Below are 56,537 nucleotides of genomic sequence, written 5' to 3' on the forward strand. Positions count from 1 at the left end.
GCAATGCGCGCCGACAAGACCGACCAGAGCTTCACTTCAATGATCTATCTGGCCGCGGCCGCGATAAACTCCAGATGAATCCCAACAGACCCTAGGTGGGCAGCGCCCCCGGACGCTGCGAATCGATGCCGCCATTGTATGGGAGAGCATCTCCGTCAACCAAGTGCTACAGACGCACTGAACTCGGGGGCGCTCCCATCCGCGCTGATCAGCCGAATCTAGGCCAGGCTCGCTAACCGGAGGGAAACGCTCCTCTCATATTCCAGCGGGCGCGTGAAATCTGCGCAAATCAAATGAACGCGCGCCACGTTAAGCTCGGTTGCCCACGAACTTGGTGAAATGCAGCGCCGCAAAGAGGTAGGCTCGCCGTTTGAGAACAGGCCGAGAGCGCACGGCGGCACCAAAGCTGCCGGCGCGATTAACTGTCGCTGATGAAGCCTGGGACCAACCCGAACACGCCACAACACTTATCGTTTGGAGGCCCGGTCTTTTGTTTTTGTTGCTAGCTTTGATTGTCTTGAATGGGGGGCTAATTTTGAAGATCAAGTCTATTGCCATTAAGAATTTTCGGTCCTTCAAAAACATGGTCGTTGATCTGGATGACTACACAGCTTTGGTGGGGCCGAATGGCGCCGGAAAGTCCACTGTTCTTTTGCGCACTGAACATCTTTTTTCGTCAGACGGAGGAAGCTCCGACAAATCTCATGGAGCTCGAGGCTGAAGATTTCCGCAACGGAACACTTCAGCCGGTTGAGATTACATTGACCTTCCACGATCTTAAACCCGAGGCGCAGGCGGATTTCTCCGAATACTATCCGTCAGCATCTTGGTTGTATCAGCGCTTGCGGAATTCAGCGAAATCACACGCAAGGCAACGGTTCGCCAGTTCGCCAAACGAAGCGCAATGAAGGAGTTCAGTGAGTTCTTCCGAAGATTCAACGACGGCGCCTCTGCGAGCGAGTTAGCAGGAATCTATGAGGGCGTGCGAGAGACTCACCCCGAATTCGGTCTTCCCAAGAAGGGGGGGCAAGGAACCAATCGACAAGCGCTTCGATCATACGAAGAAGGCCACAGGCATGGCACATCAAAATAACCGAGCATCGGCTCGGCGCTCCGCCGCCCAGGCGAACCGATTCGAGGATGAAAAGCGCCGAGGGCTCGACAGGGTCCGGCTACGCCGCGATCTAGCGTGATTTCGGGTATATGCGCCGCATTCCTTTACCGAACGCGAGATAAGAGCAGCGAATATGACCTCAAGCTGTATCACGATAGATGATCCACGTTGTGACCTTTAAGTGACCTTCTGGGGCTTCAATATGAAGAGACTTCTGGGACTCTTGCTGCTCGCCCATTCCTTCTTTCTTTCGGCCGAGGCCATTGCACAGGGGCTTCCTGCCCCCTCATACTGGAAGAATGAACGAGGTTCAGAACTTTTTGTTTGGGCCGCCAATAGCGGGGCAATACAAGGGACTTTCACAAACCATGCTCAAGGGTTTGCGTGCCAGGGCATTCCTTATCCTGCATCGGGAGCCGTCAGCCCAACTGGCTTGTATTTTGTTGTTACCTTTGCCCAGTGCAATTCCTTCACCCGGTGGGTTGGAAAACTCAACGGGTCTCAAATGCCGACCTCATGGACGCTGTTCTACGTTGACAAGAACGGCAACCCCGGCAAGTTGAAGGGTGCCGATACATTCACGCGCGTATGGTAGTTTTCAATCTTCTTGCTCTGTCGCGACCTTAGATTGGAAACTCACGCTCACGAGTTTTTGGCTGCGTCTCTTCGGGAAATGTGGGCTCGCCTTCGTGGAGCACTGGCCTGTCCAGGATCAGCTTCGATGCTGGACAGCCGGCAAGTCGTACCGAACGCCCCGGGAAAAACATCAAAGGGCCTCACCCGAAATTCGAAATGACATTCTGAATTTGCGTCAGAATCGCGGGACGATCCGTGCCTCCCGTTACTTTTCAGGTCCTCGTTTTGAAGCCGAGCGCGGGCTCCGGCAGATGCCGCTAACGTGTGCGGCGGTCGCGTCGCGTGAGTTTGGGTTGACGAGGTGAGTTTTCAGCTCTCGATACCCAGAATTCTCACGCAGCGCGATTCGCAGGCTTCGCCGCCGGAAGTAGCCAAGGGCGCGCTCAGTCTAACCGTTCCGCGAAGATGCTTGCTATTGCCGGTTCATGTTGCGCGGCGACAAGATCGCACGTTGGCAACGAGTACGGACTTGATCCCTCTCTAGCCATTAGGTAGATCGCCATCATTTGGAATTGGAGATACTTAGTGACGACTGGCATCGTAAAGTGGTTTAACGCGACCCAGGCTATGGTTTTATCAAGCTGGATGATGGCGGAGCCGACGTTTTCGTGCACACAGGGCGGTCGAGAAGGCCGGCTATACCGATCTTACAGAGGTGGCCTTGATCAGATTCGAGATCAAGACTGGCAGCTCAGGCAAGGTATCCGCAGAAAATCTGCGTACAGGATGATTCGCGCTATCAGCTACATGACGCGTCAACAGTGATTCGCCTAGGGTGTCAGCATTCTTCGCGCTTACATGCCTCGATCTGACTCCGGCGAAACACTTCAGAGTCGGCAACCTCGCCTGAAGGCGCACATCAGTGTTAATACGCGATCTCGTGTTTTTTCAAAACCATTGTATTTCTCAGGTAAGAAGATTCGCAGCCGCAAGATCTTCGATTGCGGCTTCAATAGACTTGAAGAGAGTGATCTGTTGCTGCGAAAGGCGGCCGGACTTCAAACCATTGGTTAACTCATGAAGATCCCCAAATCATTAAGGCGTCCCACCGGCCACCCGCAATCGGCTGGAGCAGATCACCGGCTTCTTTGAGGGCACCCGCATAGTATCTACGAACACGCGGCTGCGGCAAACAGCATCGTCGTCGGTCTCACGCATTTCTGGTGTGAATGCGCCGACGAGATCGAGATGTGTTCCTGGCCTGAGGTGCTGGCCTACGAGAGCGGCTCACGTGACGTGGTGGCGCAGCTAACAATGTCCGCCACCGAGAGAGCGTCCGTCAGATCAGCAGCCGGTTTGGCCTTGAGACCCTGATGCTCAAGTCTGTCCGCGAGCGCTTGGACACGTTGCGCATTGCGCCCCAGACCAGCACGGCTTCAATCGGCCTAACTGCGCGATGGGCAACGGCCAAATAGGAGGCGAGCCGACCGGTTACAATCAGCAGCAGCGTGCGGCTGTCGGGGCGTGAGAGATGTCGTGATGCGAGCGCGGAGGCGGCGGCCGTACGCCGATTAGTGAGTGTTTCGCCATCGATCATTGCGCGCGGCCGGCCGGTTGCCGTCGAACAGCATGTAAAGCGAGCAAAAGGCAGGGAGAACGCATGCCCCGCTCTTCGGAAACACGGTCACCAGCTTCAGGCCGAGTGCCTTGCCCCGCTCCCAAGCCAGCATTGTCAGGAGACGACCTGGGCTTGCAGCGGTACCAACATTATAGCTCTGCCGCACTGGCATTGCTTCTCCGCCGCGCCGGACGGCTTCGCTTAAGGCATCGATCAACCTGCGATAGTCGAGGCCGGCATCTACCTCTGGGGCGAAGAAATAACGCGACATGATTTCCTCGTTTTCATTCGAAGTTCGGACGAGTTTAGCACCCGTCGCCTCCGATGACAGCACGGTCTATACCGCCGCCAAAGAGAGGCCGTCGCCAGCGTTTAGAATTCCGTGTGAAGCTCGACCGAACGTACAGAACACAAAAATCTCTCGCCTCGTAGCAACAGATCGAGGTCAATGGCCGTCAGAGCGCGAAGTTGCGTCATGAGCATGCCGATGACAGTCCCATACTTGGCGAACTCGCTTGGGTAATCAGAACCGGGTCTCCATTAGGTGAACAAGTTGGGACCCCGCGATGTAGAAGGCTTCCCGCGCGGCACGAAAGCGTTGCCGTTCAACGGCAGTGACCGGCAGCGGAAGATCGTTCTCCGCGATCTGCCCCAGAACGTACGAAGCCAACACACTGCCAAAGACTGTGCCAGGTGCGATGCCGCGACCGTTTTAACCGCCGAAAGCAACGACGTTGCGGTCGAGCTCGTGAAAGCGCGGCAGGTTGTTCGAGGTCATTCCAATGATGCCGAACCAGCCGGTTTCAAACTCGACATCCTGAAGTCCCGGAAACAGCTTGCGCAACGATCTCTGAGCCCATGCCCGGTGAACGGATGCGCCAATACCCTCAAGGGCACCAACACTGCCAAACACGAGCCGCCCGGAGCGATCCAAGCGAAATGAAGAGAGGACCTCTCAAGTGTCCCACGCCCCCTGCCGTTCAGGCAGGATCGACTTCCTCAGACCATCCGGCAGAGAACCTGTAGCAAAGTTGAAGTAGGGCAGATGGATCTGCTCCTGCCGACCTGCGACCAAAGTCCTTTACCATAGGCATCCGTCGCAACGATCACCCATTCCGCATCTACCGATCCGCTTTCTGTGCTGATCCTCCAGCGCAAGCCGTTGTGTTGCGCAGTAACAGCCTCGCTCTGTGTGAATATCCTAGCCCCCGCTGCAAGCGCGGCTCTCGCTAGACCGTGCACATAGGCCAGCGCCTATCGTCCCGGCGCGCTTATCGAGCAGCGCCCCGTTGTATTCGCCACCGCCCACTTTCCTGCGTGTCTCCTCTGCATTTAGCACTACGACGGGGGCGCCACGCTTCTGCCACTGTTCGGCGCGGGCCTCGATCTCTTGCAAGCCCTTACGTCCGACGGCACAATGCAGGGTACCGGCACGTTCCACTTCACATTCGATGCCATGCTTTTCGATGAGGTCGAACACCTTTTGCGGTCCACGGCCGAGTTGTTCAATCAACCGTTCGCCGAACGGGGCGCCGAGCGTATCCGGAAGGGCGTCAGGCGTCACCCACATGCCCGCGTTAACCAGACCGACGTTCCGGCCCGAACCGCCGAACCCAATTTCGGACGCCTCCAACAGCGCGACGCGCGCCCCTCCTTCGGCGAGATGAAGTGCAGACGACAGCCCGGTATATCCAGCGCCAATCACGATCACATGCGCTGCGGTGTCACTGACGAGGGGAACAGTGTCTGGCGCCGGTGGCGCGGTGAGAGCCCACAATCCATGTGATGCTGAATTGTTTCGCATCCAGCAATCCTCATACTATTCTTGGTTCTTGATCAGCCCAGGTCGTGCTGCAATCAGTGCCGCGCCTAAGGGTCAAGGATGGGTACCATTTCGTCGATATGTGCATCGATCCGTTCGAGAACCTGCCCAGGCACGACGTCGCGTTCTGGAAGAACTGACCACTTGTCGCGCACGGCCGCCGCGGTCTCAGCTACAGCCGTCACCACTGCCCCCTCTGGAAGACGGCTGCGGTTCGCGAAATTGCGCCAGCGCTCTGGAGTCAGGGCCTTGAATGACTTTTCGCCCGCAAGGTTCAATGCTACACCATCTTTCGGGATATAGGAAACTGTTGAGAGCACGTCGTAGATTGGCGCCAACGTAGGCGTCCGTCCGTCTCCAGGATACAGTAACGACCAATTCTTGAGATGCATATCGCCATTGCCCGTGATCGCGGCGAGCGCAAGACGACGGACAAATTCGATCGCGGAATCGAACGAGACACCGCTGTTCAGCGCGGCCGCGATATTGTGATACGCCGCACCGGTATATTTCTCGGACGGATAGCGGCCGAAGACCTGTGCAAAGTCCTCCACATGCACGCGCGCTGCATTGGCACCGCGATCGAAGCGACGGACAAGAAGCACTTTGCCGGTGGACATGGTGTTAAACTCTTCCGGAATGCCGGCGAAATCCGTCTTTTCGACGAGCTCACGTTCAGGCACTTCCATCCCTAGCGCTTCCGCCAAGGCTAGGATCGCGAATTCGTTTTCCGAAAGTCCAATGTGGGTGAGGGAGGGAAATTTCGCGATGTACTGCCCTTGCTCATCGTCGACGCCGAGCGTGATCCCCCCTTCTTTTCCGGTATTTTTCATGACGGAGAGCTTCATCTGGACACCGGCGAGCGAAAAGCGCGCCTTCTTCTTGCCTTCTGATTCTGGCCCGGCCGGAACGGGGACGCCGTCGCTCGGCAACGCTCGTACCGCTCCCGGTAGATTTGTCCCCAGTGCGGCCAAGAGATCGAAGTCGTTTCCAGGTCTTACTGACGCTGCGTGGTGCTTTTCCATTGCTTCGCGCAGCTTCTCTTCGGGCAGCAAGTTCGCGAAGAACGGCGGCAGCGCGCCGCGTATGGGTTTGGGATCCCGGCGGAGGCTGCCATCCGCCGAGCGAAGCGACAGGCTGAAGATCGGAGGATCGTTCAAGCTCCGATACGCGGGCAAGACATTGAATGCGTTGTAGTCGCCCGGCGTTCGGACGAGCGTGCCGACGGCAAGATCGTTTAATGAGATGTCGAGCGATTGGATACGTTCAGTCGCGAGGACAGGCTTATTCATGCTCCTCCTCCTCAACGTCTGACGTGAACGCAGGATGGTCATCATCGCCCGTAGCTGGCTGGAGCATTGATTGAATAGCCGGTACCATCGCTTGGGGAATCAGCATCATTTCCATGCCAAGGGCGCGGGCAACGTTGACGAGTGTCGTTGCGCGGGCTGCAGCGGCACCCGTTTCAATGTCCCGATAGCGGGGCCTGCTAATGTTCGCCCGGAGGGCGACTTGCTCCTGGGATAGGCCAGCAGCCATTCGTGCTCTGCGAAAGTGCAAGCCAAGTTCCTTGAGCAGTGGGCTTGGAACCGGAGCCATGGATATGTTCTCGGATCATTATCATCGAAATGATATGTAAACAGATCACAGGTCGGGGTCAAGCGAAACGTCGACAGATCTTTCTCGTCGATAATGATCCGTAAACATATCGTTATGGCAATGTTCCAGCGGCACTTCTCGTCTAAACTGTTGACTCTGCTGCCAGAGTGCCCTTGTGGCTAATGCAACCTGACGCGATGAAGGAGGCAGATCTTATCGCCAAGGTTCACCGAGATTCCCATGGCGCTCGCGTGCATTGGGCGCACAGGAATGGCCCGCCAGCGATCGAACCCGATCCTGGAACGCGGTGCGTCGATTTTATGGAACGCCAGTTTCTTCCATGACGCGCCGTTCTAGTGGCGTCGTGCCGAGTCGTTTCCGTGAGGCGCCTTTGGCGCCGAGCAAGTCCGTATCGCCAACTCAATTCCGATGTCCGCCAGCCCGCCTCGATGTAGTTGCGAAGCGTCGAACTACCTATCAGTTCGTTTTTCATTCTTCGACATGCTTCCCATGACGGCCAATAGCCTGCGGGCGTGACCGGGCCGCTGACGTGGCCACTCGCAGGGCCGCAATGCGAGCGGAGTGGTCTCGGCTACCTACCAGCAACTTTTATTCTATTCGCGTTGATATCCAATCCTACGACGCGCAATTGACGTGTTCCTATGCAACATCAACCGGAGCATGATGGTCAAATCGGCCGCACTCGACAGGCAAAGTTCGCCGACTGCGTTGATTCTCTTGACGTCCCGCCCAAGAAGCGACCAGGCGAATACACAAGAGCCTCGCTCGGTTCAATCGTGAGAGTTGACGATGGGCCACTTGAAGGAGACGCTCCGCACCATGAAGCGACCTCGGAAGAATCGCGGCATGCCGCCGCCCGCGACGTTCGATATCGATTCGCTGCCGGGCAGCTCAAATTTAACGGCATTAGAAACGGCCGCCGTGATCCGGCGCACGCCTGGAGCCCTGGAGCTATGGCGGCGCAATCCGAACCACCCGCTGAAATGGCGCTACGTCGATGGCCGCCCGCTTTACCGAGTTGATGCGGTGCGCGACTATCTGGCCGGACGCGATGAGACAACTAAGTCGTCGCAGCCGCATAATGCTCGCGAAGACGGCCAAGCAATTCGGCCTTGATGGGATCGAGCGGATTCGTCCGCTGCAGGCGCACGACCTTGCCTCCCCGTTTCGCGCCGACCAACTCCGCGATGTAGTCATGAGCAGCTTCGAACGCCATCTTGCGGATGATCCACTGTTCGTCGTGATTGTAGACCTGATCGATCCCGCGCGGCTTTTGCCCGACACACAACCGCTGGATTTCGTTGTCATAGCCGCAGCGTGACATGATGGTTCGCAAGCTGCGCCTTAAGTCATGCATTGTGAACTTGGCGACACCCGCTTCCTTGACCAGGCGGTCGACCAAGTTTGTGAAGCCCGACATCTGGCCGCCGGTCTTCGGTGACGGGAAGACATAGTCCGACGTCGCACGCTGGAAATGTTTTGCGGCCGTAAGCACATCGTCAACGAGGTGGGTACGCGGCACGTCGTGGTAAAGGCCCATCTTGGTCCATGCTGCATCGAAAGTGATGCGGTCATCCATGACGTGATTTTGCCACTCGATCATGGCTGGCTCGCTGCGGCGCGGGCCACCAAGTAGGCACATTCGTGTCAATAGCCCAAACGTCCCAAGCTTGCCGGATGAGTGCCAGACTTTGATGATCTCCTCGTCGGTCAGCGCCCGGCCCTTCGTTCGGCGCCCGACCCGCTGCGCGCGCGTCTCCTTGGGCACGCGATAGCCGGCGAGCACGTTGTGCTCGACGTAACCTTCGCCGATGCACCATTCGAGGAACGTGTGCGTGTGCTTGCGCAAGTCCTTTGCTGCGCCGCGCTTGCCGGTCTTGCCGATCCCGTCCACCGCCGCCATGATTTGCCGTCGCGTGAGCTCGGCGATGGCGAGGTCGAAATGATCTTTCAGACCGCGTCGGAGTGCCGACATAGCCGGTTTCCAGTTGACGACCTGGCGCCCGGTCAGGGACATTTCGTAGGGGCCATCTTCAACGATCAAGGTCGCCAGTGTCGTGCACTGCCGCTCGGCCAGCGCTTGCCGCTTCGCCTCGCGCTTGCCCTCATTGGGATCGATCCCAATGACCACCTCCCCAGCGACGACGGCGGCGGCCCTGCGCGCGGCCTTCTCATTGAATTTGGGCCATGCACCCAGCGTCTTCCGTTGGGTGCCTTTCGTCCCAGGCTTTGTGAACATGAAGACCCAGGTCCTGCCACCAGTCGCGCGCATCCTGATCGCGAGCCCCGGCTGCTCTGTGTCGTGTAGATAGTGCTGCGATTTGCCCGGCGGCAGCGTCGCCGCACGGATCGCCGCATCAGTGAGTCTCAGGTAATTCGTCGTTCCTTCAGCTCTGACAGGTTCTTTACTCTTTTCCATCGTTTGTGCTCTCGCTCCTTGCGTCTTGAGACGGGTCGAGGCGATCCTAGAAGAAATGGACCACTAGTCATCCTCCGCGTTCCCAGTTTGTGTGCCCTAAGGGAATTCTTCCGAAGGGCACAGCAGGGACATACAAAATGTGGTAAGGCCAACCGAGGCCAAGGATGGTCCAATATGGCCACAAGTCTTTACGTTATAAGGACTTTTACAATGAGACTATGGCTGGATTAGGTTGGCTACAGTCCACCAATTGTGGTTCACACGGGAGAGGTCCAAGGTTCGATCCCTTGTGCGCCCACCATCCATCTTCCTGAACCATAGTGATTGCGGACCCATCGTCGGCGCCTAGCGGCGTTTCGGGACCGTCTCAATCAAAAATGTCGAAAACAACCCCATGCACAGTAGCCGACGCGAGCCGGATCAATAGGTTGCGCCTTTTCCGAATCCGCTTGCTCCGTCGGGCAAAACACGGGCAGGATGGCGTCATCCCGATATGTCCCACGCGGCTGGGTGGGGCGTCGCAAAATCGCTCCGCACTCTTCCGGAGCAAGCTTTTACGCGGCCCGCGCCGGTCGCCAGGCCGCGTAGAGACCGACTAGTGTCCCGATGACGACCAGCGCTGCCGCCAGCAGGACCTGCAATTCCCCATCGTCGGTCGTGCCTACGGACGACACAAGTCTGGTCACGACGACAAACAGAACGCCCACGGAGGCCGCTGCACCCACGCCGAGATAGGCGAGCTCCCGCGTCAGGTCGCGGCCGAGAAGTCCGAGTGCGGTGAAATACATCGCGCAAGCGTTGGGATGAACGAACAGGGCAACGCGCGCGTAAGGACCGTAGGCGTCGAGGAGGGACCCGCACCGTCTCAGTGCCGCTTTCGAGGCCACCCGCTGCAGGAGCGGTCTGAAAAAACGAGCCTGTCCGTAACTCAGAACGGCGCCCACGATGATGGCCAGCCACGCCACGATAAAAACCGAGACATCCGCGGGCTTCGGATTGAGCGCCACGGACATCAGGATGAGGGCGGTTCCGGGAAAATAGCCAAAATACGGGAAGACCGACTCCAGGAGCACGCAGACGAACACGAAGACCGGAAACCATGACGAAGCCGCTGCATCGTGGACGATGGCGTTCAAGTCGAAGAGGTCAGTCTTGTACAGGACGAGGTACATGCACATGGCGAATCCGGCCAGCGCGTAGAACGGCAACGCCCCCGAGAGAAACCGTCTCATCCAGCCGCCATGCTTTGCTTCGCGGACACGGCGGAGACCTTCGATATCAGCACAAGACAACGGAAAGGCATGGTTTATGTTTAGGCGAATGAGATTGCCCCTGTCGATAGCAATGCTCGCCTCAGCTGCGCGGGCCATTCGCCGCATTGAAATGCCCGCCGATCGGGAAGGCGCAGTCAATCACAGACCCAGTGTGACTTCGGCCCAGTGCATCGCAGTGCTGCCGCCCAGAAACTCGATCACACGGGGTTCGATGGTCTCCGGCCGATCGTGGCCAATGACCGCGGTCGCTGCGATCATGTCGCAACGCTCGTTGTAGACGACCGACACCAGCGTTTTGCCGGGAGCGCCACGTGAGTTGAGCGTGTAGGCGCGGCTGCGACCTTTCATCCACGCAATCGTGATGGGATGGCCGGAACCGAGTGGAGAGACTTCGCCCAGGAGAACGGTATCGCCCATACGATCGAGGTCATCATCATCGGCGACGCCCGTCGTGCAATTACAAAAACCTATCTTGGCGCGCAGGTACAGCGTCACCTCGACACCGCAGTCGGCCGCCTTGCAGCGGAACGACTTTCCTTTGCCCCATTGGTCAATCGAGAAGAGCCACGTCACCTCCTGCCACACCGGCGTGGCGGAATTTGCGGCGGCATGCCGTGGCACATAGAGCCACAACAGCGATGCCGCCAGCGTGCTTCCCAGCGCGATTGCGGCGACGGCGATGGCGGCTGCCCTTCTCATCACTCCACCGTTCTCGTTCCGGCTCAGTTGCTGGCGAGATATCTCTTCGCCGCCGCAACCTCGGGGCGCTCCGAATCGGCACTGGCCGTCAGCGTTACGAGCTGTTGACAGTTCTGTCGTGCCGCTTCCTTGTCACCAAGGGCTTCGGCCGCTTTGGCCGCCCCCGCGAAAGCGTGCAAGCGGTTCGGCTCTTTCGCCTTGGTTGCCTCGAATGCAGCAAGCGCCTCCCTGGCCATGCCGCGATCGAGCAGCATGAAGCCGTAAAGCTCGCGCGCCGGCGCCAGTGGTCCGGGCGTGATCACGTGCTTTTCCGTCTTGTCCTCGGCATCCGCCGCGGCACTCATCGCATTGAGGGCCTCGTCATATTTGGCCTCGGCGTAAAGCACCCAGGCGACGGCGACCTGACGCTGGACGTCGACGATTCCGGACCAATAATTGTCTTTGGCGTCCTGCAGCTTGTCGCGCAGTTCCGTCAGCTTCTGGATGTCGGCCTTGGCGGCTTCCGGCTTGCCGGACCGTGCCGCGCCGAGGGCGCGCGCGAAATGCGATACTGCCATCGCGAAGTTGAGGCCGCTCGGCCTGACCGGCAGCTGCGATGCATCATCCCAATCGCTACGGTCGATCGCATAACGCGCCGGCGAAGCCGCCAGCGCGTAATCTGCCGCTGCGACTGTCGCCTTGAAGCCGGTCTCCTTGATCATGTCGTCGATGACCGCGCGCGCCTGCTTGTCCTGGCCGAGCTGCAGGTGAGCATAAACCATGTAGTCTTGCGCGTGCAGGTAGTTACCGACCGACTTTTCGGCCATCGCGGCTTTCACGGAAGCGGTGTTGGAGTCGATCGATTCCTTCCAATAGCCGACGCGTGTGTAGATGTGGGAGGGCATGTGCTGGGCGTGCGGCGCGGCCGGTGCGATCTTGGCGTATCGATTGGCTGCATCGAGCCCTTTCTGCGCCAGCGCCGGGTAGTCGTAGAGGTGGATCAGATAATGCGTCACGCCCGGATGCTGGGGCAGCCGCCTGGAAATCGGCTCGAGGATCGCCGCGCCCTTGGTCTGCTGCGCGTAAGTCTTGTCGTTCAGATCCGCCGACGTATTAAGCGTAATGGCGTAGGCGATCTGGGCTTCGTCGTCAGCTGGATATTTTGCCGCGACGCGCGCCTGCGCGTCACGCAGCATGCGCATCCGCTGGGCGTGAGGGATGTTGTCGTAATCGGCATACATCACCATCAACGCATCGATGTAATCGCGTTCGCGTTCGGTCGCGGCTCCGATCCCCTTGGCCTTCATGATCGCGGCGAGGCCCGGCGCCAGGTTCGGCTTTGGAATCGCATTGTGCGGATTGTCCATGTAGGTGAGCGCAATGCCCCAATAGGCCATGCCGCATGTCGGGTCAGCCTTGATGGCATCCTCGAAGATCTCCTTGGCGTTGAGATACCAGTAGGAATGCTGATAGCGCATCCCGCGATCGAAGCGGCGCTGGGCCACATCGTTGCAAGAGGTCTGGAAATGAACGCTGCCGAGCTGCTGATCTACATCGTCTTGCACGGCCAGAGCCTGTGGTCCTGATAGGCCGAGACCGGCTACGATGACGAAGAACAGGGACTTTCGCATGGATCCCTCCCTTTGCCTGACACGCAATGTATTGGTCTTGATGGCCCTCACTATATGACGTTCGCGGCTTTTGAACAGCGAAGTGAATCGCGCCAGCGCGACTGACCCAGCGGCGCCTCGGAGTTGGCGAAACCGGTCCGAAGCCAAAGCTGTCGGGGTTCGATCCTTATACGCCCACCATTAGGCCTCAGATCGCATCCCTACCCGATCGACAGAATCTCGATCTCCTGCGCGCCCGCCCCCACGACGTCCCCCACCGCCTTCCCCATCAGCGACCTCGCGACAGGCGCGACGAACGAGATCGAGCCGGCCTTGGGATCGGCTTCGTCCTCGCCGACGATGCGATAGGTTTGCACGCGGCCATCGGTGCGGCTGAAGGTCACGGTGCTGCCGAAGGCGACGATATCGGTCGACACCGGGGCGGGAATGACCTGCGCCGTGCGCAACCGTTCGGTGAGATAGCGGGCGTCACGCAAGGGCACCGCCGACTGCCGGCGCTTTTCGTTGACGTCCTCGATGCGCTGCGCGGCTTCATAGGCCTGGCGCGCATCCTGAAGCTGCGTCTGCAATGCCTGCAAGCCTGCTTCCGTCACGAGATTTGGATGCGGCGAGATCGGCCGATCCGGCAATAGCGTCTCGGCGGCGGTTTCCGCGCTCTCTTCTTTGGTAAAGGCGACGCTCAAGTCGAAAATCCTGTCGAACTGTTGGGGCTCACCGCTTGCGCTTTCCCGCCGCGAGGAATCGCCCCGGACGGCCGCTGGCGGTTATCCCGGACTATATCTCAAGTTCGACGAACCGGCGCAGCTTGAAGACGAGGTCCGGCATGGCCTGGCGGAACCGCGTAGCATTCCGGAACGTGGTCGAGAACGGCGCGAAGGTGATCATCGCGTTCCAGTGCCTGTAACCGTAGACCGTCACGGAGGCGCCGGTCGCCGGGAAATTCTCCATCTTGCGCAACTCGCCGAGCACGAGATCGGCGATCGCTTCGGCAGGGAGCAACCGCTTGCCAGCCGGCGTGGTGGCGATCTTCGCCGGCGGCTCGGCCGGCTTGGTGACAGCCGGCACCGCATCGGGCTCGTTCGCGGGTTTGGCCGGCGCAAGATTGGGAGTTGACGGCTCGGCCAGTTCAAACCCGTTCGTCGGCGCTGTCGGCGGAACCTCAATGAGCGGCGGCGGTGCAATACTGTCTGCTGCGCGCTTGTTGCCTCCCAGGATGCTGCTGATCATGGCCACAAGACCAGCATCCTTCACGTCGTCACTCATTACTCCCCCCAGGCTTCGGCCTACTCTAGCACCGCTCGCGCGGACCGCCACTGGGGACGTATGACCGGATTCCGCCCGGCCAAGGTCCTGGTTTCAAGACTGTCACGCGGATGGCAGCGGCGGCGCAAAGGCTGATCACCTCGCGCGGCCGTGCGGTCCGTCACCGTTTATCGAACGGAACGTATTGCTGGTACTGCTTGGGCACCGACCTGCGGTAGCGCGCGGGCACCGTGCCGCTGTCGACCGAGTGATCGATCTCCTGCTGCCGCGTCATCTTCTTCTTCGCCGGCTTCTTCGACGCACTCTTCTTGGAGTCGGTCGGCTGGCTGGAAGCGTCATTGGTTGCGCCCGGCGCTGTCGTTGTCGTTGCCGGCGCGGCGGTTGTCGCCGCGGGTGCCGCGGTTCCGCCGGCGGCCGGTGCGCCCTGCGCCAGCGCGAGCGGTATTTGCATGAGAAGCGCCAGCGCTGCTGTCGCAGCCAGCAAGCATGACCTTTGCATCATAATCTCCAAAATTCCTGATCCGAATGTGGCAAGCGTAGTTCGCCGGGATCGACGCGTGCAAGTCTGCTCACAATAGGCCGGAACCCCATCGTGAACTGTGGCCGAGATCACATTGCCGGCGGCCGGCTGCGTCACGATGTACCTTGTCGCGAACGCAAGGCGTTCCGCCGACACCAACACAGGCATGATCCTGCATCAGACGAGCTCATAGTCCTATCCACTCGCTCTCGAAGGAGACTGAAATGCGTCGCACCATCCTCACTCTCGCATCGCTCGCGGCCCTGATCGCCGTGGCATCCCCGGCCGCCCAGGCACATCCTGCAAACGATCGATATTGCCTGCAGGGGCGCATGTGGGGCTATCCCGGCAACTGCCAGTTCACGAGCTATCAGCAGTGCCAGGCCACCGCCTCCGGGACGTCCGCTTATTGCGGCGTCAATCCGCGCTACGCGTTCTCGCAGCAGCGCGACTACTGACAGGTTCGCGGCGTGCGCGCACCACGCGCGCGCCGCTACAATTTTTACGTGAAGCCGATCCGCTTCGCCAACGCCCCGGCGAATTGAAACTGTGCGAAGCCACCTGCGTCCATCGATGACGAGAATGTTATCCGTCGCCGCGACGGAGAAATTCACGATGCGCGGCCGTGGCTTGCGGGCAAGGCGGCTCCTGCGAAGATTCCGATGCCCGGCAATTGTGATCCATCTCGCTCGTGGCACGGATGATCGCGCTTAGGCTGCAAACTCCAGCGCAAGAAACTAGCCCGTTTCATTCGATTTTCAGGGAGGTGTTTCAATGAGCAGCCGCCACGCAATTGTCCCGCGCGGTCTGAACGCAACGCGTTCGCCGCTTTCGCAAGGCCGCTTCGGCCGCATGTTCCGCAAGATCAAACCGGCGACATTCGGCCCGAACGATTCCGACAATGTTGCGAACCTGTCGGCGCTGGCCGACAAGATGGTCGCGGGCTTCGATGGACCGAAGGACGGCCCGGACGCCGAAGAGAGCGGCATTCCCGCGCTCTACACCTATTTCGGCCAGTTCATCGATCACGACATCACCTTCGATCCGGTAAGTTCGCTAACCAAGCAGCAGGACCCCGACGGGCTCGTCGACTTCCGCACGCCGTCGCTCGATCTGGATAATCTCTACGGCCGCGGTCCGAACGACCAGCCCTACATGTATGACGGCATCAAATTCCGCCTCGGCGAGAAGGTGACCGGCGCGGGCGTGCCCGATGCCAGCGACCTGCCGCGCTTCAAGGGCCGCGCGCTGATCGGCGATCCCCGCAACGACGAGAACAGCATCGTCTCGCAGTTCCAGGCCTTGATGCTGCGCTTTCACAACCGCATGGTCGACGACAATGACAGCCTGTCGTTCGAGGACGTGCAGCAGCGCGTTCGATTCCACTATCAGTACGTCGTGCTGAACGATTTCCTGCCACGCATCGTCCATGCCAGCGTGCTGGACGAATTGAAGACCGCGGGCAGCTACGACCGCAGCAAGCTCGCCCACTACCACTGGAAGACCTATCCGTTCATGCCGGTCGAGTTCTCGGTCGCGGCCTATCGGCTCGGGCACTCCATGATCCGCCCCGGCTACAGGATGAACGATGCGGCCAACATGCTGTTGCAGATTTTCCCCGACCCCAACAATCCCGACCACAACGCGCTGACCGGTTTCCGTTCCATGGGCCCGGGACGCGCCATGGACTGGGGCCGCTTCATCGATCTGGACACGCGCGCCTATGGCGTCGAGGACGACGACACCAATGCCGACAACAAGAGGCGGCTTCAGTTCGCCTATCGCATCGATGCCTCGCTGGTGGACCCGCTGCGCAAGCTGCCGCCGGAAGTCGCGTCCAATCCGTCGTCGCTCGCGCTGCGCAATCTCGAGCGCAGCTGGCGGCTCGGATTGCCATCCGGCCAGGACGTCGCCAAGGCGATGAATCTGATCCCGCTGACAGACGACGAGATCATCATCGGCAAGGCCGTCGACGAGCCCGGCACGGGCGATCCGCAAGTCAAGATCGCGACCATCGCGAACGGCGCGTTTGCCGGCAATTGCCCGCTCTGGGCCTACATCCTGGCCGAGGCGCGGCAGTTCCAGACCGCCGTCACGATCCCCGTCACCGGCGCGCCCGGCCCCATCAACACGCCGCAGCTCGGCCCCGTCGGCGGTCGCATCGTCGCCGAGGTCTTCCTCGGTATGATGTTCGGTGCAAACTCCTCTATGCTGTCGCTCGACCCGCAATGGACGCCGGTGACCGGATCCAGCTTCGCGCTGAAGGATATCGTCGCCTACGCGCTCGGCCAGGGCGATCCGCTGCATTGAGGTTACGATCCGTCGAAGACATCAGGCCGCCCGCGGTCCCGGGCGGCCTGTTTCCGAAGTCTGCTCAATGAGCGGTCCCGAGACCGCTCTCCTCGAGCCGGCTCGCGAACCAGCGCGACAGCGGCTGATCGACGACGCCGCTGACATAGACCTCCGAGATCGTCACATGGTGCCTGTCCAGCACCAGCAGCACGCCGATCCAGTAGGCGAACCAGACATGCACATCCGTCAGCGCCATCAGCTTGTGCTGGTCGTGCTCGAGCGAGGTGTGATTGCTCGCCTTGCGGATCTCCACGGCGAGCAAATTGTTCGGAATCTCGCGCTGATGCACGACGACGTCAGGATAGATCGACTTGCCCAGATGATCGTCGGTCGAGATGATGGTGCCGTGCGGCAGATGCAGCGTGCGCTCGCCGAGCCGGTCGTAGTTGCAGTCGACCGACCAGCCGGAGAATTGCTTCTCCAGATGCACGGCGAAGCGGTGCGTGATGGCGCGCTCGCCGATGTCCTTCTCGAACAGGAATGCTTCGTGCGCATAGAAGTCCCGGAGCGCCGCGATCACCTTGTTCAGCTCGGTCTGCATCTTGCCCCCGGCCCATCACGCGCATTCCGTTCCGCCGTCACCAGACCCTCATGGTGAGGAGCGCGGAACGCGCGTCTCGAATCATGAAGGCCCGTATCCCGCCTGTCACCATCCTTCGAGACGCCCGCGTAACGCGGGCTCCTCAGGATGAGGCCGGAATTCGCGGCGCGATCGACCAGATCCTACATCTGGACTTCGATCAGCCGCGGTCCGGGCTCGGCGACGGCTTCGGCCAGCGCCTTGTTGAACTCGTCAGTGTTGGTGACGGCGCGGCCGGGCACGCCCATGCCCTTGGCCAGCGCCACGAAATCCAGCGTCGGACGGTCGATGCGGAGCATGTCGTTGGCGCGCTGGCCGGGCTCGCCGGCGCCGACATTGTCGAACTCGCCGCGCAGGATCTGGTAGATGCGATTGGCGAACACGATAGTGACGATGTTGAGATTCTCGCGGGCCTGCGTCCACAGCGACTGGATCGTGTACATCGCGCTGCCGTCGCCGACCATGCAGATCACCTTGCGGTCCGGGCAGGCGATCGCGGCACCAATCGAGAGCGGCGTCGAGAAACCGATCGAGCCGCCCATGTTCTGGAGCCAGTCGTGCGGAGCGGCGGCCGCCGTCGGCGGGAAGAAGGCGCGGCCGGTGGTGAGCGATTCGTCGACCATGATCGCGTTCTCGGGGATCGCGTAGGCGATCGACTGCGCGATCGAGGCGTGGGTGAGCGCGCCGGTCGGCTTGAGCAGCTCCTGCGCGGCCTGCGGCTTGACGTCCTTCGCACTGGCCTTCACCGCGCCCGCAAGTGCTTCCAGCGCTGCGACCGAATTCTCACCCCAGGAGGTCATGCGATGCACGTCGCAGCCCTCAGGCTTAAGTATGCTCGGCTTGTTTGGATAGGCGAAGAACGCCACGGGATCGTCGGACTCGACCAGCACGATGTGACGGAACTTCGCCAGCATCTGCAGCGCGTTGTCGATCACGTAATGGATCCGATCAATCGAAAAGCGGCCGCGGCCGCGCGCCATCCTGGGACGGAAGGTCGGGCCCATCACGGTGCAGCCGGTCTTGGCGGCGATGCGCTCGGCCAGCGCCAGCCCCTGCTCGCTCAGCGCACTGCCGGTCATCAGCAGCAGCGTACCCTCTCCGTCGCCGTGCAGGATCTTTGCGGCTTGCTCGACCGCCTGCGGCGAATAGCTCGCGCGCTGCTGCTCGGCCGGAACCTCGGCGATGCCCTCGGCCTCGTTCCACGCAGTGTCCGCGGGCAGGATCAGTGTCGCGATCTGCGGCGGCGCGCTTCTGGCGGCGGCGATCGCCGCGGCACCATCGGCGGCGACCGATTTGGAGTTCGGCGAGGTCCGCACCCAGGACGACATCGGCCGGGCCAAACCCTCGATGTCGGAGGTCAGCGGCGCGTTGTAGGCGATGTGGTAGACGGCGTGCTGGCCGACGATGTTGACGATGCCGGAATTCGCCTTCTTGGCGTTGTGCAGATTGGCAAGGCCGTTGGCGAGACCGGGACCGAGATGCAGCAGCGTCGAGGCCGGCGTGCCCTTCATGCGGAAATAGCCGTCGGCAGCGCCGGTCACCACGCCCTCGAACAGGCCGAGCACGCAACGCATCCCGGGCACGCGGTCGAGCGCTGCGACAAAATGCATCTCGGAGGTGCCGGGGTTGGAGAAGCAGACGTCAACCCCGCCCTTGACCATCGTCCGCACCAGACTTTCCGCACCGTTCATCCGTCAGCTCCCGTAACCGGCAATTTTCCAACAATCCGTCCGATCAATCATTGTTCGCTCGTCTCGTCAAAGCAATAGCCGGCATCGCCGCCCTGCCCCGCGCGTCGATGCGCCGGTTTGGCTAATGCTTTTCGCCAAATTGGCGTGGTTGCCGATTTGGTAACTTCCTTCATTAAGGATGCCTGCCTCACGGGGCCGTGGCTTGCGGAAAGCCCGCAAATATGGCCTGTAACTTCAGTTGAATCGATTTTTGCTGGGGGAAACAATGATCCGGTTTTTTGCCGCACCGATCGCCGCCATCGCACTGCTGTCGGCCACCGCCGGCGGCGCCTTCGCCGAAGAGTTCGACACGCGCGACATCATGGGCGGCGGCCCGAACTTCTTCCGCGGCGGCTCGAGCCCGGTCCCCCGGACCACCGTCATGTATAACGGCAAATACGCCCCCGGCACGATCGTCGTGAACACCAGCGAGCGCCGGCTCTACCTGGTGCTCCAGAACGGCCAGGCACTGCGCTACGGCATCGGCGTCGGCCGCGACGGCTTCCGCTGGGGCGGAGTGCACAGGATCACCGCCAAGAAGGAATGGCCGGATTGGACGCCGCCGTCGCAGATGCTGGCCCGCCGGCCGGACCTGCCGCGTCACATGAGAGGCGGCATCGAGAATCCTCTCGGCGCACGCGCGATGTATCTGGGCTCGACGCTCTACCGCATCCACGGCTCCAACGAGCCGGAGACGATCGGCCAGGCGGTGTCCTCAGGCTGCTTCCGCATGACCAATGACGACGTCAGCGACCTCTACGGCCGCGTCGGGGTCGGCACCACCGTGGTCGTGCTCAACAACTAGCGGGCGACGAATCGCGCGAAACCGCGAGCGCGTGAATATGCGGTCTTGTGCGTCGCTTGCGAATACGGCAGCGTCGCCCGGCAATGAGCGCATTGGCCCCGTCTTCGTCCGGCTTTCGCATCGCCCTGCTGGCGCTCGCCACCGTCGCGTTCGTCCCTGACACCGCTACCATCGCCGTCGCGGGCGAATTGCCCGCGATCGCCTCGCGCCAGCGCGCCGAGAAGAAGAGCTTTACCGACGGCGAGATCGTCGATGGCTTTCTGAAGACGGCGTTCGGCGCCGAATACCACCTTGCCGGCCGTGTCGATCGCATCCGCAAGTTCGACGGGCCGGTGCGCGTGTTCGCCGAGAGTGACCGCGCCGACCGCAAGGCGCAGCTCGCAAAAGTCGTGGCCGACATCGGCAAGCGCGTGCAGCATCTCGACATCGCCATGATCGACACCAGCGAGGCGGCGAATGTGCGGGTGAAGCTCGTGCGCGACAGCGATCTGTTCCGCACCATCTCGAGCTTCTACGGCGCGGCGAAGGCCCGCGAGATCCGCACCTCGCTCGATCCGCAATGCCTGTCCGGCTTTCGCAAGAACGACAATTACGAGATCGAGCATTCCGACGTCATCCTCACCGTCGACAACGGCGATTTCACCTTCCTCGACTGCGCCTATGAGGAGCTGCTGCAATCGCTCGGCCCGATCAACGACACCGCGAGCGTGCCCTGGACCATGTTCAACGACAACGTCTCGATGGGGTATTTCGACGTCTACGACCAGTACATCCTCAACCTGCTCTACGATCCCCGCATCAAGGCCGGCATGACTATACAGGAAGTCAAGGCGGTGCTGCCCGACGTGCTCACCGATGTGCGCATTTGGGTGACGCGCGTGAATGATCTGAAAGAGTGAGGCGCCTTCCCTACAAAGGGAGAAGAGAAAGCAGTCACACTTTCCTCGCCTTCGTCATCAGGAATTGCTGGCGCATCACGTTGTTGCTTCCGTCGAAATATTCGGAGATCAGCGCCTCGAACTCGCTGCGCAAACTTCGCAGCTTGTCCGGCTCGTCCTTGTACTGGGCGACGAGCTTGATCAAAGGCCCGATCGTCGTTTCCATGGTGCGGCGGAAATGCTGCGGGCTGAGTGCGGACGGATTCATGATGTCCATCTCGAACGAAATATCCTTCGCTTTCCCTGCGAGACGTTCGGCGATGATCTTCGGATCACCCCACGACACCGGTGAGGCCACGCCCTCGGGCGGCGGCAGATGGCGGCCGATCAGCGCGAACATCCGTCCGACATAGAGATGCGGCGGCCAGGTGGAGAAGGCGATGGTGCCGCCGGGCTTCAGCACGCGCAGCATCTCGCCGATGGTGACCTCGGGGCGCGGCGCGAACATGTGGCCGAACTGGCTGAGCACCACGTCGAACTCGTTGTCGCCGTAGGGCAGGCTTTCGGCGTCGCCTTCGGCGAAGTCGAGATCGAGGTTCGCCAGCTGCGCGTGCTCGCGGGCGCGCTCGATCAGGACCGGAGACAGGTCGAGGCCCCTGACCTTTGCACCGCGGCGCGCCGCCGTGATCGCGGCAACGCCGGTGCCGCATCCGACATCCAGCAGCCTTTGGCCGGTAGCGACCCCGGCGAAACTCACGAGCTTGGCCGCCGCGGGCGTCGTGAACACTTCCATTGGCGTGAATAGCGACCAGGCCTCCTTCTGGACTGCCTTGAAACCAGCAAACGGGTCTTGCGCGGTCATGGAACTCTCCCTTCGCTCGACGTCAGTTTTCATGAGGCTAACCAAGGATGCCAAAGGTTCAACGCACCGCAAAGGCGGTCGCGCCAGCCCTACTGCACGAGATCGGCAACTGTGGTCGCGGCCTTGAGGCCCGTGCCGGTCAGCACCGCGACCGTGATCTCGTTCGCCTTGATGGCGCCTGTGGCGGATAGTTTTTCCAGGGCCGCGGCCGCGCTGGCGCTGGTCGGCTCGGCGAACAGGCCCTGCCGTGCCAGGCGGCGCAGGGCGGCGACGATCTCATCCTCCGTGAGCGCAACGGTGCCGCCGCCGCTCTCGCGTAAGGCGCCGATGATCTCGCGCAGGCGCAAGGGATTCTTGATGACGGTGCCTTCGGCGATGGTCTTGTTCACCTCGCGCGCGACAGGCGTGTCAACGCCCGCCTGAAAACTCGCATCGATCGGCGAGCAATTTTGAGGCTGCGCCGCGAACAGCCGCGGCAGCTTTGCGATCTGGCCTGCCCTCAGCAACTCGCGGAAGCCGAAGGCGCAACCGAGAAGCGAGCTGCCGGCGCCGACGGGGACAATGACGTTGTCGGGGGCGCGAAAGCCGAAATCTTCCCAGATCTCATAGGCGAGCAATTTGGTGCCTTCGAGAAAGAACGGCTGCCAATTGTGGCTGGCGTAAAAGGTCTGGCTGGACTGGCGAATGGCTTCCGCCTCGGACTCCTCGCGCGGGCCCTCGACGAGCTGCACCGCCGCACCATAGGCACGCACCTGCGCGATCTTGGCTGGCGACGTGGATGCCGGCGCCAAAATCTTCACGCGCATGCCGCCGGCGGCACCCAACCCCGCCATCGACGAGCCGCCATTGCCGGATGAATCCTCCAGAATGGCGTCGACACCGATCTGGCGGAGGAAGGACAGCATCACCGCCGAGCCGCGGTCCTTGAAGCTGCCGGTCGGGTTGAACCATTCGAGCTTGAAGAACGGGCGCAGGTCACCCCAATCCTGCTGCACCAGCGGCGTGCAGCCTTCGCCGAGCGTGATCGGCTTTGCGATCTCGACCGGCAACGCCGCCCGGTAGCGCCAGAGCGATCGGGTGCGGGGCTCGATGTCCTCGCGCGATATGCCCGCCCCCGGCGTCACCAGCAGAGGCGTGCGCTCGTCCGAGCACCAGCGCGGCTGGTCCAGCGGATAGAGCTTTGCGTTGCGGGGGTCTACGTAGCTGGCGGCAGGCATGGCGTTCTCCGGAGACAGAGCCGATCTGTCGATATGTCCGAATATGCCGGTTTTATCCAGTCACCTGTTTGGATGGTGTAGACGCGGCCAATTTGTGCAAGATGTTGACCATGCTCCGTCTTGACCACATCACCGTCGCCGCCAGCGACCTTGCCGAGGGCGTTGCCTATGTCGAGCAGGCGCTCGGCATAGCGCCGCCGGCGGGCGGTGCGCATCCGCTGATGGGAACGCATAATCATCTGCTGCGGCTGAGCGAGACGGCGTTCCTCGAAGTCATCGCGCCGAACCCGTCGGCCCCGGCGCCGACCCGGCCGCGCTGGTTCGCGATGGACGATCCGCGAACGCATGCAGCGCTCGCATCCTCGCCGCGGCTGATGACCTGGGTCGTGAGCACATCCGATATCGCATCAGCGCTTGCGAAGATCCCGCAAGCCGCCCGGCCGGCGATCCCTGTGACGCGCGGCAATCTCGAATGGCTGATCTCCGTCCCGCCCGACGGCTCGATGCCGTTCGATGGCGCGTTTCCGACCGTGATCGAGTGGCCGGCCGGCCCGCATCCCGCCTCGCGCATGCCCGACCTCGGCTGCGCGCTGGTGGCGTTCGAGATACGGCACCCCGAGGCGGACACGATCCGGTCGTCGCTGACGGGCTTTCTGGACGATCCCCGTATCCGTTTCAGCCGTGAGCCCGAGCCGTCGTTTCGCGCGGTGATCCGGACACCCAAGGGCGAGCGGCAACTGGCTTAGGCGCGCCAGGAGGCGCCCGCCCCTTTAAAAATACAAACAATTACATAGATATAGCTCACAGCCCGTGGCCCGTGCCGGCGTCGCGCGCCGGTCATAGCGCGCGAATACCTGGATGAACAGCATCGGCAAGGGCGAGCCTGCGCGGGCACGATTAACTTGTCTGTCGCAGCTCACCGCTACAATATGTTGGATTGATCTTGCGCCGCTGGTGTTCCGCACCGGCAACGCGACCGAGCCAGGCCCGTCCGAGCGGCGGGCCGTTGGCTTTTTGGGAGTTTGGTCATGAGCCGCGCGAACCGTACCGACCACATCCGCCTGACCTCCCATCCGGAGCCGGGCCGGAAGGCCGCCTTCCCGATCCACTGGGGCGCCGCCGACGCACGCGCCCGCGGGCCGATCATCGGCACGGTGTCGCGTGCTGGGGATCGCAACGTGATCGGCAGCCATGGCGGCTCCTATGCGATGTACCGGGCGCTCGCAGTGTCCGCCGGCGCGCTCGATCCTATCCGGCGTCCCGATCTCACCAACACCTTTCCCGCGGCGACCATCGGACCGTTTCCGCAATGGAGCGATCCCGCAAAAATCGTCGCGCTCGATCCCTGGGGGCATCTCGTCGCCGAGAATTTCAGCAAGGACATCGCCGAGGGTATCGACATTCGACCGAGCATCGCGGTAACGCGCGCGCGGCTGGACCTGCCGGAGATACGCGAAGCGCTCGCCGCAAAACGCCTGCGCGCCGACGGCGATGTCGTCCACGCCAATGGCAGCGTGTCGGTGGTGAAGATCGCGATCGATCCGGTCTGGTATCTGCCCGGCCTTGCGGAACGCTTTGCGACCAACGAGACCGAGCTGCGGCGCACGCTGTTCGAGCAGACTGCCGGCATGTTCCCCGAATTGGTGACGCGGCCGGACATGAAGGTGTTTCTGCCGCCGATCGGCGGCACCACCATCTACATGTTCGGCGACGTCACCAAGCTGCCCGACCATCGCACCAAGATCACCTGCCGCGTCCATGACGAGTGCAACGGCTCCGACGTGTTCGGCTCCGACATCTGCACCTGCCGTCCCTATCTCATCCACGGCATCGAGGAATCCGCGCGCGGCGCCCAGGAGGGCGGGCTCGGGCTCGTGATCTACAACCGCAAGGAAGGCCGCGCGCTTGGCGAGGTCACGAAATTCCTGGTCTACAATGCGCGCAAGCGCCAGGAGGACGGCGATGCGGCTGCCGCCTATTTCGAGCGCACCGAATGCGTCGCCGGCGTCCAGGACGCGCGCTTCCAGCAATTGATGCCTGACACGATCCACTGGCTCGGCCTGAAGCGCATCGACCGTTTCCTGTCGATGAGCGACATGAAGCACGACGCGCTGACCTCGCAGGGCATCGACATCGTCGAGCGCGTGCCGATCCCGCCGGAGCTGATCCCGGCCGACGCCTATGTCGAGATCGCCGCGAAGAAGGCCGCCGGCTATTATTCGGACGACATCGCGCCGGCGAAGGACGTCGACGACGTGGTCGGGCGTTCGCTGGAAAAATACTGATCAATTGATGGCAGACGCTTTGGAACTGCAGGCCCGTTCGCTGCTCAGCGCAGCAGCGGTTCGCGCGCGTGCCGGCGAGATGCTCGAGATCGGCCTGAACGGCGGGCTGACGCATTTCACGATCGATCTCGATCGCATGGACGGCGTTGCGGAGGCCGTGCTCGCGGTCACGCGAAAAGCCTATCCGACGCTTGAGATCCCGTTCCACGCGCGGTGGCGGCATTTCGTGTTCGGTGGCATCGACCGCTGGGCGCGACTTGCGGACGCGGCCTCATGGCCCGATCGCGCGGCGCGAGCGCGTGCGGAGTTTGACCTTGCCATCGTCAGCGTGCTGCTCGATGCCGGCGCGGGTGCGGCGTGGCGATACCGCGACGCCGTGACGGGACAGGGCATTGGCCGATCCGAAGGGCTTGCGATCGCAAGCCTCGACATGTTCGCGAGCGGCCTCTTTTCCCGCGATGCCACCGTACCGTTCAGGACCGATGCGGACGTGCTCGCAAAACTGCCGCTCGCCGCGCTCACAGCCGCCTTTCAGGTGAGCAATGCCAATCCGCTGCTCGGGCTCGAAGGACGCACCGATCTGCTGCGGCGTATGGGCAAGCTGGTGGCGGAGCGAGCGGACGTGTTCGGCTCGCACGACACACCACGGCCGGGCGGCCTGTTCGATCACATCGCGGCGCAGGCGAATGGCGGCGCGCTTCCCGCACCCGCGATCCTGTCCGCCGTGCTGAACCAGCTCGGACCGATCTGGCCTTCGCGGCTGGAACTTGCGGGAATTCCGCTCGGAGATTGCTGGCGCCATCCTGCAATCAAGACGGACGATGCGACTGCGGGCCTTGTGCCCTTGCACAAGCTATCGCAATGGCTGAGCTACTCGCTAATCGAGCCGCTCCAGCGCGCCGGATTCAATGTCACCGACATCGACGGCCTGACCGGGCTTGCCGAATATCGCAATGGCGGCCTGTTCGTCGATCACGAGGTGCTGCGCCTGCGCGATGCGGCTGACGTCGAGCGCGCGCATGCGGTGGATTCAGCTCTCGTCGTGGAGTGGCGCGCGCTGACCGTGGCGCTGCTCGACCGGCTTGCCAAACTGGTTCGCGCAAAACTCGGCCGCACCCCCGATACATTGCCGCTCGCCAGCATTCTGGAAGGCGGCACCTGGGCCGCGGGCCGCGCCATCGCGTTCTCCCGCCGGCCCGACGGTTCGCCGCCGCTCAAGGTGATCAGCGACGGCACGGTGTTCTGATAACCAGATCGTTTGAATTCGCGGAAACAGACCTCTCATCCGGCGCTTCGCGCCACCTTCTGCCACAAGGGGAGAAGGGAAAAAGCAAGAGCATCCATTATGGAAGGCGTCACGATCGTCGATCATCCGCTGGTGCAGCACAAGCTGACGCTGGTGCGGGACAAGTCCATTTCGACAAAGTCATTCCGCGAGCTGATCAAGGAGATCGGCATGCTCCTGTGCTACGAGGTGACGCGCGACCTGCCGCTCACCGACGTCGTTGTCGACACGCCGCTGGCACGGATGCACTCGGCCAAGATCGCGGGCAAGAAGCTGGTGTTCGTTCCCATGCTGCGCGCCGGCACGACTTTCGTCGACGGCATGATGGATTTGGTGCCGACCGCGCGCGTCGCGCATATCGGGCTCTACCGCGAGCCGCACAGTTTTGCCGCGGTCGAATACTTCTTCAAATCGCCGTCCGACCTCGGCGAGCGCCTCGCGATCGTGGTGACGCCTGTGGTTGCGACTGCCAACACGGCCGTCGCCGCAATCGACCGGCTGAAGGAGCGTGGCGCCAAGGATATTCGGCTGGCCTGCCTGATCGCCGCGCCGGAGGGACTGGAACGGCTGCGCGGATTGCATCCGGACGTCCCGATCTGGACGGCCGGGGTGGATGAAGGTCTCGACGAGAACGGCTTTATCCTGCCGGGCCTCGGCGACGCCGGCGACCGCGCCTATGGGACGCGATAATGCGAAGCTCAGATCTTCCCGCTGCCGCAAATCAACTTCAGCGACTGCCACTCCGTATCCGTGAGAAGCGGCGGGCCGCTGGCGGGGCGGCCTTCTTTCGTCATGCGGGCGAGGCGGTCCTCGGTCAGCGGATGGCTCGCGAGGATCGACGTGAGGCCGCCGCCTTCCTTGCCGGTGATGCGGAACATCAGTTCGGCCGCGGGCTTCGGCGAGCGGCCGAGCTTGTGCATGATCTCGATGGCAAACGTATCCGCAGCGGTCTCGGCCTCGCGCGAATAGGAAGCCTCGACCACGCTGCGCGAGGCGAAGATCACGGCGCTCGAGCCGGTGACGTCACCGAACAACAGGCCGATCAGGAACGAGGTGCCGCCGTTGTAGATCAGGCCGCGCATGTTGTCGTGGTGCTTGAGATGACCGAGCTCGTGCGCGAGGATACCGGCGATCTCGTCGGGGTTTTCGGCCTTGTCGAGCAGGCCCTTCAACACGAAGACCTTGCCGCCCGGCAGCGCGAACGCGTTCGGCACCGGGGTCGGCAGCACGCCGGCGGTCATGGAATCGTCGTCGAGGCCGGCGGCATCGCGCAGCCGATTGACGAGTTTGATGAAGGCCGCTTTCCCCGCCGCATCCTCGCACACGCTGCGGCCGAAGATGGTCTTCACCTGGACCTCTGACGCATCGCCGATGCGCCGCTCGATTGGTTTCGGCACCAGCGGCGCGAGGCGGTCGGCAGCGAGGGGCACGCCGAACAGCACGACGCAGACGATGGAGACGGCGGCAGCCATCGACCAGCCGACGATTTTTGCGACGCCGCGGCGCGAAGTCTGGTGCTCGTCGAGCCGTACGCAGCGGGCAGCCACGTCCGACGCGAGCAAAGCGTCGCGGATTTCCAGCCGCGCCAGCGTCGGCGCGGAAGCGCAGGCGAGCCGCAAAATGCCGGCCGGGCTGTCGGCGCGGCGGATGTCGGTATAGGGCCAGACAACGGGCGTCCCGCCCTCTTCGAGGATCTCCAGCGCGTCGCCGAGCACCAGCGTCACCTGCCGCCTGCGGCTCGACACGCCGTCGAAGAAGATGGTCGGCTTTGCGGACTGCGCCGGGGCCTCAGCGAATACGTCACTCACAGCTCAAAATCCCGCGACATCGAGTCCATCGGCAAAACCTTCGCCGAGTGCGCTGGCGAGCTCGCCGCTCCCACGCACATCCGCCGCGGCCGCGATGTTGTGCACATCGACGGTTTCCAGCACCTTGGCCCAGAGATCGCGCTGGAGATAGACGCGCATGACGATGTTAAGGGCAAGGGCGAGTGCGAAATAGCCGACGACCATCATCACCAGCGTCGGAATGCTCTTGGCGGCATTGCCGGGCCCCAACGCCTGCTCGACCGAAAGGCCGCTCAGCGTGACGACGAGCATGGTCGCTCCGCCGATATAGGCGCCGAAGATGGCGGAGAGCAGCGTCCACCAGCCGATCACTTTCCAGTACAGGCCGTAGAATGCGTTGTGCGGCAAATCCGAGGACAGGCTGACGCCACCGATGCGGATGCCGTCGAGCCACCAGCGCCATTCGCGCGCCTTGAACTCGGCATAGAAGAACGGCGCGAGCGGGAAGATCACCAGCGCGATCGGGCTGAGCAGCCACAGCCACCAGCCGCGCTTGAAGAACGTCCAGCCGTCGCCTGCGAATTCGCCGCGCAAATTGCCGAAATGGGTGTGCCGCATCTTGTAGCGTTCGAGCGACGCCTCGCGCCACGGCAATGCGAGACCAAGCGTCAGGAACACCAGCAGGCCCCACAGCATGGCGCGGAACGAATAGACCCAGCCAGATCCGTCCATCCAGAACCGCACGCCGCGCCAGACCGTGCGCGTCAGGCGATAGCGCCGCGCGCGAAAGATCGCGAACTGGCCGAAGGCGTAGAAACTGATGAACAGCGGCGTCGAGGCAAAACCCTGCCAGCGCTCGAACTCGATGCCGACGAGGAAATAGGCGAGGTAAATCGGCACCAGGATCGCGAGCGCGAACAGGAAGCCGACGAGGAGCTCCTTAGCCCGACCGGTATATTCCGCGGCATCGCCATCGACCGCGGTGTTGGCCCACAGATGACGGCGGATGTCGGTGACGAGCCAGAACCGGTAGAAACCAAAGGTGACCAGCTCCAGCAGGGCACCCTTGGTGACCAATTTGCGAAACTCGGTGCGGTTGCCGGTGAAATCGACCCGCGTGGGCGGCAGCGGCGGCGGTAAGGGTTCGGAGCCGATGGGGGCCCATTGCATATCGTTCACGGCAGCAACCTCGGGGTGCGGACCTGGTTCGATCAAACTATAGATCAGAGATTAGTCGATCCCCAAGATGGCCGGGTTCGATTTGGCTCGATTCCAGTCGATTTCTTGCACAATTCCCCGCCCAACGGAGTGCGCGAGATCACGTTCGCGGGGCGGCGTGACGGCCGTCCGACGCTTCGTGAAGGTTGGATGTGGCAAAACTCTCCCTTGCTCCGACGCAGACAACCGGCTGTAATTGCAAATCAAATACCGCAGCGCAAAATTCAACGAGAACGCGCGGTTCACGCCAGGGAGAACGGTCATGCACGGGACCATCGAGAGCGCGGCAAAGCTCGACGCATTGCGCGAGCGTGCGACGTCACTGCCGCTGGAGCAATTCGACCCGGGCGATCCTGAGTTGTTCAGGACCGATACGTTCTGGCCCTATTTCGATCGCCTGCGCCGCGAAGATCCCGTGCACTACTGCAAGGACTCGATGTTCGGGCCGTATTGGTCGGTGACGCGCTACAACGACATCATGGAGATCGAGACCAATCATTCGGTCTTCTCCTCGGCCTCCTCGCTGGGCGGCATCACCATCCGCGACATCGATCCGGAACTGCGCCGCGAGAGCTTCATCTCGATGGACCCGCCGCGCCACGCGGCGCAGCGCAAGACCGTGGCGCCGATGTTCACGCCGACGCATCTGGACAATCTGGCGCTGAGCATCCGCGAGCGCTCGGCCGAGTGCCTGGACAATCTGCCGCGCGGCGAGGTGTTCGACTGGGTCGACCATGTCTCGATCGAGCTCACCACGCAGATGCTCGCCGTGCTGTTCGACTTCCCCTGGGAGGATCGCCGCAAGCTGACGCGTTGGTCGGACATCGCGACCACCATTCCCGGACCCGACGGCCTCGTCGCCACCGAGGACGAGCGTCAGGCGGAGCTGACCGAATGCGCGGGCTATTTCGCGCGGCTCTGGAAGGAGCGCATCGCACAGCCGCCGAAGAGCGACCTCCTGTCGATGATGGCGCATGGTGCCGCGACGCGCGACATGGACGCGAAAAACTTCCTCGGCAATCTCGTCCTTTTGATCGTCGGCGGCAACGACACCACTCGCAACACCATGTCGGGCTCGCTCCACGCGCTGAGCCAGCATCCGGAGCAATATCGCAAGCTGCGCGAAAACCCCGCACTGCTGGACAGCTTCGTGCCGGAAGTGATCCGCTGGCAGACGCCGCTGGCTCATATGCGCCGCACCGCGCTTGCGGACTTCGAGTTCCGGGGCAGGCAGATCAAGAAAGGTGACAAGGTCGTGATGTGGTACGTCTCGGGCAACCGCGACGCCGACGCGATCGAAAAGCCCTACGAGTTCATCATCGACCGCGCCCGTCCGCGCACCCATCTCTCGTTCGGCTTCGGCATCCACCGCTGCGTCGGCTTGCGGCTTGCCGAACTCCAGCTCAAGATTATCTGGGAAGAGATCCTCAGGCGATTCGACCATATCGACGTGGTCGGCGAACCCAAGCGGGTCTATTCGAGTTTCGTGAAGGGACTCGAGACGCTGCCGGTGAAGATTACGGCGTGAGGCGAAGGAAGAACCAACTGGAGCCACGACCATGAACATCCAAGCGCCGGTTAACGTGGACAAGGCCGAACGCATGCGCAGGGCCCGCGAGGAGGCCTATGCGACGCCGCTGGCGCAGTTCCATCCCGGCGCGCCCAGGCTGTTCCAGGACGACACCCTGTGGCCGTGGTTCGAACGGCTGCGCCAGGAAGAGCCGGTGCACTACTGCACCAATGCGCCGATCGACCCGTATTGGTCGGTGGTGAAGTACAACGACATCATGCATGTCGACACCAACCACAGCCTGTTCTCTTCCGATTCGACGCTCGGCGGCATCGGAATCCGCGACGTGCCTGAGGGTTATGATTGGCCCAGCTTCATCGCGATGGACCAGCCGCGGCATTCGTCGCAGCGCAAGACGGTGTCGCCGATGTTCACGCCGACGCATCTGGACGAACTGGCAAAATTGATCCGCCAGCGCGCGCAGACCGTGCTCGACAACCTGCCGCGCAACGAAACCTTCAATTTCGTCGAGCGCGTCTCGATCGAGCTGACGACGCAGATGCTGGCCACCTTGTTCGATTTCCCCTGGGAAGAACGGCGCAAGCTGACGCGCTGGTCGGATGTCGCGACCGCCCTGCCCAAGAGCGGCATCGTGGCCTCGGCCGAAGAGCGCCGCCGCGAGATGGACGAATGCTATGCCTACATGTCCAAGCTGTGGAACGAGCGCGTCAACTCCGCGCCGCGCAACGATTTGTTGTCGCTGATGGCACACAACGACGCCACGCGCTTCATGGACCCCAACAACCTCATGGGCAATATCATCCTGCTCATCGTCGGCGGCAACGACACCACCCGCAATACCATGACCGGATCGGTGCTGGCGCTGAACGAGAACCCGGACCAGTACGACATGCTGCGGCAGAATCCGGCGCTGATCGATTCCATGGTGCCCGAGGTGATCCGCTGGCAGACCCCGCTCGCGCATATGCGGCGCACCGCGCTTGAAGATACCGAGATCGGCGGCAAGCACATCAAGAAAGGCGACCGCGTCGTGATGTGGTACGTCTCGGGCAACCGTGACGAGGAGATGTTCGAGAGGCCGAACGATTTCGTCATCGACCGCCCGCGGCCGCGCACCCACCTCTCCTTCGGCTTCGGCATCCACCGCTGCGTCGGCATGCGCCTCGCCGAGCTGCAGCTCAAGATCGTCTGGGAGGAGATGCTGAAGCGCTTCGACCGCATCGAGGTGGTGGGCGAACCCAAGCGGATCTATTCGAGCTTCATCAAGGGATACGAGTCGCTGCCGGTGAGGATTCCGGGGTAGGCGGCTACGCCGTCATTGCGGCGCGTTCAACTCTATCCCCTCACCCTGAGGAGCCTGCGAAGCGGGCGTCTCGAAGGGCGAGGCCGAGAGCGGGGCCTGCATCCTTCGAGACGCGCGCAAGGGCGCGCTCCTCGGGATGAGGATGAACACCTTTCGCGCGGATATAAAATTCCGGCATGACAGCTCGCACAACATGCGATGGGTCGCACACGGCCTTCTGTCCTAAACCGCACTGAAAGCATCTAGCTCAACTTGATGTCCCACACGCCGTCCTTGCGGCAGGCGGCGACCTCCTCGCGCAGGAGGGCGGTGACGGCGAGCGAGGCCGTCGAAACCGGACGGTCGATCGGAGAGGCGAATATGAGCTCGCGCGTCATCGGCTTCGAGACGACAGCGGTTTCCAGCCGCCCGTCCGCAACCTCGCCGTGGACCGACGAGGGCGGCAGCAGCGCGAAGCCGAGGCCTTCCTCGACGAGACTCGTGAGCACGCGGAACGAATCCGCCTCGAGCTGGATGTTGAGCTTGATCTTGCGCTGGGCGGCCGCGTGCTCGATCAGCGCGCGGAGGCCGTGGGAATGACTGGGCAGCACCAGCCGTTGCCGCAGCAGCCAGCCGACATCGACGCTCTTCTTGCGCGCCAAGCCACAACCGCGCGGCCCGACCGCAACGATGTTGTCGCGGCCGAGGCTTTCGACGTTGAGATGCAGATCGGCGGAGCGGCCGTAGAGGATGGCGAGATCCATCTCGCCGCGATGCAGCCATTCGACCAGATGACCGCTGTAGCTCTCGACGATGCGCAGCGAAATGCCGGGAAATTTTTCGACGCAGCGCCGTGCGAAGCGCGCCGACAGCACGCAGCTCACGGTCGGAACCAGGCCGAGCACGACCTGGCCAGATGGCGGCCCCTTGGACGACTGGATGTCGTCGCGGATCTGGTCGATCTGCCGCACGATGCCGGAGGTGCGCGCCAGCAACAGGCGGCCGGCGTCCGTGAGCACCATGCCGCGGCCGTTGCGGGTGAACAATTCGATGCGCAGCTCGTGTTCCAGCAGCTTGATCTGCCGGCTGAGCGCCGGCTGCGCCACGCGCAACGTGTCGGACGCCTTGGAGAGGCTGCCGAGCTCCGCCACGCAACTGAAGGTCCTGAGCTGACGGAAATCCATGCTTGCCAATCCTGGAAGGCTACTCCATACGCTATAGCAAATGAGCATAGGGGGCTGGCATTGTTTTCACAACGCCAGAGGATCGGCCGGCGTTATCTTAACTGCCGCACCCAACGGAAAACGCCCATGAGTGAAGAACACCACAGCGAAGATCATGCCGACATCCGCGAAGCCGTCGCAAAGCTCTGCGCGCAGTTTTCCGGCGAATACTGGCGCAAGCTCGACCGTGAGATGGCTTACCCCAAAGCGTTCGTCGATGCGCTGACCGAGGCCGGTTATCTCTCGGTGCTGATCCCCGAGGAATATGGCGGCGCAGGGCTCAAGCTTTCTGCGGCCGCCGCAATCCTCGAAGAAATCCAGCGCGCGGGCTGCAACGGCGGCGGCTGTCATGCCCAGATGTACACGATGGGCACCGTGCTTCGGCACGGCAATGACGAGCAGAAGGCAAAATACCTGCCGAAGGTCGCAAGCGGCGAACTGCGGCTGCAGGCGTTCGGCGTCACCGAGCCGACCAGCGGCACCGACACCACCTCGCTGAAGACTTTTGCGCGCAAGGACGGCAATGCCGGCTACATCGTCAACGGCCAGAAAATCTGGACCAGCCGCGCCGAGCATTCCGACCTGATGCTCCTGCTGGCGCGCACCACGCCGAAGGACCAGGTCAAGAAGCGCACCGACGGCCTTTCCGTGTTCATCGTCGACATGCGCGAAGCCAAGGACAAGGGTCTCGAGATCCGTCCGATCCGCACCATGATGAACCATGCCACCACCGAAGTGTTCTTCACCGACATGAAGGTGCCGGCGGAAAATCTGATCGGCGAGGAAGGCAAGGGCTTTCGCTACATCCTCTCCGGCATGAATGCCGAACGCATTTTGATTGCGGCCGAATGCGTCGGCGACGCCAAATGGTTCATCGCCAAGGCCACCAACTACGCCAAGGAGCGCAGCGTTTTCGGCCGGCCGATCGGCCAAAATCAAGGCGTCCAGTTTCCGATCGCCAAGGCCTACGCCGCGATGCGCGCCGCCGAGCTGATGGTGAAGGAAGCGACGCGGAAATACGAGGCCGGGCTCGACTGCGGCGCTGAAGCCAACATGGCGAAGATGCTGGCGGCCGATGCGTCCTGGGAAGCAGCGAATGCCTGCGTCCAGACCCATGGCGGCTTCGGTTTCGCCGAGGAGTACGACGTCGAGCGCAAGTTCCGCGAGACGCGGCTCTACCAGGTCGCCCCGATCTCGACCAACCTCGTGCTGTCCTTCATCGCCGAGCACGTGCTCGGCATGCCCCGCTCGTATTGAGGCCGCATCATGGGAGCTCTTGACGGGATCAGGGTGATTGCGGTCGAGCAGGCCGTGGCAGCGCCGTTCTGCTCGTCGCGCCTGGCGGACGCCGGCGCGGAAGTCATCAAGATCGAGCGGCCGGAAGGCGATTTCGCCCGCGGCTATGACGCGGCGGCCAAGGGGCAGAGCAGCTACTTTGTGTGGCTCAACCGCGGCAAGCAATCGGCGGTGGTCGATCTCGCCACCAAGGAAGGCTGCGCCGAGCTCGAGAGGCTGATCGCGAGCGCCGACGTGCTGATCCAGAACCTCAAGCCGGGCTCGATGGACAAGCTCGGCTTTTCGCGCGAGCGGCTGCTGAAGGATTATCCAAAACTGATCTCGTGCACGATCACCGGCTATGGCGACGAGGGCCCCTACGCGCACCGCAAGGCCTATGATCTCTTGATCCAGGCCGAGAGCGGACTGGCTTCGATCACGGGCAATCCCGACGGCGCCTCGCGCGTCGGCATGTCGATTGTCGACGTTGCGACTGGTGCCACGGCGCATGCGGCGATTTTGGAAGCGCTGATCGGGCGCGGGCGCACCGGCAAGGGCGCCGACATCCGTATCTCCATGTTCGACGTGATGGCGGACTGGTGCACCGTGCCGCTGCTCAACTCCGAAGCCGGCAATCCACCGAAGCGCATGGGCCTGCGTCATCCCTCGATCGCACCCTACGGCGTGTTCACCTCCAGCGACGGCAAGGACATTCTGATCTCGATCCAGAGCGAGCGCGAGTGGAAGACGCTTTGCGCAAAAGTGCTGGACCAGCCGGATTTGTCCTCCGATCCCCGCGTCGCCAATATGGTCGAGCGCGTGCGCAACCGCGACTTCACCGACCAGACGGTCGCGGATGCCTTCGGCAAGATGACGCGCGATGAGCTGCTGAAGCGGCTGTCCGATGCCGATATCGCCTTTGCCGAGGTCAACACCATGGCCGACCTCACCAACCATCCGCATCTGCGCCGCATCGAGGTCGACACGCCGCAGGGACGTGTCAGCTATCCCGCGCCGGCGCCGATCATTGTCGGCGAGACGCGCGCCTATGGCGCGGTGCCCGGCATCGGCGAAAATCCCCAATCCAGGAAATAACCAGAGCGAGGCGTCATGACCGTGAAGCTCGACATCGATCATCTCAGGCAATGGATCGGCCGCAGCGAAGAAGCGACCGACACCGTCACCGCGCAGCTCGTGAAGGGTTTGCGCGCGACGCTGTTCCAGGAGGTCGGCGCGCCCAAGGCTGGCGATGCGGCGCCGTTCACGGTGCATTGGTGCCTGGCCCAGCCGGTGTTTCCGATGTCGATGCTCGGCCCAGACGGCCACCCCACCCGCGGCGGCTTCCTGCCGCCGGTGCCGCTGCCGCGCCGGATGTGGGCCGGCGGCGAGATCGAATTTTTTCAGCCCCTGCGCGTCGGTGATGAATCGACGCGGACCTCGCGCATCGTCGATGTGCAGGTAAAGACAGGATCGACCGGCACGCTGTGCTTCGTCTCGGTCGAGCACAGCATCTCCTCGCCGCGCGGCGTCGCCATCCGCGAGCGCCAGGACATCGTCTATCGCGAGATGACAACCACGCAGGCCACGACCACAAAGGCCCCGCCTCCGCCGCCGCAGGCGCAGGCGCAGCATCGCGAGACCTACGTGTCGGATCCCGTGCTGCTGTTTCGTTATTCTGCACTGACCTTCAACGGCCACCGCATCCATTACGACCGCGATTATGTCACTGCGGTCGAGGGCTATCCGGGCCTGATCTTCCACGGACCGTTGCAGGCCACGTTCATCATCGAGATGGCGGCGAAGCTGCGCGGCGGCAAGGCGCCGACGAAGTTCACCTATCGCGGCGTGCAGCCGCTGTTCGAAGGCAGCGAGTTTTCCATCAACGCCAACGAGACCGAGGCCGGCATGGAGCTGTGGACCGCGAACGCGGAGGGACAGCCGACCATGAAGGGCACGGCGGTGTGGTAATCCTCGTCATTGCGAGCGCAGCGAAGCAATCCAGAATCTTTCCGCGGAGATAGTCTGGATTGCTTCGTCGCAAGGGCTCCTCGCAATGACGTGGGGCTGGGAGCGTCGATAAATAACAGGGGACGGAAACCAATGTCCAAGAACGGCAAGACCGGCAACAAATCCGTCACCGTCAAGCAGGCCACGCTCGACCTGCTGCGATCCTTTGGCATTAAGAAAGTGTTCGGCAATCCCGGCTCGACCGAGCTGCCGTTCCTGAGCGACTGGCCCGATGACATCGACTACGTGCTGGCGCTGCAAGAAGCGAGCGCCGTCGGCATGGCCGACGGCTACGCGCAGGCGACACGCAATGCCGGCTTCGTCAATCTTCATTCGGCGGCCGGCGTCGGCAACGCACTGGGCAACATCTACACCGCGCATCGCAACCAGACGCCGCTGGTGATCACCGCGGGCCAGCAGGCACGTTCGATCCTTCCCTTGCAGGCGTTCCTGTTTGCGGAGCGCGCGTCCGAATTTCCGCGGCCCTACGTAAAGTACAGCGTCGAGCCGGCGCGGCCCGAGGACGTGCCGGCGGCGATCGCGCGCGCTTATTACACAGCGATGCAGCCGCCATGCGGGCCGACCTTCGTGTCGATCCCGGTCGACGACTGGGCCCATGCGGCAGCTCCCGTCGAAGCGCGCAAGGTCAGCCGCGAGATCGGCCCCGAGCCTGATGCAATGAAGGCGCTGGTCGCAGCACTGGCCTCGGCCAAGCACCCCGCCGTCGTCGTTGGGCCCGGCGTCGACCGCGCCGGCGCCGTCGACCTGATGGTGCGCGTCGCCGAGAAGGCGAAGGCCAGCGTCTGGGTTAGCCCGTTCTCGGCGCGCTGCTCGTTCCCCGAGCGGCATCCGCAGTTCGCAGGTTTCCTGCATGCGTCGCCGGCGCAATTATCGGACGCGCTGCGCGAGCACGATCTCATTGTCGTCATCGGCGCGCCGGTTTTCACCTTCCACGTCGAAGGCCACGCCGCGATCTTCGACGGCAGTGCGGCGATTTTCCAGATCACCGATGACCCGGATGCCGCGGCGGTGACGCCGGTCGGCACCAGCATCATCGCGACGATGAAGCCGGCGCTAAGCGCGTTGCTCGACCTGTTGCCGGAGAGCAAACGCGCCATGCCGACCGGCCGCACGCTGCCGCCGGCGCCACAGGCTGCCGATCCGCTGCCGGTCGAATTTCTGTTGCACTCGTTGTCGCAGGCGATGCCGGAAGGCGCGTCACTGGTCGAGGAAGCGCCCTCGCACCGGCCGGCGATGCAAAAATTCATGCCGATGCGCGGCCAGGACAGCTTTTACACCATGGCAAGCGGCGGCCTCGGCCACTCCCTGCCCGCCGCGGTCGGCATGGCGCTCGGCAAGCCGAAGAGCCGCACGGTGTGCCTGATCGGCGACGGCTCGGCGATGTACTCGATCCAGGCGCTGTGGACCGCAGCGCAGCGCAAGCTGCCGCTCACGATCGTCGTCATCAACAATTCCGGCTACGGCGCGATGCGTTCGTTCAGCCAGGTGATGCAGGTGCGCAACGTGCCGGGGCTCGAGCTGCCGGGGATCGATTTCGTGCGGCTCGCCGAAGGCATGGGTTGCCATGCAGTGCGGGTGAGCAAGGCGGCGGAGCTTGGCGAGGCGCTGAAGCGCGGGCTGGCGTTCGCGGGGACGAGCCTTGTGGAGGTGGTCGTGGATTCGGCGGTGCCGGTGCTGTACGGGCAGAAGCATTAGCAGCGCGCTGCGATTTCATGTCGTCGTCCTGGCGAAAGCCAGGACCCATTACCCCAAGAGGTAGCTTGGCGAAGGCTTTTCATTTGGTATTGCGACCGCGCGCTCCAGTTAGATCACGCGGTATGGGTCCTGGCCTTCGCCAGGACGACACTGAAGTTGTCGTGCGCGCTCCCTACGTCCCGAACTCGTCCCGCATCTTCGCCTGGATCTTGGCCATACCGCCGATCCAGCGGTCGTAATTCTCGGTCTTCTTGCGCATGTAGCCGAGCACCTGCGGGTGCGGCAGGATCAAAAAGGTCTCCTGATCGAGGCCGGCGAGCACGTCCTTCGCGACCTGCTCCGGCGTGAGATCGCCGTCGCCGGATTGCGGGCCCTTGGGGATCGCGCGCAGCATGTTGGTGTCGACGCCCTGCGGGCAGAGGATCGAGACGCGGATGTTGTGGGCCTTGTGCGAGATCGCGAGGTTTTCGGCAAAGCCGACCGCCGCATGCTTGGTGGTGGAGTAAGCGGGACTGCCGACCTGCGACAGCAGGCCTGCGGCCGAGATCGTGTTGAGGAAATAGCCGCCGCCGCGCGCCTTCATGCGGGGGATCAGATGCCGCGCCGCATAGACATGCGCCATGACGTGGATAGCCCAGCTTCGCTGCCACGGCTCGTCTGACGCGCCGCCGGCATTTTCCGACGTCGGATCGAAACCGCCGCCGATCCCGGCATTGGAGCAGAACAATTCGATCGGGCCGAACTGCCGCTCGGTCTCCTCGATGACGTGGGAAATATCCTTTTCCTGCGCGACGTCGCATTTGAAGGCCGCGCCATTCATTGTAGCTGCAACCGCCCTCGCGTTGGCGGCGTCCATGTCGGCGACGACGACCTTGGCCGCACCAGCCTTGTGAAACGCCTCGCACAGCGCCTTGCCGATGCCGTTGGCGCCGCCCGTGACGACCACGACCTTGCCGGTCACCTGCATGCGACGTCTCCTCTTGTCTTATACCGCTTCGCTTATTCCGCTTCGCGGATCTTGCTCAGCTCAACACGAGGTCGAGCACCGCGGTATAATGGCACGCCGCCCCGGCCAAGACAAAGCCGTGCCAGATCGCATTCTGGAAGCGCAGCCGCCGCCAGGTATGGAAGATCACGCCAAAACTGTAGAGCAGGCCGCCCGCCAGGATGAAGCTCAGCACCAGCGCAGGCAGCGCCTTGACCACGGAATCGTAGAGCATCACGCCGCTCCAGCCCATGGCGAGGTAGATGCCGACCGCCACGCGGTCGAACCGGCCGGGGTAGAGAAGTTTCAGCACGATGCCGAGCATCGCCACGCACCAGACGCCGGCGAGCAGCACCAGCGCGAACCCGCTGTCCTTCACCTCCAGGATGAACGGCGTGTAGGTCGCGGCGATCAGGAGATAGATCGCGGAATGGTCGAACCGCCGCAGCAGCCATTTTGCCGGCGAGACCGGCCAGAGATTATAGGACGCCGAAAACACCAGCATCGAGAGCAGGCCGGCGACGTAGATCGAGACGCCCACGATGTCGGTCGCGTCGGCATAGAGCACCGTCAGCACCACCAGCACGGTCGCGGCGATGATGCCGCAGAGCACGCCGATCGCGTGGACGACGCCATCGGCAATCAGTTCGGCGCGATCAAAATTCCGGCCGATCGCGTCGGCGGCGGCATGGACGGAGGTGGATGCGAGCTGTTTCAACTGGAAGACGGTCATGGCAATCCGCAAGGCGAGACAATACGCTCTGGTATGGGTGTTTCGGGATCGGCGCGTCGTTCAAACGGGTGATTTGCCGACAAAGGCGGTGAAAGTATGAAACTTGATTTTCCTCAGGCAGTTGCCACTTTTGTGACTAGTCCTTTTTGCGTATTCGCCCTCGCCCGCGATTCCCGACGTTCATATGGCATTTAGTTTCCAGGATATGGTCGAGGAGGCGCGCCTGTCGGCTCGGGCGCTGATCGACTACGGCGAGCATTTCTTCAATCCGACGGTACGATTGGGGGTTACCGGCCTGTCCCGGGCCGGCAAGACGGTATTCATCACCGCGCTGATCCACGGCCTCACCCGTGGCGGCCGGTTTCCGGTGTTCGAGGCCTATTCATCGGGCCGGATCGCGCGGGCGCATCTGGCGCCGCAGCCGGACGACGCGGTGCCGCGCTTTGCCTATGAGAGCCATTTGCGCGCGCTGATCGAGGAGCGGCGCTGGCCGAACTCGACGGTCGACATCAGCGAGCTCAGGCTCGTGATCGACTACCAGCGCCAGAACGGCGCGGATCGCACGCTGACGCTCGACATCGTGGATTATCCCGGCGAATGGTTGCTCGACCTGCCGCTGCTCCACAAGAGTTTTGAGCAATGGTCGGCCGAAAGCCTGGCGCTGTCGCGCGAGGTGCCGCGCGCGCATCTGGCCGCGGATTGGCACGCGCATCTCGCAACGCTCAAGCCCGACGCGTGCGAGGACGAGCAGGCGACGCTGACGGCCGCAAAGCTCTTCAGGGGCTATCTGCAAGGTTGCCGCGACGAGCGGTTTGCGATGAGCCTGCTGCCACCCGGCCGCTTCCTGATGCCGGGCAACCTCGCCGACACACCGGCGCTGACCTTTGCGCCGCTCGACGTGCCCGCGGGTGGGCAGGCGCCGGAGGGGTCGCTGTGGGCGATGATGGTGCGCCGCTATGAGGCCTACAAGGACGTCGTGGTGCGGCCGTTCTTCAGGGATCATTTTGCCCGGCTCGATCGCCAGATCGTGCTGGCCGATGCGCTCGCGGCATTCAACTCCGGCCCCGAAGCGCTGCACGATCTCGAAGCCGCACTCGCCGGCATTCTCGACTGCTTTCGCATCGGCCGCAGCACGTTCCTCTCCGGCCTGTTCAGGCCGCGCATCGACCGCATCCTGTTCGCGGCGACCAAGGCCGACCATCTGCATCATTCCAGCCACGACCGGCTTGAGGCGGTGCTGCGCCGCGCCGTCTCGGGTGCCGTTGCGCGCGCGGAAAATACCGGCGCGGAGATCGACGTCGTCGCGCTCGCCGCCGTCCGCGCCACGCGCGAGGCGCAGGTCGCGCATGGCCGTGATAAATTGCCGTCGATTTTGGGGACACCGGCCGCGGGCGAAAGCACCGGCGGCGAGTTCTTCGACGGCAACACCGAGGTCGCGACCTTTCCGGGCGACCTGCCGCTCGACCCCGAGCCGCTGTTCAACGGCATCGATGCGTTCCGCGGGCTCTCGACCGAGGCCGCCGCGAAGAGCGATTTCCGCTTCCTGCGCTTCCGCCCGCCAAAGCTCGACCGCGAGGGTTCCGACGCGCCGGTGCTGCCTCACATCCGCCTCGACCGTGCCTTGCAGTTCCTGATCGGAGACAAGCTGTCATGAACGACCGATCGAAGCCACGGCGGCCGGCGACGTTCCGGCTCGACGATCCCGGCGTCGTCATCACCAAAGGCGACGAGACGGCGCGCCTCGGCCGCACCACCATCCAGATCACGCCGGAGCCCGATCCGGCGAACTTGCCGGTGCCGATCGCGCCGGCGCTTCCGGCGCGACGCGGCTTTCCCTGGGGCGCATTGTTCTGGTCGGGCGTCGCCGGGTTGACGCTGCTCGGCATCGGGCTCGGCGTGGTGCATCTGATCGAGGATTTGTTTGCGCGCAGCGAGAGCCTCGGCTTTGTCGGACTGGCTCTTGCGTTTGTCACTGCGCTTGCGCTCGCGGTGGTGATCGGACGCGAGGCGTTCGGACTGGCGCGCCTCGCAACGATCGAGAAGCTGCATCAGCGTGCAGCCGCCGTGCTCGCCAGCGACGACCGCAAGGAGAGCCGCATCATCGTGCAGGATCTGCTCAAGATCGCGCATCAGAACCCGCGGCTCGCGCGCGCCCGCGCCGCGCTGGAGAGCCATGCCGGCGAGATCATCGACGGCGCCGACATGATCCGGCTCGCCGAGCGCGAATTGATGTCGCCGCTGGACATCGAGGCACGGCGGCTGGTGTCGTCGGCTGCGCAAAAAGTCTCGATCGTCACAGCGGTCTCGCCCCGCGCGCTGATCGATGTGCTGTTCGTGTTCGTGGCGTCGCTGCGCCTGATCCGCCAACTTGCCCGGCTCTATGGCGGCCGCCCCGGCGCGCTCGGCATGATCCGCCTGCTCCGCCACGTCATCGCTCATCTCGCCATCACCGGCGGCATGGCCGCTAGCGACAGCCTGGTGCAGCAGATGCTCGGCCACGGAATTGCGGCGAAGCTGTCGCAGCGGCTGGGCGAAGGCGTGCTGAATGGATTGCTGACGGCGCGGCTGGGCCTCGCTGCGATCGACGTCACACGGCCGCTGCCGTTCGCGGCACTGCCGCCGCCGAAGTTGTCGGATCTCGCGACGGATCTGTTGCGGAAGAGGGACGACGAGGAGTAGCGCTTTGCTTGCGCGCGCTCGCTTCGCTCGTCAGGCTAACACGCGCTTCTCGAACTCGCCCGCCAGCACGCGCCACTGGAATAGCGGCGAGTCCTTCGGCGGCGACAGCTCCGGGGTCCAGCCAGTCAGCTTCTCTACCACATAATTGTCCATCACGAGGCCGCGCCAGCGTCGTTCGACCTGACCGAGTTGCTCGCGCTTGGCCGGGATCGAATCCCATAGCGATGAGCGATTGTCCGGCTCTCGCCCGACATAAATGCCCGCGTGGTCTCTGATCCGGTCCATGCCGGGATCGCGGAAATCCTGGAAGCGGCCGCGCTCGTTGATCTCGATCACGGGCACGCGGCCCCTGAACAGCCAGCGCATCATGGCGTAGGTGCGGTAGTCCGTGGTTGCGATCCAGGTTGCGCCGGTCTCATCCAGCGCGGCCTGCGCGCGCGCTGCGACCTGCTCGTAACCGGACTCGGCACCGATCGGATCGATCTTGCCGAGCAAATTCCAGGGCGCGGCGACGTAATAGAGGAACACGACCACGACGAAAGCGATGCCCGACACCACCGCCGTTTTGACCCAGAACAGCGACGATCTGAGCATCCGCGCCGACCATTTTTCACGCGTCATCATGGTGAGGTTGACAGCGGCAGCGGCGAAGCCGACCGGCCACATGAACATCGGCCAGGTGTCGCCGACCCGAAGCGTCAGCGATTTCGCCAGGAAATACAAAAACGGCACCAAGACCGCGGTCGACAGCAAAATCGCGACCGGCTCGCGCGTGCGATAGCCGCGCCATGCCGTCAGCACCAGCCCCGTCATCACCACCGGCAGCATGACGAAACCGACCAGCCCGAATTGCAGGCCGATGTAATCGCCGACCGTGCGGAGCGAGATGCCGTAGCTGGTGGTGGCGCGCACGCCCTGAAAGCGGATCGCGGCCCAGTCGTGCTGCACGTTCCAGATCAGGACCGGAGAGAACACGGCGATTGCGATCAGGACCGCGAGGTACGGATAGGGGCTGCGCAGCCAGCGCCAGCGCCAATCCGGCACCAGCAGAAAGGCGGCAACCGCCGGCGCGAACATGATCACGGTGAATTTCGACAGCATCGCCAACCCGGCGAACAGGCCGGCCGCAAGCCACCAGCGGCCGTCGCCGCCCTCCGCAAGCCGCACCAGGGACCATATCATCGCCACCGCAAACGGGATCATGGCGACATCGGGCGCGACCTTGGCCATCAGCAGGCCGTAATAGAGCGTGGCCTCCGGCATCAGCACCGCGAGCACGACGGCGCGCACATCATGGGTGAGGCGGCGGACGATATCGGCGAGCAGGAGCTGCATCACCAGCATCGCGACGATGCCGCCGAAGCGCACACCGAGCGTGGTGTCGCCGAAGATGGCGGTGCCGAACCGGATCAGCCAGGCGATGCCCGGGGGGTGATCGAGGAAGCTGAGGGCTGTCTCCTGCGACCAGGTCCAGTAATAGGCCTCATCCGTGCGCAGCTCGATCGCGGAGGCGTAGACGATGCGCAGCAAAGTCATCGCGGCAATGATCGCAGCGGCCATGACGAGCGGCCGGCGCGCGGCGCCATTGGGGAGCACGGTGATATCGGGAGCTGTCGTCACGGCCGCGCTTTTCGCCAACCTGGGACGGGGAGTCAATGCGGGGGTACCGTGCACCTGGTGTCGCGCCGGACAAGCGAGCGACGATCCCAGCCCCGACGAGGAGACCGGTGGGCAAAGCGGAGCGTGCCCACCATAAGTGCCGATTGGTGGGCACGGCGCCAAGGCGCCTCGGCCCAACCTACGATTTCGTAACCGTGCCGCGTATGTGATCCCGCAAGCTGTCCAGCCCCGGAATTAAACGCGACGCTGGCTGTTCTCCTTCATGAACTGATAGAACAGAATCATGGCCGCCACCGCATCCTCACGATTTTTCGAGCTTTCCCGCGCCATCAGCTTGCGGCAGGTGCGGCTGGTCTGCGGCGTCATTTTGTTCGCCTATGTGGTCAGCCATTTCCTCAACCATGCGCTCGGCAACATCTCGGTCGATGCCATGGAGATCGGAGTCTATTACCACACGCTGTTCTGGCAGTTCCTGCCGGTTGCGATCGTGTTCTACGCGGCGGCGCTCACGCATATGGGGCTCGGCATCTACGCGCTGTATCAGCGCCGGCAGTTCCGCTGGCGGACGGTCGAGCCGCTGCAACTCGTGCTGGGCTTAAGCATCCCCGCGCTGGTCATGGCGCATGTGATCGGCGTGCGGCTCGGCCAGACGCTGTACGGACACCAAAAACTCTATCCGCAGGAACTCTATCTGTTCTTCGTCGCGTCGAACCGAATCTGGACCATGACGATCCTGCTGATCATTGCCTGGGTGCACGGCTGCATCGGCATCTTTTTCTGGCTCCGCCTCAAATCATTCTTCACGCGCGCGGCGCCCTATCTGCTCGCGGCGGCTGTGCTGATCCCGACGCTGTCGCTGCTTGGTGTCTATCAGGGTGGCCGCAGCGTCGAGGTCGAGGCCGACGACGGGGAATGGCGGACGCATAATCTCACGCGCCGCCAGGTCGGCACCGCTGCCGAGGCCGCTACGCTCGACCGCATCACCGGCGGCCTCACCGCCGGCTATCTCGGACTGCTGGGGCTGGCGCTGCTGGCGCGCGGCGCACGTGCCTTGCGCGAGCGGCGCGGTGGCATGATCGCGCTGTCCTACGGCAACGGCAAGACGGTGCGCGTCCCCAAGGGCCTCTCCGTGCTGGAAGCGAGCCTGCGCCACAATCTGCCGCATGCGAGCGTCTGCGGTGGCCGCGCCCGCTGCTCGACCTGCCGCATCCGCATCATCGGCGATTATGGCGCCCTGCCCGAGCCGTCGCAGCGCGAGGCGTTCGTGCTCACCCGTGTCGGCACCAGCGATCCATCGATCAGGCTGGCCTGCCAGCTGCGGCCGACATCGGACCTCTCCTTCTTCCAGCTCTTCACCTCGCACACTCTATCGGCGAACGCGCAGGCCTCGACGCCCGCCAGAATCGGCCAGGAGCGCTATCTCGTCAGCCTGTTCGTGGACATGCGCGGCTCGACGCAGCTGGCCGAGAAGCGGCTGCCGTTCGATACCGTGTTCATCGTCAACCGCTTCCTCGGCGCCGTCTCGCAGGCCGTGATCGAGAACGGCGGCCAGCCGAACCAGTTCGTCGGCGACGGCATGCTGGCGCTGTTCGGGCTCTCCGCCGATCCGCAGAACGCCTGCCGGCAGGCGCTGAAGGCCGCCGCCGGGATCGCCACGAAGATCGACGAGCTCAACGAGCTGCTGGGCCACGATCTGCGCCAGCCGATCCGCTTCGGCATCGGCATTCACGGCGGCGAGGTCATCATCGGCGACATCGGCTATCGGGATCACATCGTCTTCACGGCGCTGGGCGATGCCGTCAACGTCGCGGCCCGCCTCCAGGATATGACCAAGACACTGGCCTGCGAAGCGATCGTCTCGGAGGAAGTCCGCCGCACCGCGGGCCTCGCCGACGACGCGCTGCCGCAGCAGGAGGTCGCGATCCGTGGCCGCGACGAACCGATGGCCGTGCGCGTCGTCGCGGACGCCAGGGAGCTGTCGGCGCTCGTTGACCGGAGCGAGCGCGTGGCCGCGTAAGCCGCGCGAGAGGTGCGCTCCCTCTCCCGCTTGCGGGAGAGGGTTGGGGAGAGGGCGTCTCCGCGTAGGGACGATCCCCGAGAGGAGAAAGCCCTCACCCGCGCCTTCGGCGCGACCTCTCCCGCAAGCGGGAGAGGTGCACCGTCGCCTGCGGCTACGGCTCGGCTCAATCTCGTTACAAACGTAACACCGGCTTGCTGCAACGCAGCGGCATGGGCCTGCTGCGAAAGCACGAATTGACTTCAACTGAGTCGTTGCGACAGATGAGCGCAGGAACGCGCTGATGACCGCGATCCAACGACAAGCTCCGGGAGGAGACCACATGTTCGATCGACGCGACCTGCTCAAAGGGGCGGGCCTTGCCGCTATTACGTCCGCACTGAATTCAAGCAAGGCGCTGGCACTCGACACCGTTACCCTGCCCTTCGCCAATGGCGAACGGCCGTTGGTGAAATATCCGCAGAAGCGGCCGATGATCGGCCTGACCGCCCGGCCGCCGCAGCTCGAGACGCCGTTCGCGGTGTTCAACGATGGCCCGATCACGCCGAACAACGCGTTCTTCGTGCGCTATCACCTTTCCGACCTGCCCTACAATCTCGACCCCGACAAGTTCACGCTCGAGATCAAGGGCAAGGTCGACAAGCCGCTCAAGCTGTCGCTCAAGGACATCAAGAAAATGAAGGCGAGCGAGATCGTCGCCGTCAACCAGTGCTCCGGCAACAGCCGCGGCCTCGTCGAGCCGCGCGTCGCCGGCGGCCAACTCGCCAACGGCGCGATGGGCAATGCGCGCTGGCGCGGCGTGCCGCTGAAGGCCGTGCTGGAGATGGCGGGCGTGCAGGCCGGCGCCAAGCAAGTCGTGTTCGGGGGCTTGGACGGCCCGGTCAGCGACAAGACACCGGATTTCGCCAAGGCGCTCGACCTCGACCACGCCACCGACGGCGAGGTGATGCTGGCCTATGGCATGAACGGCGAGGATCTGCCGTTCCTCAATGGCTTCCCGCTGCGCCTGATCGTGCCCGGTTATTACGGCACCTACTGGGTCAAGCATCTCAACGAGATCACCGTCATCGACAATGTCTATGACGGCTTCTGGATGAAGTCGGCCTATCGCATTCCGGACACCCCGAACAATGCGATCGAGCCCGGCACAGCGCCGAAGGCGACGATCCCGATCAACCGCTTCACCATCCGCTCCTTCATCACCAGCGTCGGTGACGGAGCCAAGCTGAAATCAGGCGGCACGACGCTGCGCGGCATCGCGTTCGACGGCGGCAAGGGCATCAAGGAAGTCGCGGTCTCCACCGACGGCGGCAAGACCTGGACCAGCGCCAGGCTCGGCAAGGATCTTGGCAAATACTCGTTCCGTGAATGGAAGCTGCCGGTGAAGCTCGCGGCCGGCTCCCACGAGCTCAAGGTACGCGCCACCGGCAATGGCGGCGAAACCCAGCCGGATACACCGCGCTGGAATCCGGCGGGCTATCTACGCAACGTCGTCGAAACCGTCCGCGTCACCGTGGCCTGAGGGGAATGATCATGCAGCGCACCGTTTTCCCCGCCATCACGCTCGCCCTCGCCGCCGTGGTGGGCTCGGCACTTGCAGCACCGGTCAATTACAAGACCCCCGATGAGGTCGCGGCGTTCAAGCCCGGGCCCAATCTCGAAGTGGTTCAGGGCAATTGCACGGCCTGCCACTCGTCCGACTACATCAACACGCAGCCGCCGATGAAGGACAAGAAAGGTTTTTGGCAGGCCGAGGTCACAAAGATGATCAAGGTCTATGGCGCGCCGATCGACGATGCCGATGTCGGCAAGATCGTCGATTATCTGGCCGCGACTTATTGACGGATGGCGCGCGGCGCGCGGACCGATTGACCGCGAAACGGGCAAAACCGGTAAAAGCGCCGCGAAGTTGAGCGGAATTCGGCGAAAGGCCGATGTGGTTTGATCTACCAAGCCGGCCACATTCCGCGTATCCTGTTAGGACCGAACCGGCCGGTTGGCGGGGACTGGCGGTTCGATATCTCGGAGGAAGACCCGCGGAGAAGTCGTGATGGCTAAAGGTACGGTCAAGTGGTTCAACCCGACGAAGGGTTATGGATTTATCCAGCCTGCGTCGGGCGGCAAGGATGTGTTCGTGCATATCTCGGCAGTGCAGAAAGCCGGTCTGTCGTCCCTGAACGAAGGACAGACGGTGGAATACGAAGAGATCGCAAACCGAGGCAAAAGCTCCGCAGAGAACCTCAAAGTATAAGCCCGCCAGCTTTTGCTACCTCCCGGGTCGATCCGGGAGCCGGGCCAAGAGAATTTTAGAAGACGGTCAGTGCATTCGACGACAGGCGTTGCGATTGCACACGGAGAACTATTTTCCCCGCGAACACCGCTCGTTCAACGCCGCAGCAATGACAATCGCGACAGCACTTCGTTAATCCACCGGCAACGGTGCGTCGCGCTTGATCTCCTCCATCACCGCATAGGTGCGCGTCTCGCGCACGCCCGGCATCGACAGCAAGGTCTCGCCGAGAAACCGCCGATACGCGGTCATATCCGCCAGCCGCGCCTTCACAAGATAGTCGAAGCCGCCGGCAACCATGTGACACTCCAGCACTTCGGGCGCGAGTTTCACCGCGCGCGCAAAACGCTCGAAATTGTCGGGCGTGGTCTTGTCGAGCAGCACCTCGACGAACACCAGGAGCCCGAGGCCGAGCCGGTGCGGGTTGAGCCGCGCGCCATAGCCCTCGATAAAGCCCTCGCGCTGCAACCGCTTCAGCCGTTCGCCGATCGAGGTCGGAGACAGCCCGATGCGTTCGGCGAGCTCGACATTGGCGATGCGCCCATCCTGCTGCAAAATCGAGAGGATTTTCCGGTCGGTTCGATCAAGTTCCATATTTTGTAAGGCCAAGTTGCTGGTATGCTTCATTTTCTAAGGCAAATCAGCTAATTTGTCTATCGAGCTATGGTAGCGCGGGCATTATCCTGGATTCCAGCCACAGGACACGCCATGCCGAACATTCCGCCTCCCTTCTCCGCCGCTTACGCGCCCGATGATGCTGAGATCGCCGCGCGGCTTTTGCCGGCTGCACATCTCAACCCGCCACAGGAGGCGCGGATCGATCGCACCGCGACGCGGCTGATCGAGGCCATCCGCAAGCGTGACGACCGGCTTGGTGGGGTCGAGGACATGCTGCGGGAGTTCGCGCTCTCGACCAAGGAGGGCCTCGCCTTGATGGTGTTGGCCGAGGCGCTGCTGCGCGTGCCGGACGCGCGCACCGCCGACCAGTTCATCGAGGACAAGCTGGGCGAAGGCGATTTCATCCATCACGAGACCAGGTCCACCGCCTTCCTGGTCAACGCCTCGGCCTGGGCGCTCGGCCTCTCGGCACGGGTGATCCAGCCCGGCGAGACGCCCGACGGCACCATCGGCCGACTGGTGAAGCGGCTGGGCGCGCCGGCCGTGCGCACCGCCACGCGCCAGGCGATGCGGCTGATGGGCAATCATTTCGTGCTGGGGGAGACCATCGAGCAAGCGCTGGAGCGGGGCCGGCCGCGCTCCGGCGAGACACCGCGCTATTCCTTCGACATGCTCGGCGAAGGCGCGCGCACGGCCACTGACGCCAAGCGCTATTTCGACGCCTATGCCAGTGCCATCGAGACGATCGGCAAGGCGGCCGGTAACCATCCCCTGCCCGACCGGCCCGGCATCTCCGTCAAACTCTCGGCGCTGCATCCGCGCTTCGAGGCGATCAGCCGCGACCGCGTGATGCGCGAGCTGGTGCCGCAACTGCTGGACCTCGCGCAGCGCGCCAGGGCCCATGATCTCAACTTCACCGTCGATGCCGAGGAAGCCGACCGGCTGGAGCTGTCGCTCGACGTGATCGCGGCAACGCTCGCCGATCCCTCCCTTGCCGGTTGGGACGGGTTCGGGCTCGCGATCCAGGCCTATCAGAAGCGTGCAAGCGCCGTGATCGACTATGTCGATGCGCTCGCCCGCGCGCATGACCGCAAGCTGATGGTGCGGCTGGTGAAAGGCGCCTATTGGGACACCGAGATCAAGCGCGCGCAGGAGCGCGGGCTCGACGGCTATCCCGTGTTCACGCGCAAGACGATGACGGATCTGAACTACGTCGCCTGTGCTCAAAAGCTTTTGAGTCTGCGGCCACGCATCTTCCCGCAATTCGCCACCCACAACGCGCTGAGCGTCGCGACCGTGCTGGAGCTTGCCGGCGAGAGCGGCGGCTTCGAATTCCAGCGCCTGCACGGCATGGGCGAGGCGCTCTACGAGCAGTTTGCCAAGGATCACCCCGACATTGCCTACCGCACCTATGCGCCGGTCGGCAGCCATCGCGACCTGCTTGCCTATCTGGTGCGGCGCCTGTTGGAGAACGGTGCCAATTCCTCCTTCGTAGCCCAAGCGGCCGATTATCGTGTGCCGCTCCCGGCGCTGTTGCAACGCCCGGCCGACGCCATCGTCCGGCCGCAGCAGGCGGCCCATCCAAAAATTCCGCTTCCCTGCGATCTCTACGCGCCGGAGCGCCGCAATTCGCGCGGCGTCGAATTCGGCGCGCGCGCAGCGCTCGACCGGTTGCTGGCGGACGTCGAGGCCGAGACGGCCGACCTCAAGCCTGTCACTGAGGCAACGCCGGATCAGGCCAACGCGGCAGTGGCCGCGGCGCGCGCGGGCTTTGCCGCCTGGAGCCGGACTCCGGCAGCCGCGCGCGCGGCAGCGCTCGAGCAGGCCGCGCATCTTCTTGAGAACCGCGCGCCCCATTTCATCGCGCTGCTGCAACGCGAGGGCGGCAAGACGCTCGACGATGCGCTGTCGGAGCTGCGTGAGGCCGCCGACTTCTGCCGCTATTATGCCGCGCAGGGCCGCAAGCTGTTCGGCAACGAGGTCGCGATGCGCGGCCCGACCGGCGAGAGCAATGCGCTCGCCCTGCGCGGCCGCGGCGTCTTCGTGGCGATCTCGCCATGGAATTTTCCGCTGGCGATTTTCCTGGGCCAGGTCACGGCCGCGCTCATTGCCGGCAACAGCGTGGTCGCAAAACCCGCAGAGCAGACGCCGCGCATCGCGCGCGAAGCCGTAGCTCTGCTGCACGAGGCCGGCATCCCCGCAAGCGCGCTGCACCTCGTCACCGGCGACGGCCGGATCGGCGCCGCGCTGGCCGCGCACCCCGATATCGCTGGAATCGTCTTCACCGGCTCGACCGAGGTCGCGCGCAGCATCAATCGGGCGCTGGCGGCCAAGGATGGGCCCATCGTGCCGTTGATCGCGGAGACCGGCGGCATCAACACCATGATCGCGGATGCGACTGCGTTGCCCGAGCAGGTCGCAGACGACGTCGTCACCTCGGCGTTTCGTTCTGCCGGCCAGCGCTGCTCGGCGCTGCGGCTGCTGTTCGTGCAGGAGGACGTCGCCGACCGCATGATCGAGATGATCGCGGGTGCGGCGCGCGAGCTGAAGATCGGCGACGCGAGCGACGTCGCGACCCATATCGGTCCGGTAATCGACGTTGAGGCCAAGCAGCGCCTCGATGCGCATATCGCGCGAATGAAGGCCGCGGCGCGGCTGCACTTTGCCGGCACCGCCCCGGAGGGCTGCTTCGTCGCGCCGCATATTTTCGAGCTTACGGATGCAGGCCAGCTCACCGAGGAGGTGTTTGGCCCGGTCCTGCATGTCGTGCGCTACCCTGCCGAAAATCTCGAACGCGTCCTGCAAGCCATCGAGCGCAGCGGCTACGGGCTGACGCTCGGCGTCCATTCCCGCATCGACGATACGATCGAGGCGATCATCGACGGTCTCCAGATCGGCAACATCTATGTCAACCGCAACATGATCGGCGCCGTGGTCGGCGTGCAGCCGTTCGGCGGCAACGGCCTGTCCGGAACCGGCCCGAAAGCCGGCGGCCCGCACTACCTCGCGCGCTTTGCGACCGAGCAGACCGTGACGATCAACACCGCAGCAGCCGGCGGCAACGCCGCCCTGCTCGCAGGGGATGAGTGAGGCTGCTTCTGGAGCCCTCACAACAACGCGCGACCTCAGTTCCGTCATCCTGAGGTGCGAGCCGTGGGGCGCGAAGTGCACCATGGGGAGCCTCGAAGGATGGACGGCCTAGATGCAGCCGGGCCGTCGCCCTTCGAGGGCCGCTAAAGAAGCGGCCACCTCAGGGTGACGGGACACCGCAGCAAAGCCCTGCGCCCGGCGCCGTTGCATCCCGGCAAAACATCGGTCTAATGCTGCCCATGACGTGCCCCGCGCCAATTCCAGCGCGCGGAAACAACAAGAGCGAGGGAGCAACGCCGCGATGGAAAAGGGCATTTTTGCAGGGCTCAAGGTTCTGGACTGCGCGAGCTTCATCGCAGCGCCCGCGGCCGCGACCGTGCTGTCGGATTTCGGCGCCGATGTCGTCAAGATCGAGCCGCCCGGCGCCGGCGATCCCTACCGCAATCTGCCCAACATTCCGGGCTATCCGAGCAGCGAGCACAATTTCGCCTGGCTGCTGGAGGCCCGCAACAAGAAGAGCATCGCGCTCGACCTCTCCAAGCCGGAAGCGCAGGCAGTGCTCTACAAGCTCGTGGAAGAGGCCGACGTCTTCATCACCAACATGCCGCCGCCGGTGCGGACAAAGCTCGGCATCACCTATGATCACCTCGCCCATCTCAATGACCGGCTGATCTACGCCTCCTTCACCGGCTATGGCGAGAAGGGCGAGGAAGCCAACAAACCCGGCTTCGACAGCAACGCCTATTGGGCGCGCTCCGGCTTGATGGATCTCGTCCGCGCCGATACCGACACGACGCCGGCCCGTTCGGTCGCCGGCATGGGCGACCATCCCTGCGCCATGGCGTTCTATGGAGCCATCGTCACCGCGCTGTATCAGCGCGAGAAGACCGGCAAGGGCTCGCATGTCGCCTCGAACCTGATGGCGAATGGCGTGTGGGCTGCGAGCGTGCTGGCGCAGGCAAAGCTCTGCGGCGCCAAGTTCGCCGAGCGGCGGCCGCGCGAACGCGCGTTGAACGCGGTCGCCAACCACTATCAATGCAAGGACGGCCGCTGGCTAATCCTGTCGCTGCTGAGCGAGGAGAAGCAGTTTCCGACGCTGGCCAAGTGTCTGGGCCGCGAAGACCTCATCACCGATCCGCGTTTCGCCACCAAACCCGACCGTCACGCCCGCTCGGTCGAGCTGATCAAGATCTTTGACGAGACCTTTGCGACCAGGGATCTCGCCGAATGGCGCAAGCTCCTCGATGGCAACGGCCTCGTGTTCGGCATCGTCGGCATTCTGGACGACATCCCGAACGACAAGCAGATGCTCGACAATGAGGTTCTGGTGCCGTTCGAGAACGACACCATGCTCACCATCTCCAGCCCGATCTGGATCGACGGCGCCAAGAAAGTGCAGCCGCGCAAGCCGCCCGGCGTTGGCGAGCACAGTGACGAGATTTTGCGTGGCGCGGGATACGACGAGGCCGCGATCAAGCAGCTGCGGTCGAAGGGGGCGGTGGGGTAAGGGACGCCGGCGCCCGTCATTGCGAGCGCAGCGAAGCAATCCAGAGTCCCTCCGCGGATGCATTTCTGGATTGCTTCGCTGCGCTCGCAATGACGGCGTGGAGTGATCTCGGTATAACCTCACGGCAACATCCCCTGAGGTCCCATGCCCAGCTACCGCCTGCACTACTTCCCCGAATCCGGCAACAGCTACAAGCTGGCGTTGATGCTGACGCTTTGCGGCGAGAAATTCGAGCCGGTCTGGACCGACTTTGGCGGCGGCGTCACGCGTACGCCGGAATGGCGCAAGAGCGTGAACGAGATGGGCGAGATTCCTGTGCTCGAAGTCGACGGCGTGAAGATGACGCAGACCGCGCCGGTCCTGCTCAAGCTCGCCGAACAATACGGCCGTTTCGGCGGGGAGACGGCGGAGGAAAAATTTGATCTGCTGCGCTGGCTGTTCTGGGACAATCACAAGCTCACCGGCTACATGGCGACCTACCGCTTCATGCGCGCCTTCACGCAAAACAACGATCCGCAGGTGCTGAAGCACTTTCGCCGGCGGCTCGAGGATTTCCTCGGTATTCTCGACGGCCATCTTCAACACAATGAATTCGCGATCGGCGCCAGGCCCACGGTCGCCGATATCTCGATGATGGCCTATCTGCACTATCCGAGCGACGAGCACGGTTTTGATTTCGCGACGAGCTATCCCGCCATCCACGCCTGGCTCGACCGCATGGCCGCACTCCCCGGCTGGCAGCCGGCCTACGAGCTGCTGCCCGGCAAGCGGATGACGAATTACGCGAAGTGAAGGCGCTCGCTATCGCAGCGCCAGCCAGCCGAGCGTGAACAGAATCCCGCCGATGATGACGACGACCGCGACCGCCGAAATGCTGACGCGGACGCTGCCGGTGACCTGCTTGGCTTCCTCATTGCGCGCAATCTCGCGATTGCGCTCCTTGTTGGCTTCGCTGGAGTCCGTCATGGTCATCCAAACCGGCTGGAGATAGCCTAACGCGTCTTGATGAAACACATGCCGATGCGGCGCGAGGCCGCGGCAGCCTGACAGGTCAAACCTTTAGCACAGCTCCACGACGTAAAACTCTTATCCAGCGTTCCCGATCCCGCATTTTCCAGGGAACAATGCGCGCCCCAGCCGTCCTGATACTCGGTCCCGGCCAGCTCGCTGTTGCCCCGGGTTTGCGGCCGGCTGGCAAATCCACGTGAGAAATCAGGACGTTTGCCCGCGGCAAACGCGGTCAGGATGTCGCGGCGGCGCACCTGGTCGCCGAGAAAATGCGGCGAGGCCGGCACGATGGCGGAGTTGGACGGCTTGTCCGCAAGCCAATCGGCGCCCGGGAAATGGAAGCCGCCGATGCCACGGGTCTGGTGGCAGCCGGCACAGGTGACGTCGTTGAGGCGGCGCTGGAAGCCTGCGACCGAGCGGACGTTCTGCAAGTCGATGCCGCGCGCAGCCGCCTGCTTCAGCGCACCGACCAAGTCATTGTCGGTGAAAACAGGCTCGCCTTTGCCCTCTCCTTGCATCATGCCGAACTCCGGCTGCAACGAGGAAGCATCGAGGCCGGCAGGCGTCGGCAACACCGCAGCCTTGGCCAGGAATTTTTCAGGGATCAGCACCGTGCCGCGATCGAAGTCGCGAAGATGATCGGGCGCGAGCAGCCAATCCCGGAGGTCGCGCCGGAGATCGTGGTCGGCGAGGATGCGGTCACGGTCGATCTGGTTCTCCAGCGTCGATTCCTCGAACCGCTTTGTGGTCGCGTCGTATTTGAACACCTTGAGCAGATAGTCGGAGCGGAAATCATGCAGCGCCGATTTCGCTGCAACCGAGATCTGAATGTTGGTCTCGATGCGGTCGAGCATCGCATCGTAAGGATAGAAGCTGCTGCCGATCAGCCCCTGCCAGTCGCCATTGTCCAGCCAGCGTCGCGCGACCTCGGCGCAGGTGACCGGCTTGCCGCTCTCGTCCGCCTGGCGCGCATCGCGCGCCTTCATGACCAGATTGAATGTCATCGGCAGCCGCGTTGCTGCCCTGGTGCCGTCCGGTTTGGTCTCGAAACGCGCAAGACGGTAGATCAGCCTGATCTCGCCGCACGAGTCTTCCGCGACATAGGCACGGTCCATGCGGTTGACGATGCCGGCCAGCACGAACCGGGTATCGCGGGACTTCAGATTGGCCCGATCGAACAATTGCACGTCAAAGCCTTCACCGACGCCGATGGTCTCGGTCGGATGGACCGCCTTTTGCCGGGCCACGTAGCGGTCGAACTCCGCGTCGATTGCTGGGGGAATTTCCTTGAGCTGCGACAACCACGAAAACATCAGATCGGTCGTCAGCGGAAACTTCGCGTTCCGCTCCGGCCACAGCAGGCGCGAGATCGTGAGTGCATCGTGCTGGTCGAGCTTGCGCAGGAGATCGGGATCGGTGATC

At 63.2% G+C, this 56,537-nt stretch carries 52 protein-coding genes and 3 pseudogenes (1 of these 55 running past the window's edge); 27 read left to right on the top strand and 28 right to left on the bottom strand.

The genetic code is table 11. The features are described 5' to 3' along the window. Nucleotides 1–626 precede the first annotated feature (626 nt). The 3 genes and pseudogenes from ABIB00_RS18255 to ABIB00_RS18265 all read left to right on the top strand — a co-directional run bounded on the left by ABIB00_RS18255 (nt 627) and on the right by ABIB00_RS18265 (nt 2,480). Nucleotides 627–908, top strand: a complete 282-nt coding sequence (locus ABIB00_RS18255; RefSeq protein WP_354105482.1) for a hypothetical protein — start codon at nt 627–629, stop codon at nt 906–908. Nucleotides 909–1,316: 408 nt separating this feature from the next. Next, on the top strand, nt 1,317–1,709 hold the full coding sequence (locus ABIB00_RS18260; RefSeq protein ID WP_354105306.1) for an avidin/streptavidin family protein: 393 nt from the start codon (nt 1,317–1,319) through the stop codon (nt 1,707–1,709). Nucleotides 1,710–2,275: 566 nt separating this feature from the next. Next, nucleotides 2,276–2,480: pseudogene (locus ABIB00_RS18265) on the top strand (cold-shock protein). A 176-nt stretch (nt 2,481–2,656) separates the two neighbouring features. Here ABIB00_RS18265 and ABIB00_RS18270 read toward each other — a convergent pair. The 7 genes and pseudogenes from ABIB00_RS18270 to ABIB00_RS18300 all read right to left on the bottom strand — a co-directional run bounded on the left by ABIB00_RS18270 (nt 2,657) and on the right by ABIB00_RS18300 (nt 6,729). Continuing rightward, on the bottom strand, nt 2,657–2,752 hold the full coding sequence (locus ABIB00_RS18270; RefSeq protein ID WP_354105307.1) for a hypothetical protein: 96 nt from the start codon (nt 2,750–2,752) through the stop codon (nt 2,657–2,659). 212 nt (nt 2,753–2,964) lie between these two features. Continuing rightward, nucleotides 2,965–3,114 (bottom strand): hypothetical protein, encoded by a 150-nt coding sequence (locus ABIB00_RS18275; RefSeq protein ID WP_354105471.1) that lies wholly within the window; start codon nt 3,112–3,114, stop codon nt 2,965–2,967. Between the two features lie 29 nt (nt 3,115–3,143). After that, a pseudogene (locus tag ABIB00_RS18280) lies at nt 3,144–3,287 on the bottom strand (bifunctional Delta(1)-pyrroline-2-carboxylate/Delta(1)-piperideine-2-carboxylate reductase); the annotation flags it as partial. Continuing rightward, entirely contained in the window at nt 3,262–3,579 is a 318-nt protein-coding gene (locus ABIB00_RS18285) for a hypothetical protein (protein ID WP_354105308.1), read from the bottom strand. The pseudogene ABIB00_RS18280 and the gene ABIB00_RS18285, both read right to left, overlap by 26 nt. Before the next feature lie 252 nt (nt 3,580–3,831). Continuing rightward, a pseudogene (locus ABIB00_RS18290) lies at nt 3,832–5,112 on the bottom strand (NAD(P)/FAD-dependent oxidoreductase). A 65-nt stretch (nt 5,113–5,177) separates the two neighbouring features. After that, on the bottom strand, nt 5,178–6,422 hold the full coding sequence (locus ABIB00_RS18295) for a type II toxin-antitoxin system HipA family toxin (protein WP_354105309.1): 1,245 nt from the start codon (nt 6,420–6,422) through the stop codon (nt 5,178–5,180). Further along, nucleotides 6,415–6,729, bottom strand: a complete 315-nt coding sequence (locus ABIB00_RS18300; RefSeq protein ID WP_502917840.1) for a helix-turn-helix domain-containing protein — start codon at nt 6,727–6,729, stop codon at nt 6,415–6,417. The genes ABIB00_RS18295 and ABIB00_RS18300 overlap by 8 nt, the downstream gene beginning before the upstream one ends. Nucleotides 6,730–7,548: 819 nt before the next feature. Here ABIB00_RS18300 and ABIB00_RS18305 point away from each other — a divergent pair. Then, nucleotides 7,549–7,866, top strand: a complete 318-nt coding sequence (locus ABIB00_RS18305; protein ID WP_247296105.1) for a hypothetical protein — start codon at nt 7,549–7,551, stop codon at nt 7,864–7,866. On the opposite strand, the gene ABIB00_RS18310 is transcribed toward ABIB00_RS18305, so the two are convergent. The 7 genes from ABIB00_RS18310 to ABIB00_RS18340 all read right to left on the bottom strand — a co-directional run bounded on the left by ABIB00_RS18310 (nt 7,811) and on the right by ABIB00_RS18340 (nt 14,514). Then, nucleotides 7,811–9,169, bottom strand: a complete 1,359-nt coding sequence (locus ABIB00_RS18310) for a tyrosine-type recombinase/integrase (RefSeq protein WP_354105310.1) — start codon at nt 9,167–9,169, stop codon at nt 7,811–7,813. The genes ABIB00_RS18305 and ABIB00_RS18310 overlap by 56 nt on opposite strands. Before the next feature lie 554 nt (nt 9,170–9,723). Next, nucleotides 9,724–10,401 carry a hypothetical protein gene (locus tag ABIB00_RS18315; protein ID WP_354105472.1) on the bottom strand — a complete coding sequence of 226 codons (678 nt, stop codon included), beginning with the start codon at nt 10,399–10,401 and terminating at the stop codon, nt 9,724–9,726. Nucleotides 10,402–10,581: 180 nt separating this feature from the next. Beyond that, nucleotides 10,582–11,142 carry a hypothetical protein gene (locus ABIB00_RS18320; protein WP_354105311.1) on the bottom strand — a complete coding sequence of 187 codons (561 nt, stop codon included), beginning with the start codon at nt 11,140–11,142 and terminating at the stop codon, nt 10,582–10,584. Nucleotides 11,143–11,165: 23 nt separating this feature from the next. Further along, nucleotides 11,166–12,752 carry a hypothetical protein gene (locus ABIB00_RS18325; RefSeq protein WP_354105312.1) on the bottom strand — a complete coding sequence of 529 codons (1,587 nt, stop codon included), beginning with the start codon at nt 12,750–12,752 and terminating at the stop codon, nt 11,166–11,168. A 200-nt stretch (nt 12,753–12,952) separates the two neighbouring features. After that, nucleotides 12,953–13,435 carry a transcription elongation factor GreA gene (greA, locus tag ABIB00_RS18330; RefSeq protein ID WP_354105313.1) on the bottom strand — a complete coding sequence of 161 codons (483 nt, stop codon included), beginning with the start codon at nt 13,433–13,435 and terminating at the stop codon, nt 12,953–12,955. Between the two features lie 91 nt (nt 13,436–13,526). Continuing rightward, complete coding sequence (locus tag ABIB00_RS18335; protein WP_354105314.1) at nt 13,527–14,015, bottom strand: hypothetical protein; 489 nt, start codon at nt 14,013–14,015, stop codon at nt 13,527–13,529. A gap of 160 nt (nt 14,016–14,175) precedes the next feature. Beyond that, complete coding sequence (locus ABIB00_RS18340) at nt 14,176–14,514, bottom strand: hypothetical protein (RefSeq protein ID WP_354105315.1); 339 nt, start codon at nt 14,512–14,514, stop codon at nt 14,176–14,178. A gap of 245 nt (nt 14,515–14,759) precedes the next feature. Between ABIB00_RS18340 and ABIB00_RS18345 the strand changes: the two genes are divergently transcribed. Together ABIB00_RS18345 and ABIB00_RS18350 are read left to right on the top strand one after the other, a co-directional pair. Next, nucleotides 14,760–14,993, top strand: coding sequence for a DUF3551 domain-containing protein (locus ABIB00_RS18345; protein WP_247348800.1), 234 nt, complete (start codon nt 14,760–14,762; stop codon nt 14,991–14,993). Between the two features lie 316 nt (nt 14,994–15,309). Further along, a complete protein-coding gene (locus tag ABIB00_RS18350) occupies nt 15,310–16,845 on the top strand; it encodes a peroxidase family protein (RefSeq protein WP_354105316.1) in 1,536 nt (511 codons plus the stop codon). 64 nt (nt 16,846–16,909) lie between these two features. On the opposite strand, the gene ABIB00_RS18355 is transcribed toward ABIB00_RS18350, so the two are convergent. From ABIB00_RS18355 to ABIB00_RS18365, 3 genes are all read right to left on the bottom strand, one after another. Beyond that, entirely contained in the window at nt 16,910–17,428 is a 519-nt protein-coding gene (locus tag ABIB00_RS18355; RefSeq protein ID WP_354105317.1) for a hypothetical protein, read from the bottom strand. A gap of 182 nt (nt 17,429–17,610) precedes the next feature. Then, nucleotides 17,611–19,158, bottom strand: coding sequence for an acetolactate synthase large subunit (locus tag ABIB00_RS18360; protein WP_354105318.1), 1,548 nt, complete (start codon nt 19,156–19,158; stop codon nt 17,611–17,613). Nucleotides 19,159–19,205: 47 nt separating this feature from the next. Next, complete coding sequence (locus ABIB00_RS18365) at nt 19,206–19,331, bottom strand: hypothetical protein (RefSeq protein ID WP_256467659.1); 126 nt, start codon at nt 19,329–19,331, stop codon at nt 19,206–19,208. Between the two features lie 92 nt (nt 19,332–19,423). Here ABIB00_RS18365 and ABIB00_RS18370 point away from each other — a divergent pair, with 92 nt between their 5' ends. Both ABIB00_RS18370 and ABIB00_RS18375 read left to right on the top strand, forming a co-directional pair. Further along, the gene (locus ABIB00_RS18370; RefSeq protein WP_354047585.1) at nt 19,424–20,002 is read left to right on the top strand and encodes a L,D-transpeptidase; all 579 of its coding nucleotides are present in this window, start codon (nt 19,424–19,426) and stop codon (nt 20,000–20,002) included. 83 nt (nt 20,003–20,085) lie between these two features. Next, complete coding sequence (locus ABIB00_RS18375; RefSeq protein ID WP_247441632.1) at nt 20,086–20,901, top strand: DUF2927 domain-containing protein; 816 nt, start codon at nt 20,086–20,088, stop codon at nt 20,899–20,901. Nucleotides 20,902–20,935: 34 nt separating this feature from the next. Here ABIB00_RS18375 and ABIB00_RS18380 read toward each other — a convergent pair whose 3' ends face one another. Both ABIB00_RS18380 and ABIB00_RS18385 read right to left on the bottom strand, forming a co-directional pair. Beyond that, complete coding sequence (locus tag ABIB00_RS18380) at nt 20,936–21,742, bottom strand: class I SAM-dependent methyltransferase (RefSeq protein ID WP_354105319.1); 807 nt, start codon at nt 21,740–21,742, stop codon at nt 20,936–20,938. An 89-nt stretch (nt 21,743–21,831) separates the two neighbouring features. After that, nucleotides 21,832–22,959: a threonine synthase gene (locus ABIB00_RS18385; RefSeq protein ID WP_354105320.1), complete on the bottom strand. Its 1,128-nt coding sequence runs from the start codon at nt 22,957–22,959 to the stop codon at nt 21,832–21,834. A gap of 110 nt (nt 22,960–23,069) precedes the next feature. Between ABIB00_RS18385 and ABIB00_RS18390 the strand changes: the two genes are divergently transcribed. The 4 genes from ABIB00_RS18390 (at nt 23,070) to upp (ending at nt 27,219) form a co-directional block, all read left to right on the top strand. Continuing rightward, nucleotides 23,070–23,705 (top strand): VOC family protein, encoded by a 636-nt coding sequence (locus tag ABIB00_RS18390; protein ID WP_354105321.1) that lies wholly within the window; start codon nt 23,070–23,072, stop codon nt 23,703–23,705. 282 nt (nt 23,706–23,987) lie between these two features. Continuing rightward, a complete protein-coding gene (locus tag ABIB00_RS18395; protein WP_354105322.1) occupies nt 23,988–25,244 on the top strand; it encodes a GTP cyclohydrolase II in 1,257 nt (418 codons plus the stop codon). A gap of 7 nt (nt 25,245–25,251) precedes the next feature. Further along, nucleotides 25,252–26,490, top strand: coding sequence for a URC4/urg3 family protein (locus ABIB00_RS18400; RefSeq protein WP_354105323.1), 1,239 nt, complete (start codon nt 25,252–25,254; stop codon nt 26,488–26,490). A gap of 99 nt (nt 26,491–26,589) precedes the next feature. Then, the gene (gene upp / locus ABIB00_RS18405) at nt 26,590–27,219 is read left to right on the top strand and encodes a uracil phosphoribosyltransferase (RefSeq protein WP_247348786.1); all 630 of its coding nucleotides are present in this window, start codon (nt 26,590–26,592) and stop codon (nt 27,217–27,219) included. 8 nt (nt 27,220–27,227) lie between these two features. Here upp and ABIB00_RS18410 read toward each other — a convergent pair whose 3' ends face one another. Next, the gene (locus ABIB00_RS18410) at nt 27,228–28,337 is read right to left on the bottom strand and encodes a M48 family metallopeptidase (RefSeq protein ID WP_354105324.1); all 1,110 of its coding nucleotides are present in this window, start codon (nt 28,335–28,337) and stop codon (nt 27,228–27,230) included. A 3-nt stretch (nt 28,338–28,340) separates the two neighbouring features. Beyond that, on the bottom strand, nt 28,341–29,486 hold the full coding sequence (locus ABIB00_RS18415; protein WP_502917845.1) for a YjgN family protein: 1,146 nt from the start codon (nt 29,484–29,486) through the stop codon (nt 28,341–28,343). A 310-nt stretch (nt 29,487–29,796) separates the two neighbouring features. Between ABIB00_RS18415 and ABIB00_RS18420 the strand changes: the two genes are divergently transcribed. Together ABIB00_RS18420 and ABIB00_RS18425 are read left to right on the top strand one after the other, a co-directional pair. Then, entirely contained in the window at nt 29,797–31,062 is a 1,266-nt protein-coding gene (locus ABIB00_RS18420; protein WP_354105326.1) for a cytochrome P450, read from the top strand. 31 nt (nt 31,063–31,093) lie between these two features. Further along, nucleotides 31,094–32,368 (top strand): cytochrome P450, encoded by a 1,275-nt coding sequence (locus ABIB00_RS18425; protein ID WP_354105327.1) that lies wholly within the window; start codon nt 31,094–31,096, stop codon nt 32,366–32,368. A 242-nt stretch (nt 32,369–32,610) separates the two neighbouring features. Here the strand turns inward: ABIB00_RS18425 and ABIB00_RS18430 are convergent, their stop codons facing one another. Further along, nucleotides 32,611–33,531, bottom strand: a complete 921-nt coding sequence (locus ABIB00_RS18430) for a LysR substrate-binding domain-containing protein (RefSeq protein ID WP_247348776.1) — start codon at nt 33,529–33,531, stop codon at nt 32,611–32,613. A gap of 126 nt (nt 33,532–33,657) precedes the next feature. Between ABIB00_RS18430 and ABIB00_RS18435 the strand changes: the two genes are divergently transcribed. The 4 genes from ABIB00_RS18435 (at nt 33,658) to mdlC (ending at nt 38,568) form a co-directional block, all read left to right on the top strand. Continuing rightward, the gene (locus tag ABIB00_RS18435; RefSeq protein ID WP_354105328.1) at nt 33,658–34,827 is read left to right on the top strand and encodes an acyl-CoA dehydrogenase family protein; all 1,170 of its coding nucleotides are present in this window, start codon (nt 33,658–33,660) and stop codon (nt 34,825–34,827) included. A gap of 9 nt (nt 34,828–34,836) precedes the next feature. Further along, nucleotides 34,837–35,940: a CaiB/BaiF CoA transferase family protein gene (locus ABIB00_RS18440; RefSeq protein ID WP_247348772.1), complete on the top strand. Its 1,104-nt coding sequence runs from the start codon at nt 34,837–34,839 to the stop codon at nt 35,938–35,940. 15 nt (nt 35,941–35,955) lie between these two features. Next, entirely contained in the window at nt 35,956–36,813 is an 858-nt protein-coding gene (locus tag ABIB00_RS18445) for an HTD2 family dehydratase (RefSeq protein WP_354105329.1), read from the top strand. Between the two features lie 132 nt (nt 36,814–36,945). After that, on the top strand, nt 36,946–38,568 hold the full coding sequence (gene mdlC, locus ABIB00_RS18450) for a benzoylformate decarboxylase (protein ID WP_354105330.1): 1,623 nt from the start codon (nt 36,946–36,948) through the stop codon (nt 38,566–38,568). A 172-nt stretch (nt 38,569–38,740) separates the two neighbouring features. On the opposite strand, the gene ABIB00_RS18455 is transcribed toward mdlC, so the two are convergent. Continuing rightward, nucleotides 38,741–39,535 carry an SDR family oxidoreductase gene (locus ABIB00_RS18455; RefSeq protein ID WP_247441602.1) on the bottom strand — a complete coding sequence of 265 codons (795 nt, stop codon included), beginning with the start codon at nt 39,533–39,535 and terminating at the stop codon, nt 38,741–38,743. A 55-nt stretch (nt 39,536–39,590) separates the two neighbouring features. Beyond that, entirely contained in the window at nt 39,591–40,286 is a 696-nt protein-coding gene (gene trhA, locus ABIB00_RS18460) for a PAQR family membrane homeostasis protein TrhA (protein WP_247348766.1), read from the bottom strand. 184 nt (nt 40,287–40,470) lie between these two features. Between trhA and ABIB00_RS18465 the strand changes: the two genes are divergently transcribed. Beyond that, nucleotides 40,471–41,940 carry a YcjX family GTP-binding protein gene (locus tag ABIB00_RS18465; protein WP_354105331.1) on the top strand — a complete coding sequence of 490 codons (1,470 nt, stop codon included), beginning with the start codon at nt 40,471–40,473 and terminating at the stop codon, nt 41,938–41,940. Next, nucleotides 41,937–42,965 (top strand): YcjF family protein, encoded by a 1,029-nt coding sequence (locus ABIB00_RS18470; protein WP_354105332.1) that lies wholly within the window; start codon nt 41,937–41,939, stop codon nt 42,963–42,965. Before ABIB00_RS18465 ends, ABIB00_RS18470 begins: the two co-directional genes overlap by 4 nt. Before the next feature lie 30 nt (nt 42,966–42,995). Here the strand turns inward: ABIB00_RS18470 and ABIB00_RS18475 are convergent, their stop codons facing one another. After that, complete coding sequence (locus ABIB00_RS18475) at nt 42,996–44,525, bottom strand: glycosyltransferase family 39 protein (protein WP_354105473.1); 1,530 nt, start codon at nt 44,523–44,525, stop codon at nt 42,996–42,998. A 343-nt stretch (nt 44,526–44,868) separates the two neighbouring features. Here ABIB00_RS18475 and ABIB00_RS18480 point away from each other — a divergent pair, with 343 nt between their 5' ends. The 4 genes from ABIB00_RS18480 (at nt 44,869) to ABIB00_RS18495 (ending at nt 48,853) form a co-directional block, all read left to right on the top strand. After that, a complete protein-coding gene (locus tag ABIB00_RS18480; protein ID WP_354105333.1) occupies nt 44,869–46,602 on the top strand; it encodes an adenylate/guanylate cyclase domain-containing protein in 1,734 nt (577 codons plus the stop codon). A gap of 322 nt (nt 46,603–46,924) precedes the next feature. Beyond that, on the top strand, nt 46,925–48,124 hold the full coding sequence (gene sorA / locus ABIB00_RS18485) for a SorA family sulfite dehydrogenase catalytic subunit (protein WP_354105334.1): 1,200 nt from the start codon (nt 46,925–46,927) through the stop codon (nt 48,122–48,124). Between the two features lie 11 nt (nt 48,125–48,135). Beyond that, nucleotides 48,136–48,444, top strand: coding sequence for a SorB family sulfite dehydrogenase c-type cytochrome subunit (sorB, locus tag ABIB00_RS18490; protein WP_247441589.1), 309 nt, complete (start codon nt 48,136–48,138; stop codon nt 48,442–48,444). A gap of 208 nt (nt 48,445–48,652) precedes the next feature. Beyond that, a complete protein-coding gene (locus ABIB00_RS18495) occupies nt 48,653–48,853 on the top strand; it encodes a cold-shock protein (RefSeq protein ID WP_007596519.1) in 201 nt (66 codons plus the stop codon). A 171-nt stretch (nt 48,854–49,024) separates the two neighbouring features. On the opposite strand, the gene ABIB00_RS18500 is transcribed toward ABIB00_RS18495, so the two are convergent. Beyond that, nucleotides 49,025–49,486, bottom strand: coding sequence for an Lrp/AsnC ligand binding domain-containing protein (locus tag ABIB00_RS18500; RefSeq protein ID WP_007596520.1), 462 nt, complete (start codon nt 49,484–49,486; stop codon nt 49,025–49,027). A 114-nt stretch (nt 49,487–49,600) separates the two neighbouring features. Here ABIB00_RS18500 and putA point away from each other — a divergent pair, with 114 nt between their 5' ends. The 3 genes from putA to ABIB00_RS18515 all read left to right on the top strand — a co-directional run bounded on the left by putA (nt 49,601) and on the right by ABIB00_RS18515 (nt 54,899). Further along, nucleotides 49,601–52,600, top strand: a complete 3,000-nt coding sequence (gene putA / locus ABIB00_RS18505) for a bifunctional proline dehydrogenase/L-glutamate gamma-semialdehyde dehydrogenase PutA (RefSeq protein ID WP_354105335.1) — start codon at nt 49,601–49,603, stop codon at nt 52,598–52,600. A 301-nt stretch (nt 52,601–52,901) separates the two neighbouring features. Further along, nucleotides 52,902–54,107 carry a CaiB/BaiF CoA transferase family protein gene (locus ABIB00_RS18510; protein WP_354105336.1) on the top strand — a complete coding sequence of 402 codons (1,206 nt, stop codon included), beginning with the start codon at nt 52,902–52,904 and terminating at the stop codon, nt 54,105–54,107. Nucleotides 54,108–54,251: 144 nt separating this feature from the next. After that, nucleotides 54,252–54,899, top strand: coding sequence for a glutathione S-transferase family protein (locus ABIB00_RS18515; protein WP_247348754.1), 648 nt, complete (start codon nt 54,252–54,254; stop codon nt 54,897–54,899). A gap of 9 nt (nt 54,900–54,908) precedes the next feature. On the opposite strand, the gene ABIB00_RS18520 is transcribed toward ABIB00_RS18515, so the two are convergent. Both ABIB00_RS18520 and ABIB00_RS18525 read right to left on the bottom strand, forming a co-directional pair. Then, nucleotides 54,909–55,073 (bottom strand): hypothetical protein, encoded by a 165-nt coding sequence (locus ABIB00_RS18520; protein ID WP_354105337.1) that lies wholly within the window; start codon nt 55,071–55,073, stop codon nt 54,909–54,911. A gap of 26 nt (nt 55,074–55,099) precedes the next feature. Further along, nucleotides 55,100–56,537 carry the 3' portion of a hypothetical protein gene (locus ABIB00_RS18525; protein ID WP_354105338.1) on the bottom strand. It continues 101 nt past the right edge of the window, so 1,438 of the gene's 1,539 nt are visible here — the last part of the coding sequence; the start codon falls outside the window, past its right edge; it ends in the stop codon at nt 55,100–55,102.

It is taken from the genome of Bradyrhizobium sp. LB14.3, assembly GCF_040547985.1.
GTDB lineage: Bacteria > Pseudomonadota > Alphaproteobacteria > Rhizobiales > Xanthobacteraceae > Bradyrhizobium.

Bases quoted from the DNA above. Each gene is read 5' to 3' on its own strand.
- ABIB00_RS18385 (WP_354105320.1), bottom strand. From the start codon at position 22,959: ATGCCTGCCGCCAGCTACGTAGACCCCCGCAACGCAAAGCTCTATCCG.
- trhA (WP_247348766.1), bottom strand. From the start codon at position 40,286: ATGACCGTCTTCCAGTTGAAACAGCTCGCATCCACCTCCGTCCATGCC.
- ABIB00_RS18520 (WP_354105337.1), bottom strand. From the start codon at position 55,073: ATGACGGACTCCAGCGAAGCCAACAAGGAGCGCAATCGCGAGATTGCG.
- ABIB00_RS18395 (WP_354105322.1), top strand. From the start codon at position 23,988: ATGAGCCGCGCGAACCGTACCGACCACATCCGCCTGACCTCCCATCCG.
- ABIB00_RS18435 (WP_354105328.1), top strand. From the start codon at position 33,658: ATGAGTGAAGAACACCACAGCGAAGATCATGCCGACATCCGCGAAGCC.
- ABIB00_RS18515 (WP_247348754.1), top strand. From the start codon at position 54,252: ATGCCCAGCTACCGCCTGCACTACTTCCCCGAATCCGGCAACAGCTAC.
- ABIB00_RS18315 (WP_354105472.1), bottom strand. From the start codon at position 10,401: ATGAGACGGTTTCTCTCGGGGGCGTTGCCGTTCTACGCGCTGGCCGGA.
- ABIB00_RS18350 (WP_354105316.1), top strand. From the start codon at position 15,310: ATGAGCAGCCGCCACGCAATTGTCCCGCGCGGTCTGAACGCAACGCGT.
- ABIB00_RS18320 (WP_354105311.1), bottom strand. From the start codon at position 11,142: ATGAGAAGGGCAGCCGCCATCGCCGTCGCCGCAATCGCGCTGGGAAGC.
- ABIB00_RS18340 (WP_354105315.1), bottom strand. From the start codon at position 14,514: ATGCAAAGGTCATGCTTGCTGGCTGCGACAGCAGCGCTGGCGCTTCTC.
- ABIB00_RS18345 (WP_247348800.1), top strand. From the start codon at position 14,760: ATGCGTCGCACCATCCTCACTCTCGCATCGCTCGCGGCCCTGATCGCC.
- ABIB00_RS18295 (WP_354105309.1), bottom strand. From the start codon at position 6,422: ATGAATAAGCCTGTCCTCGCGACTGAACGTATCCAATCGCTCGACATC.
- upp (WP_247348786.1), top strand. From the start codon at position 26,590: ATGGAAGGCGTCACGATCGTCGATCATCCGCTGGTGCAGCACAAGCTG.
- mdlC (WP_354105330.1), top strand. From the start codon at position 36,946: ATGTCCAAGAACGGCAAGACCGGCAACAAATCCGTCACCGTCAAGCAG.
- sorA (WP_354105334.1), top strand. From the start codon at position 46,925: ATGTTCGATCGACGCGACCTGCTCAAAGGGGCGGGCCTTGCCGCTATT.
- ABIB00_RS18360 (WP_354105318.1), bottom strand. From the start codon at position 19,158: ATGAACGGTGCGGAAAGTCTGGTGCGGACGATGGTCAAGGGCGGGGTT.
- ABIB00_RS18445 (WP_354105329.1), top strand. From the start codon at position 35,956: ATGACCGTGAAGCTCGACATCGATCATCTCAGGCAATGGATCGGCCGC.
- ABIB00_RS18255 (WP_354105482.1), top strand. From the start codon at position 627: ATGGCGCCGGAAAGTCCACTGTTCTTTTGCGCACTGAACATCTTTTTT.
- putA (WP_354105335.1), top strand. From the start codon at position 49,601: ATGCCGAACATTCCGCCTCCCTTCTCCGCCGCTTACGCGCCCGATGAT.
- ABIB00_RS18430 (WP_247348776.1), bottom strand. From the start codon at position 33,531: ATGGATTTCCGTCAGCTCAGGACCTTCAGTTGCGTGGCGGAGCTCGGC.
- ABIB00_RS18415 (WP_502917845.1), bottom strand. From the start codon at position 29,486: ATGCAATGGGCCCCCATCGGCTCCGAACCCTTACCGCCGCCGCTGCCG.
- ABIB00_RS18480 (WP_354105333.1), top strand. From the start codon at position 44,869: ATGGCCGCCACCGCATCCTCACGATTTTTCGAGCTTTCCCGCGCCATC.
- ABIB00_RS18400 (WP_354105323.1), top strand. From the start codon at position 25,252: ATGGCAGACGCTTTGGAACTGCAGGCCCGTTCGCTGCTCAGCGCAGCA.
- ABIB00_RS18285 (WP_354105308.1), bottom strand. From the start codon at position 3,579: ATGTCGCGTTATTTCTTCGCCCCAGAGGTAGATGCCGGCCTCGACTAT.
- ABIB00_RS18300 (WP_502917840.1), bottom strand. From the start codon at position 6,729: ATGGCTCCGGTTCCAAGCCCACTGCTCAAGGAACTTGGCTTGCACTTT.
- ABIB00_RS18370 (WP_354047585.1), top strand. From the start codon at position 19,424: ATGATCCGGTTTTTTGCCGCACCGATCGCCGCCATCGCACTGCTGTCG.
- ABIB00_RS18500 (WP_007596520.1), bottom strand. From the start codon at position 49,486: ATGGAACTTGATCGAACCGACCGGAAAATCCTCTCGATTTTGCAGCAG.
- ABIB00_RS18470 (WP_354105332.1), top strand. From the start codon at position 41,937: ATGAACGACCGATCGAAGCCACGGCGGCCGGCGACGTTCCGGCTCGAC.
- ABIB00_RS18390 (WP_354105321.1), top strand. From the start codon at position 23,070: ATGCTCCGTCTTGACCACATCACCGTCGCCGCCAGCGACCTTGCCGAG.
- ABIB00_RS18440 (WP_247348772.1), top strand. From the start codon at position 34,837: ATGGGAGCTCTTGACGGGATCAGGGTGATTGCGGTCGAGCAGGCCGTG.
- ABIB00_RS18420 (WP_354105326.1), top strand. From the start codon at position 29,797: ATGCACGGGACCATCGAGAGCGCGGCAAAGCTCGACGCATTGCGCGAG.
- ABIB00_RS18425 (WP_354105327.1), top strand. From the start codon at position 31,094: ATGAACATCCAAGCGCCGGTTAACGTGGACAAGGCCGAACGCATGCGC.
- ABIB00_RS18375 (WP_247441632.1), top strand. From the start codon at position 20,086: ATGAGCGCATTGGCCCCGTCTTCGTCCGGCTTTCGCATCGCCCTGCTG.
- ABIB00_RS18495 (WP_007596519.1), top strand. From the start codon at position 48,653: ATGGCTAAAGGTACGGTCAAGTGGTTCAACCCGACGAAGGGTTATGGA.
- ABIB00_RS18325 (WP_354105312.1), bottom strand. From the start codon at position 12,752: ATGCGAAAGTCCCTGTTCTTCGTCATCGTAGCCGGTCTCGGCCTATCA.
- ABIB00_RS18335 (WP_354105314.1), bottom strand. From the start codon at position 14,015: ATGAGTGACGACGTGAAGGATGCTGGTCTTGTGGCCATGATCAGCAGC.
- ABIB00_RS18260 (WP_354105306.1), top strand. From the start codon at position 1,317: ATGAAGAGACTTCTGGGACTCTTGCTGCTCGCCCATTCCTTCTTTCTT.
- ABIB00_RS18475 (WP_354105473.1), bottom strand. From the start codon at position 44,525: ATGGCCGCTGCGATCATTGCCGCGATGACTTTGCTGCGCATCGTCTAC.
- ABIB00_RS18365 (WP_256467659.1), bottom strand. From the start codon at position 19,331: ATGAAGGAAGTTACCAAATCGGCAACCACGCCAATTTGGCGAAAAGCA.
- ABIB00_RS18465 (WP_354105331.1), top strand. From the start codon at position 40,471: ATGGCATTTAGTTTCCAGGATATGGTCGAGGAGGCGCGCCTGTCGGCT.
- ABIB00_RS18310 (WP_354105310.1), bottom strand. From the start codon at position 9,169: ATGGAAAAGAGTAAAGAACCTGTCAGAGCTGAAGGAACGACGAATTAC.
- sorB (WP_247441589.1), top strand. From the start codon at position 48,136: ATGCAGCGCACCGTTTTCCCCGCCATCACGCTCGCCCTCGCCGCCGTG.
- ABIB00_RS18380 (WP_354105319.1), bottom strand. From the start codon at position 21,742: ATGACCGCGCAAGACCCGTTTGCTGGTTTCAAGGCAGTCCAGAAGGAG.
- ABIB00_RS18510 (WP_354105336.1), top strand. From the start codon at position 52,902: ATGGAAAAGGGCATTTTTGCAGGGCTCAAGGTTCTGGACTGCGCGAGC.
- ABIB00_RS18455 (WP_247441602.1), bottom strand. From the start codon at position 39,535: ATGCAGGTGACCGGCAAGGTCGTGGTCGTCACGGGCGGCGCCAACGGC.
- ABIB00_RS18355 (WP_354105317.1), bottom strand. From the start codon at position 17,428: ATGCAGACCGAGCTGAACAAGGTGATCGCGGCGCTCCGGGACTTCTAT.